40 protein-coding genes (3 of these 40 only partly in view) are annotated in these 57671 nt (G+C 62.9%); 17 read left to right on the forward strand and 23 right to left on the reverse strand.

Translation table 11 applies throughout. The features are described 5' to 3' along the window. The 3 genes from Q0L25_RS12070 to Q0L25_RS12080 all read right to left on the reverse strand — a co-directional run. Nucleotides 1-305, reverse strand: the 5' portion of a protein-coding gene (locus Q0L25_RS12070; protein WP_296614556.1) for a cytochrome C. The gene continues 115 nt to the left of window position 1, outside the view; the window shows 305 of its 420 coding nt (coding positions 1-305); the start codon lies at nt 303-305; the stop codon falls past the left edge of the window. A 7-nt stretch (nt 306-312) separates the two neighbouring features. Then, nucleotides 313-1650, reverse strand: coding sequence for an MFS transporter (locus Q0L25_RS12075; RefSeq protein ID WP_296614558.1), 1338 nt, complete (start codon nt 1648-1650; stop codon nt 313-315). A gap of 215 nt (nt 1651-1865) precedes the next feature. After that, nucleotides 1866-4724 (reverse strand): TonB-dependent receptor, encoded by a 2859-nt coding sequence (locus Q0L25_RS12080; protein WP_296614559.1) that lies wholly within the window; start codon nt 4722-4724, stop codon nt 1866-1868. A 259-nt stretch (nt 4725-4983) separates the two neighbouring features. On the opposite strand from Q0L25_RS12080, the gene Q0L25_RS12085 reads away from it, so the two are divergent. The 3 genes from Q0L25_RS12085 to Q0L25_RS12095 are packed head-to-tail and all read left to right on the forward strand — an operon-like array spanning nt 4984 to nt 8007. Continuing rightward, entirely contained in the window at nt 4984-6345 is a 1362-nt protein-coding gene (locus tag Q0L25_RS12085; protein ID WP_296614561.1) for an MFS transporter, read from the forward strand. Then, nucleotides 6323-7207 carry an amidohydrolase gene (locus Q0L25_RS12090; RefSeq protein WP_296614562.1) on the forward strand — a complete coding sequence of 295 codons (885 nt, stop codon included), beginning with the start codon at nt 6323-6325 and terminating at the stop codon, nt 7205-7207. Before Q0L25_RS12085 ends, Q0L25_RS12090 begins: the two co-directional genes overlap by 23 nt. Next, nucleotides 7204-8007 (forward strand): amidohydrolase, encoded by an 804-nt coding sequence (locus tag Q0L25_RS12095; RefSeq protein ID WP_296614564.1) that lies wholly within the window; start codon nt 7204-7206, stop codon nt 8005-8007. The genes Q0L25_RS12090 and Q0L25_RS12095 overlap by 4 nt, the downstream gene beginning before the upstream one ends. Here the strand turns inward: Q0L25_RS12095 and folD are convergent. The 4 genes from folD to Q0L25_RS12115 are packed head-to-tail and all read right to left on the reverse strand — an operon-like array spanning nt 7995 to nt 12155. Continuing rightward, nucleotides 7995-8852 (reverse strand): bifunctional methylenetetrahydrofolate dehydrogenase/methenyltetrahydrofolate cyclohydrolase FolD, encoded by an 858-nt coding sequence (folD, locus tag Q0L25_RS12100; RefSeq protein ID WP_296614566.1) that lies wholly within the window; start codon nt 8850-8852, stop codon nt 7995-7997. The two genes, Q0L25_RS12095 and folD, sit on opposite strands and share 13 nt — an antisense overlap. Before the next feature lie 23 nt (nt 8853-8875). Continuing rightward, nucleotides 8876-10294, reverse strand: a complete 1419-nt coding sequence (locus Q0L25_RS12105; RefSeq protein ID WP_296614568.1) for an aldehyde dehydrogenase family protein — start codon at nt 10292-10294, stop codon at nt 8876-8878. A 20-nt stretch (nt 10295-10314) separates the two neighbouring features. Next, entirely contained in the window at nt 10315-11241 is a 927-nt protein-coding gene (locus tag Q0L25_RS12110) for a DUF6282 family protein (protein ID WP_296614569.1), read from the reverse strand. After that, on the reverse strand, nt 11238-12155 hold the full coding sequence (locus tag Q0L25_RS12115; protein ID WP_296614571.1) for a hypothetical protein: 918 nt from the start codon (nt 12153-12155) through the stop codon (nt 11238-11240). Before Q0L25_RS12115 ends, Q0L25_RS12110 begins: the two co-directional genes overlap by 4 nt. 241 nt (nt 12156-12396) lie before the next feature. Between Q0L25_RS12115 and Q0L25_RS12120 the strand changes: the two genes are divergently transcribed. From Q0L25_RS12120 to Q0L25_RS12130, 3 genes are read left to right on the forward strand one after another with little or no spacing between them, the layout of a single operon-like run. Continuing rightward, on the forward strand, nt 12397-14535 hold the full coding sequence (locus tag Q0L25_RS12120) for an acetate--CoA ligase family protein (RefSeq protein ID WP_296614572.1): 2139 nt from the start codon (nt 12397-12399) through the stop codon (nt 14533-14535). Nucleotides 14536-14563: 28 nt separating this feature from the next. Further along, a complete protein-coding gene (locus Q0L25_RS12125; RefSeq protein WP_296614574.1) occupies nt 14564-15415 on the forward strand; it encodes a p-hydroxycinnamoyl CoA hydratase/lyase in 852 nt (283 codons plus the stop codon). A gap of 5 nt (nt 15416-15420) precedes the next feature. Continuing rightward, nucleotides 15421-15756, forward strand: coding sequence for a carboxymuconolactone decarboxylase family protein (locus Q0L25_RS12130; RefSeq protein ID WP_296614575.1), 336 nt, complete (start codon nt 15421-15423; stop codon nt 15754-15756). An 8-nt stretch (nt 15757-15764) separates the two neighbouring features. Here Q0L25_RS12130 and Q0L25_RS12135 read toward each other — a convergent pair whose 3' ends face one another. Beyond that, nucleotides 15765-17381 (reverse strand): GMC family oxidoreductase, encoded by a 1617-nt coding sequence (locus Q0L25_RS12135; protein ID WP_296614577.1) that lies wholly within the window; start codon nt 17379-17381, stop codon nt 15765-15767. A gap of 214 nt (nt 17382-17595) precedes the next feature. Between Q0L25_RS12135 and Q0L25_RS12140 the strand changes: the two genes are divergently transcribed. The 5 genes from Q0L25_RS12140 (at nt 17596) to Q0L25_RS12160 (ending at nt 24533) form a co-directional block, all read left to right on the forward strand. Further along, nucleotides 17596-19104: an aldehyde dehydrogenase family protein gene (locus Q0L25_RS12140; RefSeq protein ID WP_296614579.1), complete on the forward strand. Its 1509-nt coding sequence runs from the start codon at nt 17596-17598 to the stop codon at nt 19102-19104. Between the two features lie 69 nt (nt 19105-19173). Further along, nucleotides 19174-20394, forward strand: a complete 1221-nt coding sequence (locus tag Q0L25_RS12145; RefSeq protein ID WP_296614581.1) for an FAD-dependent monooxygenase — start codon at nt 19174-19176, stop codon at nt 20392-20394. Between the two features lies 1 nt (nt 20395). Then, nucleotides 20396-21580: an alpha/beta hydrolase gene (locus Q0L25_RS12150; protein ID WP_296614583.1), complete on the forward strand. Its 1185-nt coding sequence runs from the start codon at nt 20396-20398 to the stop codon at nt 21578-21580. After that, the gene (locus tag Q0L25_RS12155; RefSeq protein ID WP_296614585.1) at nt 21577-22377 is read left to right on the forward strand and encodes a LuxR C-terminal-related transcriptional regulator; all 801 of its coding nucleotides are present in this window, start codon (nt 21577-21579) and stop codon (nt 22375-22377) included. Before Q0L25_RS12150 ends, Q0L25_RS12155 begins: the two co-directional genes overlap by 4 nt. 59 nt (nt 22378-22436) lie before the next feature. After that, nucleotides 22437-24533, forward strand: coding sequence for a PQQ-dependent dehydrogenase, methanol/ethanol family (locus Q0L25_RS12160; RefSeq protein ID WP_296614586.1), 2097 nt, complete (start codon nt 22437-22439; stop codon nt 24531-24533). Nucleotides 24534-24680: 147 nt separating this feature from the next. Here Q0L25_RS12160 and purU read toward each other — a convergent pair whose 3' ends face one another. The 5 genes from purU to Q0L25_RS12185 are packed head-to-tail and all read right to left on the reverse strand — an operon-like array spanning nt 24681 to nt 30376. Continuing rightward, entirely contained in the window at nt 24681-25538 is an 858-nt protein-coding gene (gene purU / locus Q0L25_RS12165; protein ID WP_296615694.1) for a formyltetrahydrofolate deformylase, read from the reverse strand. Nucleotides 25539-25540: 2 nt separating this feature from the next. Then, the gene (locus tag Q0L25_RS12170; protein ID WP_296614588.1) at nt 25541-26479 is read right to left on the reverse strand and encodes a methylenetetrahydrofolate reductase; all 939 of its coding nucleotides are present in this window, start codon (nt 26477-26479) and stop codon (nt 25541-25543) included. Between the two features lie 10 nt (nt 26480-26489). Further along, on the reverse strand, nt 26490-27896 hold the full coding sequence (gene ahcY, locus Q0L25_RS12175; RefSeq protein WP_296614589.1) for an adenosylhomocysteinase: 1407 nt from the start codon (nt 27894-27896) through the stop codon (nt 26490-26492). Between the two features lie 24 nt (nt 27897-27920). Then, nucleotides 27921-29138, reverse strand: a complete 1218-nt coding sequence (metK, locus tag Q0L25_RS12180) for a methionine adenosyltransferase (RefSeq protein ID WP_296614591.1) — start codon at nt 29136-29138, stop codon at nt 27921-27923. 35 nt (nt 29139-29173) lie between these two features. Further along, nucleotides 29174-30376, reverse strand: coding sequence for a hypothetical protein (locus Q0L25_RS12185; RefSeq protein ID WP_296614592.1), 1203 nt, complete (start codon nt 30374-30376; stop codon nt 29174-29176). Between the two features lie 485 nt (nt 30377-30861). Here Q0L25_RS12185 and Q0L25_RS12190 point away from each other — a divergent pair, with 485 nt between their 5' ends. The 4 genes from Q0L25_RS12190 to Q0L25_RS12205 all read left to right on the forward strand — a co-directional run bounded on the left by Q0L25_RS12190 (nt 30862) and on the right by Q0L25_RS12205 (nt 37961). Beyond that, complete coding sequence (locus Q0L25_RS12190; protein WP_296614594.1) at nt 30862-32268, forward strand: 3' terminal RNA ribose 2'-O-methyltransferase Hen1; 1407 nt, start codon at nt 30862-30864, stop codon at nt 32266-32268. Continuing rightward, nucleotides 32265-34805, forward strand: a complete 2541-nt coding sequence (locus Q0L25_RS12195; protein WP_296614596.1) for a polynucleotide kinase-phosphatase — start codon at nt 32265-32267, stop codon at nt 34803-34805. The genes Q0L25_RS12190 and Q0L25_RS12195 overlap by 4 nt, the downstream gene beginning before the upstream one ends. 621 nt (nt 34806-35426) lie before the next feature. Beyond that, nucleotides 35427-36983 (forward strand): Fic family protein, encoded by a 1557-nt coding sequence (locus Q0L25_RS12200; protein ID WP_296614598.1) that lies wholly within the window; start codon nt 35427-35429, stop codon nt 36981-36983. A 339-nt stretch (nt 36984-37322) separates the two neighbouring features. Next, nucleotides 37323-37961 carry a DUF6088 family protein gene (locus Q0L25_RS12205; protein WP_296614600.1) on the forward strand — a complete coding sequence of 213 codons (639 nt, stop codon included), beginning with the start codon at nt 37323-37325 and terminating at the stop codon, nt 37959-37961. A 166-nt stretch (nt 37962-38127) separates the two neighbouring features. Here the strand turns inward: Q0L25_RS12205 and Q0L25_RS12210 are convergent, their stop codons facing one another. Further along, complete coding sequence (locus Q0L25_RS12210) at nt 38128-39171, reverse strand: hypothetical protein (RefSeq protein ID WP_296614601.1); 1044 nt, start codon at nt 39169-39171, stop codon at nt 38128-38130. Nucleotides 39172-39627: 456 nt separating this feature from the next. Between Q0L25_RS12210 and Q0L25_RS12215 the strand changes: the two genes are divergently transcribed. Next, entirely contained in the window at nt 39628-40347 is a 720-nt protein-coding gene (locus Q0L25_RS12215; RefSeq protein ID WP_296614602.1) for a hypothetical protein, read from the forward strand. Beyond that, nucleotides 40347-41981: a hypothetical protein gene (locus tag Q0L25_RS12220; protein WP_296614604.1), complete on the forward strand. Its 1635-nt coding sequence runs from the start codon at nt 40347-40349 to the stop codon at nt 41979-41981. The genes Q0L25_RS12215 and Q0L25_RS12220 overlap by 1 nt, the downstream gene beginning before the upstream one ends. A gap of 111 nt (nt 41982-42092) precedes the next feature. Here Q0L25_RS12220 and Q0L25_RS12225 read toward each other — a convergent pair whose 3' ends face one another. Continuing rightward, a complete protein-coding gene (locus Q0L25_RS12225) occupies nt 42093-42950 on the reverse strand; it encodes a hypothetical protein (RefSeq protein WP_296614606.1) in 858 nt (285 codons plus the stop codon). Next, nucleotides 42951-44363: a DNA phosphorothioation-associated putative methyltransferase gene (locus tag Q0L25_RS12230; RefSeq protein ID WP_296614608.1), complete on the reverse strand. Its 1413-nt coding sequence runs from the start codon at nt 44361-44363 to the stop codon at nt 42951-42953. It lies immediately after the preceding gene. Next, on the reverse strand, nt 44360-44833 hold the full coding sequence (locus tag Q0L25_RS12235; RefSeq protein WP_296614610.1) for a hypothetical protein: 474 nt from the start codon (nt 44831-44833) through the stop codon (nt 44360-44362). The genes Q0L25_RS12230 and Q0L25_RS12235 overlap by 4 nt, the downstream gene beginning before the upstream one ends. Continuing rightward, nucleotides 44830-50235: an FtsK/SpoIIIE domain-containing protein gene (locus tag Q0L25_RS12240; protein ID WP_296614611.1), complete on the reverse strand. Its 5406-nt coding sequence runs from the start codon at nt 50233-50235 to the stop codon at nt 44830-44832. Before Q0L25_RS12240 ends, Q0L25_RS12235 begins: the two co-directional genes overlap by 4 nt. After that, a complete protein-coding gene (locus Q0L25_RS12245) occupies nt 50213-51739 on the reverse strand; it encodes a hypothetical protein (protein WP_296614613.1) in 1527 nt (508 codons plus the stop codon). Before Q0L25_RS12245 ends, Q0L25_RS12240 begins: the two co-directional genes overlap by 23 nt. 113 nt (nt 51740-51852) lie before the next feature. After that, nucleotides 51853-53664: a hypothetical protein gene (locus Q0L25_RS12250; RefSeq protein ID WP_296614615.1), complete on the reverse strand. Its 1812-nt coding sequence runs from the start codon at nt 53662-53664 to the stop codon at nt 51853-51855. After that, nucleotides 53661-54485 carry a phosphoadenosine phosphosulfate reductase family protein gene (locus Q0L25_RS12255; RefSeq protein WP_296614618.1) on the reverse strand — a complete coding sequence of 275 codons (825 nt, stop codon included), beginning with the start codon at nt 54483-54485 and terminating at the stop codon, nt 53661-53663. The genes Q0L25_RS12250 and Q0L25_RS12255 overlap by 4 nt, the downstream gene beginning before the upstream one ends. Continuing rightward, on the reverse strand, nt 54482-57671 hold the 3' portion of the coding sequence (locus tag Q0L25_RS12260; RefSeq protein ID WP_296614620.1) for a hypothetical protein. The gene runs 2 nt beyond the window's last position; the window shows 3190 of its 3192 coding nt (coding positions 3-3192); only part of the start codon is in view: it crosses the right edge, with 1 base visible at nt 57671; the stop codon is at nt 54482-54484. Before Q0L25_RS12260 ends, Q0L25_RS12255 begins: the two co-directional genes overlap by 4 nt. Beyond that, nucleotides 57670-57671: a 2-nt sliver of a DUF4007 family protein gene (locus Q0L25_RS12265; protein ID WP_296614621.1), read on the reverse strand. It continues 886 nt past the right edge of the window; a 2-nt sliver of its 888-nt coding sequence is all that appears in the window; its start codon lies off the right edge, out of view; its stop codon straddles the right edge of the window (only 2 of its three bases are visible, at nt 57670-57671). Before Q0L25_RS12265 ends, Q0L25_RS12260 begins: the two co-directional genes overlap by 4 nt.

Below are 57671 nucleotides of genomic sequence, written 5' to 3' on the forward strand. Positions count from 1 at the left end.
TCGAGCTTGGCGCGCGTCCAGCGGATACTCGATCCCTTCATGGCCGGCGAATAGGAATAGCCCGGCCTCGTGCCCGCCGCTGCGCCGACCACGCCGAACAGATTGGGGCCGACGCCGTTGGGCGCGCCTTTGGCGGTGCTGTGGCAGGCGCTGCACGTCGCGAAGGCCGCGGGCGGGGCAACCGCCGGAGGCAAGGGTGCCGCCGGTGCCGGCGTGCGGCCGGCGCCATGCGCCGACGCGACGATTAACAGCAAGGCCGTGCCGGTCATGGCTGCGGTCAGATACGCGTTCGAGTGGGTCACCATGTTTTCCTCATGCCGGAGTGGGTTCGGGCAGCTGCTGGGCCGCGCGCATGCGCGTCACTATCGCCGCCGCCGCGGGGATGATCATCAGCCCGCCGAACAACAGCATGACCGAGAATCGCCCGACGCCGGCGCCGATCACATAGCCGCCGAGCAGCGGCCCGATGATCCCGCCGATACGCGAGCAGCCGAGCATGATGCCCAGCCCGGCATTGCGCGTGGCTGCGCCGTGATAGTTGAGCGTGACCAGAATGAGTGCCGTATAGGCACCGACGTTGAAAAAGCCGCACAAGGTCGACGCTGCAACCAATGCCCAGTTCGCCCCGTCCGGCACCGCGCCCAGCAAGGTGAACGACGCCGCCATCGCCAGCAGGAAGATCGCCGCGATCCGCACCTCGCCGACGCGGCGCGACAGCGCCCCGACGATTAGTTGCGCGATGATTCCGGCGCCATAGGTGGTCACGCCGGCAATGCCGTTCCACTGCATGTTCATGCCGGCCATCGATAATATCTGTGGGCGCCAGCCCGCCATGAAGCCGCCGCTGACCGTGAACACGAAGCCGGCCAGGCACAGCAATGCCGTGCCGATCCATAGCGAGCGCGGGATGCTCGCCAGGCTTGCCCGCCGCTTGCCGAGGACGACCGGCGCTTCGGGTAGCGCCGCCACCTCCGGCTTGCCCATCCGCCGCATCAGCGCATTGATTCGCGCGAGCGCGTCCGGCGGACGCCGTGCCATCAGGAAGACGGGGGAATCGGCGAGGATGAACAGGCCGAGGAGGAACGCGGTCAGGTTGAGCGCTGCAGCACCAAGGAAGATCGAGCGCCAGCCATAAGGCTCGATCAGCAGTCCCGCCATAGCGCCGCACAGCATACCGCCAAAGGCATAGCCCGAATGCAGGATGCCGATCAGCAGGTTCGAGCGCCTTTCATTGCTGAATTCGGTGACGGTGACGTTCAGGCAAACGACCAGCGCGCCCAGGCAAACACCGGTCAGCAGCCGCAGGATCATCAGCGTGGTGATCGTGCCGTTGGTCGCCGTGATCAGCAGCAATACGACCAGCGAGCCGAGCAGCGTCAGCGTAAGCGCTCGTCGTCCGACCCGGTCGGCCAGCGGCGCGACGAAGATCGATCCGATCGCGACACCGACGGGCGTCGCGCTCGATGCCAGCCCGAACCCCTGGATCGAGAGGTGCAGTTCCTTGATCATCACCGGCGCCGCATAAGACAGCGTGACGACGTCGAGCCCGTCCGCGGCATAGGCCAGCATGCAGATCGCGACGATCGCATATTGGTACCAGCCCATCGGCGATTGCTTGATGATGTCGGTGGGGGTGGCCGGCTGGCTCATGCGGACGGTCTTTCGCCCGAGTGGCGACACGGCGGTCTGGCGATCAGCTGTCTACGCACACGCACCCCTTTTTGATGCCAGGGAAATTCGGCTGTTACAAACGCTATTATGAATGCGCGAATGTCGGCGGACGAGGTCGGTCGTGTTCGGCTGCCACGGAAATCCCGGCGCGTTTGCGGCGCGCCGGGATATTGCGTGTCAGCCGACACGCCGGGTCAAAAGCGGATACGGACGCCACCGACATAGTAACGGCCGATCTTGTCGTACATCTGCGAGTTGGACACGGTCGGCGCTATGATGCTGTTCGGCGCAATCGGTGGATCCTGGTTCAGCAGATTGTCGATCTTGCCATAGAGCTCGATATTCTTGGTGATCTTGTAGGACGCCGACAGATCGACATAGGCGCGCCCCTTGACCCGGTTCTGCGACGCCGGGAGGTCGACATTGTCCACGTAGATCGTCCGGAATTTGCCGCCGCCAATATAGCGGACATAGGCGCCCAGGCGCAGCGGGCCGCCTGAATAGGTCAGATCGAAATTGCCCTTCCAGCGCGGCTGACCGCCCGGATCGGTTGCGATATCGCCGAGCAGGATCGTCGTGACGTTCGATGCGGTCAGTTGCAGCTTGTCGACATAGTTGACGAGCAGGCGGCTGCCGATCGACCCGGTCGTTCCGAACCACGACACCGGGCGGCGGTAGGACAGCTCGAAGTCGATTCCGGCGGCTTCGATGGTCTGGGCGTTGATCAATGTCGCCTGGATCGACGTGATCTGATTGCTCGCATTCTGGGTGATCAGGCTGCAGAACGAGTCGATCTTCAACGTGAAGCAATTGTTGACGATCGTCTGCGGCGCGATCGCCGTGATCGCGCCGTTGATCTTGATCGAGTAATAATCGATCGAAGCGTTCAGGCCGGGAATAAAGCTGGGCTGCAGCACGACGCCGATCGCCTTGGTATCGGCCTTTTCGGGATTGAGATTGCGGTTGCCGCCGGTCAACTGCAGCGTGTTGGCGGTGACGTTGGTGCGCGGATCGGAGATCGAGTTGATCACCTGGTTCTGGCCGGCATAGAGTTCGTTGATATTGGCCGCGCGGATGTCACGCGAAATCGTGCCGCGGAAACGGATGTCGGAAATCGGCGAATAGTTGAAGCCGACCTTCCACGTCGTCACGCCGCCGCTCGAACTGTAATCGGCGTAGCGGATGGCACCGCTGACCTCCAGATTCTTGGCGAAGGGCGTGTCCTGGGCCAGCGGGATCGCGGTCTCGGCATAGACTTCCTTGACCGTGAGCTCGCCGGAGAATGGCTGCTGGTTGATCGAGCGCCATCCCGAGATCACCGAGATCGGGTCGGAGACGCTCTTGATCGTCTCCTTGCGATATTCGGCCCCGACCGCGAGCTTGACGGGACCTGCCCAGGTCTTGAACGGCGAGCCCGACAAGTTGGCGCCGGCAGTGTTCTGGGTCATCCGGGCGTCGTACCACGAGGTGCCCCGATACCAGGCCAGCGCCTGCTGGCTGATCGACCCGGGGCCGAACACGTTGATCGGCACGCACGCCGGGTTGTCGTTGGTGGTGCTGGCATCCGCGTTGATCCGGCATACCGGCTGACCCGTAATCGGGCTGATCACCGAATCCACGCCCTGGAACCAGCGCGACTGAATGCGGTTGTTCACGCTTTCCTGGCGGAAATGGTTGTCCGAACGCTGGACATGGACATCCCACGACCAGTCACCGATCTTGCCCTCGGCGCCCGCGGCATAGCGTAGCGCGCGGGAAACGCTGTTGTTCTGCGAATTGCCGTCTTCGAGGTTCATGCGGCCAAAGGCGAACGATTTGATATTGTTGGCCGCCATCGTCGCGGCGATCGACGCCGGCAGGAAAGCATTGTCGCGCTGAATGGTCAGCGTGCCGTTGTCATAGTTCGGCGCGAGGTCGGACAGTACTTCGACCCGAGACCACAAGCCCTCCGCCCACAGGGAAATCCCGTCGGTGAGGTCATACGTGGCGCGGCCATATCCGGAATAGCGGGTGATATGCGGCAGGATGTTGCCATCGTCCTCGATCGATACGCCGCTGCCGCCCAGCATGAAGGTCGTGTTGACCGGGTTGCCATAGACGAACGGCTGGGGCGTGCCGTTGACGCCGAACTGGATGCCGTAAAGCGGGCTGGTGGACGGCACGACGGTGACGCCGCCGAACGTCATGCGCGAATATAACGCGTCATACGCGATGTAGTTCTTGGTCTGGCCATTGGTGGCTGTGTAATTCGGATTGTTGAACAGCACCGGTCGACCGCGGCCCCAGTCGCGCGTACTGACAGCGGTCTGGCCGGTGTTGCGATAGAAATCGCCCGCCACCGTGATGTTGAGCCGGCCAAAAGTCTTGCCCGCCGCGGCGGAGATCACCGGACGGTTGAAATCGTTATAGTTCGAAATGCCGTAGGAGGCGTCGATCTTGACGCCCTCGACCTTCTTCTGCAGCGAGAAGTTGACGACGCCCGCGACAGCATCCGAACCGTAAGCGGCCGAGGCACCGCCGGTCACGACTTCGACGCCGCTGATCAGCGACAGCGGAAAGATATTGGTGTCGACGCCGCCGAACGGGCTGGTCGCGGCGAGGCGACGGCCGTCGAGCAGCAGCAGCGTGCGCGCGCCGCCCAGCGCGCGAAGATCGGCGACGTTCTGGCCGACCGGCTCGCTCGACTTGCCGATATTCTGATTGATGCGCAGCTGCGGGATATCATAGGCCAGCTCGGCGACGCTGGCGAGCGCGCGGTCCTTGATCTGCTCGGGCGCGATGGCGGTTACCGGAGTTGGCGCGGTGAAGCCCGCGCCAAGGCGCGAACCGGTGACGACGATTTCCTTGTCCCCGGGTGCCTGCCCGGCCTCTTCGGTAACGGGCGGGGGCGTGTCTTGCGGGGCGCTGACGCTGTTGGTGTCGCCGGGCGCGGGTGTGGTCTGGGCGAAGGCGGGCGCGGCGGTCGCCGAAAGCATCAGCGCAATGGCCGCCAGGCTGGGATCCCTGAGTCGCGACGAGAGCGCGCGGCCCGATACTGAAGATGACTTTCGCATTGCTTCCTCCCCAAATCGACGCGGCCTTCGGGCCGTCATCCGGATTTCGCGGCGATGCCGATGCACCGACGTTTCGACGCTCGCGTGTTCGCAGTCGCCTCATCGCCATTCTAAAATGACGAACGCTAGTTGCTTATGACATATATTCGCTAGCCGACAAGCGAAAAATCGGATACTGTCGAACGACATTTGGTATAAACACCACAGAACCACACGGTCGCCCTGGCCGATAGCGGGTCGAAAAACGGGAGAGAGCGGGATGGCAGCAGCCACGGAACCGAGCGGCGCGATGGCTGCGCCTCCCAGCATGACTCGCTATCAGTATCTCGTCGTCGCTCTCTGTTGCGCCGCCAATATTGCCGATGGTTTCGACGTCGTGTCGCTTTCGGTCGCGGCGCCGGTCCTCTCCAAGCAATGGCATATCGATCCGGCTGTGCTCGGCACCTTGTTCAGTGCGGTTGCGGTCGGCCTGGTGATCGGTGCGTTCCTCGTCGCGCCGTTCGCCGACAAGGTCGGACGCCGCCCGGTAATGCTTGGTGCGCTCGGCTCACTCGCGGCATCTCTGCTGCTGACCGGCGCCGCCACCGATATCTGGCATTTGCTGGCATTGCGCTTCGTCACCGGGATCGGTCTGGGGACGCTGGTAGTGTGCCTCAATACGACCGCCGCCCAATATTCGAGCGTCAAGTTCCGCAACATGGCGATGGCCACGGTCCATATCGGCTTCACGCTGGGCATGATGCTCGGCAGCGGCATCGCCGCCGCTGTTCTGGGCACCGGCAACTGGCGCACCATCTTCGTTGCAGCCGGATTGCTCAACGCGGTCACCTTCACGCTGGCGCTGTTCATCCTTGGCGAATCGCGCGACTTCCTGGTGCGGCGCCAAGGCCCCAAGGACCTCGCCGCGCTCAATCGTCTCCACCGCCGAATGAAGCTGCCCGAATTGGCGGCGATGCCGTCGCGGCCGGCTGCCGCCGAAAGCAGCGCAAACGCGATACGCGCCATGCTCGCCGGTTCGATGCGCAGCCCGACGATCCTGATCTGGATCGCCTCGCTCACCTACGCCCTGGTCGGTTATTTCCTGCTCAACTGGAAGCCGACGGTACTCGCCAATGCGGGGCTCAGCCCCAGCCTGGCGGCGGCAAGCGGCATCATCACCGGCGCCTGCGGCGCGGTCGGTCATCTCGCCATGGGCCTGCTCGGCCGGCGCGTGGGGGAGGGGCGACTGACGGCGTTCTTCTTCAGCATGGCGGCGGTCACTTTGATCCTCTTCGGAATCATGCCGGCCGCCCCGATTCCGCTGCTGGCGATGGCCGGGCTGACCACGTTCTTCGTCGTCGGCGCCTATACCGGCCTGTTCCTGGTTACCGCGGTAATGTATCCGACGGCGATCCAGAACACCGCGCTTGGCTTCGTCGTCGGCTTCGGGCGGATCGGCGCGATCATCGGCCCGATGATCGGCGGTTTCCTGTTCAGCGCCGGGCTGACGCGCATGGATACCTATATCGTGTTCTCGATCATCGCGGTGATCCCTGCCGTGACGATGTCCCTCGTCAATCGCCTCGCCGCGCGCGCGGCCAGCAAAGTCGGAGATTTCGGTGCCCAACCAGCGGCTGTTTGACACTCACGCGCATTTCTTCACCGACGATACCAAGCGCTTTCCGATCGACGTAACCGGCGCGCGCGAGGGCGAGGCCGAAGTCCGCGCGCGCATCGCGCGCGATCCGGCGACGGCGGAGCGGCTGCTGGCTCTATGGGATCAATGCGGGGTCACCGGCGGCGCGGCCGTACAATACAATACCATCTACAAGACCGATAACAGCTATACGCTATCGGTCGCCGACGTGAACCACCACCGCGTTTCCGCGGTGCTGATCCTGCGCGCCGATTTCCCGGAGACGCCGGAGCAATTGCGCGCTTTGGCGACCCGGCACAACGTCTGCGGGCTGCGGCTGTTCGGCTATCCCGATGCCGACGGAAACTATCCCTGGCTCGATTCGCCGGCGGCGCTGAAAACGTGGGAAGTCGCCGCGTCGCTGGGGTTGACGATGGTGATCATGTACGCGCCGGGCAAGCCGAGCAGGGCGGCGCTCCACCGGATCATCGCGCTCGCGAAGCGTTTTCCCAAGACGGTAATCGCGCTCGATCATTGCGGCTGGCCCGGGGTCGAAAACGGTGTCGCCGGCACGATCGGGCCCGAGCATCTCGAGCTCGTCAACGTCCCCAACATCGTCTTCAAATTCACCCAGATCAACCTCAACCGCTTCTGCGAAACGGGGATCGACGCAGCGCGGTTCGTCCGGCTGATCGTCGACACCTACGGCGGCGGCCGGGTGATGTGGGGATCGGATTACGGCAACACCAAGGATGCTTATCCCGACATGGTCGCGCAGGCGATCGCCGCGACGAGCCTCCTGAGCGCAGCCGAGCGCGCGCAGGTGCTGCACGACAATGGCGCCAAATTGTTCGCCGATCGCCTGTGAGCGCAGCACCCGAACCGCCCGTCATCGACGCCCATGCGCACATCTTCACCAGGCGCATGCCGTTCACCGACACGGCCTGGACGCGGCCCGATTACGATTATCCGGTCGAGACCTATCTCGCCGAACTCGATGCGCACGGCATCGCCTTCGGCGTGATCACCGCGGCCAGTCTGTTTGGAGACTATAACGACTATTCGCTGGCCGCGCTCGCGCAGCACAAGCGACTGCGCGCGACGGTGATGCTCGATCCCGACACGGCGCGGCGCGAACTCGCCGATCTCAAGGCACAGGGTGTTTGCGGGGTGCGCTTCCAGCTTCCGCTCAAGACCGAACTGCCCGACCTGAGCGGCTATCGCTTCCGCCGTTTCACCACCCGCCTGGCCGATGCCGGCATGCATCTAGAGCTCAATCTCGGCGGCGAACAGCTTGGCAACATGCTGCCCGCGCTGGCCGATCACGGCGTCCAGATCGTGGTCGATCATTTCGGATTGCTGCGCAGTGAGAACGAGATGGAGGGCCCCGGCTTCAAGGCGATGCTCGCAGCGGTCGACCGCGGCCGGACGTTCGTCAAAATCTCCGCCGGCTTTCGCCTGCCGCCCGAGAGCCTCGCCGGTTATGCTGCACGATTGCTGCAGGTCGCCGGACCCGATCGACTCTTCTGGGGTAGCGACGCGCCGTTCGTCGGTGCCGAGGACCGGATGAGCTATGGCGAGGCGCTCGCCACGCTCTACCGCATCGTCCCCGATGCCCGCTACCGCCGCCGCATGTCGGACGCGGCGCTGCGCTTCTATTTCTTCTGATTGGCGGCTTTCACGGTGTTCGCCAGCAAGCACGCGATCGTCATCGGCCCGACCCCGCCCGGGACCGGCGTCACGGCGCGCGCATGCTGGACTTCGTCGAACGCGACGTCGCCGATCAGTCGCGTGCCTCCATCGTCCCGAACCACGCGCGTGATGCCGACGTCGATGATCACGGCGCCTTCCTTGATCCAGAAGCCGCGCACCAATTGCGGCGCCCCAGCGGCGGCCACGACGATGTCTGCCTTTCGGACGATATCGGCGAGGTCGCGCGTCTCGATATGCGTCACGGTCACCGTCGCCTCGCGTTCGAGGAGCAGCATCGCGATCGGCTTGCCGACGATGTTCGACTTGCCGATCACCACCGCGTCGAGCCCTCTCAGATCGGGCAGCACGCTGTCGAGCAGCATCATCACCCCGAGCGGAGTGCACGGCACCAGCCCGCCGGTTCCGGTCGACAGCCGTCCCACATTGACCGGGTGGAAGCCATCGACATCCTTGGCCGGGTCGATCGCGCCGAGCACGATGCCGGCATCGACATGCGCGGGCAGGGGCACCTGGACCAGGATGCCATGGACGCGCGGATCGGCGTTGAGCCGCGCGATCAGCGTCAGCAGCGCGTCCTGCGGCGTATCGGCAGGCAGGCGATGCTCGGACGAGGCAATGCCGACCCGCGCGCACGCCTCGATCTTGCGTTTTACATAGACCTGGCTCGCCGGATCCTCGCCCACCAGCACCACCGCCAGCCCCGGCGCGATCCCGTCGCGTGCGACGATCGCGGCGACTTCGGCGGCAGTCTCGGCATCGAGCCGCGCGGCGATCGCGCGTCCGTCGATCCGCTCGGCCACCCTTGGCCGCAATGCCGCCAGCGTCACGCCGCGTCGAGCGCCACGGCGTTGATCACGTGCGGCTGGGTATATTCCTCCAGCCCCTCGAGGCCCATTTCGGTGCCCATTCCCGATTGCTTGAGTCCGCGGAATGGAATGCGCGGATCGATCGCCATCAGCTGGTTGACCCACACCGTGCCCGACGTCACGCGCGCCGCCACCTGGTTGGCGCGGGTTAGATCCTTGCCCCAGACGGTGCCGCCCAGTCCATAATCGGTGCCGTTGACGCGTTCGATCAGCTCGTCGACGTCGGAATAGCTCATCACCGGCAGCACCGGCCCGAACTGCTCCTCGCGCACCAGCGGCGCTTCGTCGTCGATATCGCGGACGATCGTCGGCGAGATGAAATAGCCTGGCCGGTCGAGCGGCTCCCCGCCGGCGATCACGGTGCCGCGCGCTTTGCTGTCCTCGATCAGTGCCGAGACCTTGTCGAACTGGAGCTTGTTCTGGACCGGTCCGATCTGCGCGCCCTGATTGGCGCCGTCGTCGACGACCATTTCCCTGGCCAGCCGCGCCATCTCGTCGCAAAATTCGTCGTACATCGTGTCGGGTACGTAAGCGCGCTTGACCGCCACGCAAATCTGCCCGGCGTTGCGCATCGCGCCTTCGAAGACCTTGCCCGCCGCATATTTGGCGTCGACATCGTCGAGCACGATCGCAGCGTCGTTGCCACCCAGCTCGAGCGTCACGCGCTTGAGGCTGTCGACGGACGAGGCGAGCACTTTCTTGCCGGTCGCGGTCGACCCGGTGAACGAGATTTTGGCGATGTCGGGATGCGTCGTCAGCGCCGGGCCGAGCTCGTTCTGGTCACACAAAATGTTGACCACGCCGGCGGGCAGGATCGCCTGGCACAGCTCGCCGAACAGCAATGTCGTCAGCGGCGTCGTCGGCGCCGGCTTGCAGACCATCGTGTTGCCCGCCATCAGCGCCGGCCCGACCTTGTTGGCGAGCAGGATCAACGGGTAGTTCCACGGGGTGATCGCCGCGACCACGCCCAGCGGGGTGCGATGCTCGGTGATGCGATTGCCGCCTTCGTCGCGCAGCACTTTGGGCTCGAGCCGCATCGCCGCGAACGCCCGCAAAACGAACACGGAGCCGCGGACTTCCTTGGCCGCCTGGTCGAGCGGCTTCCCCTGCTCCGAGGTCATCAGCGTGGCGAATTCGGACACGCGTGCTTCGAGCGCCGCCGCCAGTGCCTCCACCTTGGCACCGCGCTCGGCCATCGGCGTCGCGGCCCAGGCCGGGAAGGCGCGTTTGGCCGCGGCGATCGCGGTCTCGAGCATCGCCGCATCGGCCTTGGGGCATTGCGCGAACGGCGCGTCGAGCGCCGGGTTGATCACGTCGAAGCTGCTCGCTCCCGCGACCAGGGCACCATCGATGAGCAGGCGAAATTCGTGGTCCATGGATTTTCCTTGTGGGGAGGTCAGGCGGACATCGCCTGCGCCAGCACGCTTTCTGCGGCCGGCTCGGCGTCGTCGAGGCCGACCAGCCGGGCGGGATTGTCGCCGATCATCGCGCGGATCTCGGCATCGGTATAGCCGATGTCGATCAGCATCTGGATGACGTAGCGCAGCCCCTCGACCGGAGAAGGATTGCCGACCTGGCCGAGGTCCGATCCGATGATCGTGTTGGCGACGCCGCCGGCATCGACGCACATCTTGAGGCTGTCATGGCTGTAGCCCTTGCTCTGGACGCCCGCCCACATGCAGCAGCTATGTTCGAGATAGGCGCCCATCTTGGCCAGCTCGGCCATGTCGGCGACGCTGCACCCGATCAGGAAGGTCGGGTGGTTGACCAGTAGGCGGGTGACGCCGCGCTCCTTGGCCTCTGCGAACAGCGGCCAGATCTCGCTGATATGGAGATGCCCGGCCGAGAGCACTGCGTCATAGGCGGCGATCTGGTCGAGGATCTGCTTGACCTCGTCCTTGAGCTTGCCGCGTTCGTCGACCACCGTGAGCATCGTCGGCGCGAGCATCGCGTCCTTGGTCGGCAGGAACTGCCGGCGGTGCGAATGGCGGATATGGTTTGCCGCCGAGAAGGTCGGCATCCACACCAGGCGCGCGCCGAGCTTGAACCCATGCTCGACGGCATAGGGATTGAGCCCGCCCGTGGTGTTGTTGAGCGGCACTCCGGTCAGCAACTTGACCGAGCCGGGCATGATCTCGTCGAGCAATGCAGCGACCGGCGTGACCGAATAATAATGGTCCTTGAACAGGATCGCGCGCAGGCCTGCCGCCTCGCCTTCCTTGATCGCCTCGACATGGTTGAGGCTGCGCGGCATCACCGATGGCCCGCTGTGGCAATGCAGGTCGATCGCCCCTTTGAGGAGGTCGCTGATCCGGTCGCTCACGCCGCGATCTCCTTATCTTCGGGCATCGGATAGTCGGCCGCGTTCAATACCCAGCCGGGCTTGTCGGAAAAGTCGCGGCGAGGCGGGCAGAAGACGTCGAGCAGGCGGTTGAGCCCTTCGCCGATCCCCTGCGACGTGTGCGTTGCCGGCGGCGGGATCACCGCGACCGAGGGTGCTGCGCAGCGTTCGTGGTCATCCTCGATCCACTGCGTCGAATCGCTGATCCACGGCCAGCGCAGATGGTGAATATAGTCGCCGTTGAGTACGACCGAATATTGCTCGAAATCGTCATGATGGTGCGGCGACAGATTGTCCGCGGCGCGCGGGCCGACGCGGCCGTCGCCGAAATTGACCATGATGTTCGAGCCGCGATAGATTCGTCCAAAGCGCCCCTGTTCGGGGGCGACATCGCCCGAATAGACCCGTACCTTGCGTCCGCCGACCGGGTCCGGCCATGCGGCGAACGGCGGCACATTGGGATCCGGCTCGGCATAATCGACGGCGTTCGAGCACAGCGCTGCAAGGTCGTCGGATTTGACGGTGAACAGGCGGAGGATGCGCCCCCCTTTCAGCACGGTGATCGTGCTCGCGCCCGGCGGCACGAAGCTGACCGTCTTGCCGCTGGCGATGGTGCTGCCCTCGGCGATGCTGATCTCGATCTCGACGTCGTCGTCCGGGATCACCACCGCATATTCGTCCGGCTGGTTGCTCCGCTCGAACACCGCGCCCGCTTCGACGTCGCTATAGGCCACGATCATGGTCGCGCCGCGCGCATACCAGCTATTGGCCAGCTCGGTCCGTTGCTGCGGCGGCTGCTCGTAAAAGCGCGCATAGCTGGCATGCCTGAAGCTTTTGGGGGAGGGGGCCTTTTGCGCGGTGGCCAGCGTACTCCGCAAATCGTTCTGCCCGTACATCGGCGCTCCTCATCCAACATTGCTGCTATCGCAGCTTGGCTGTTATATAGCGCCGGATTTGCCGGTTCGTCTAATTCCTAATCGCGGCCGGCCTGATACCCCTTAGGTATCGAAGTGACCGAGTTGAGACCCATAGCGTGATACTATCGTAACGGGCCAAAATTGGCATTGGACCTGCGAAGGGGGCGGGACAACATGCCGCCAAAGCACTGCCCGTGAGGGGCTTGGAGAGGAACTGGACTTGGCGGACTCAGCGCAAGCTCTGTTACGAAGCTTACCGGCAACCGACACGCCGGCATCCTCCCTCGCACGTCTCCTCAAGCCGCGCTCGATCGCGATTGCCGGCGCCTCGCCCGATCCGGCGACGATGGGCGGTGTCGTCCTTGCCAATTGCGAACGCTTCGGCTTCGACGGACCGATCCACCTGATCAGCCCAACCCGCGACGAGATCAACGGTCGCCCCTGCGTGAAGTCGGTCGACGCATTGCCCGAAGGCGTCGATGCCTTGGTGCTCAATGTGCCTCGCGCGGCGATCCTGCCCGCGGTCGAGGCGGCGGCGGCGCGCGGCGTCGGCGGCTTGGTCGTCTTCGCCTCGGGCTTTGCCGAGGGCAGCGATGAGGGCCGCCGCGAGCAGGAAGAGATCGCTGCGGTTTGCAACCAGGCCGGCATGGCGCTGCTCGGTCCCAATTGCATGGGCTATGTCAATTATGCCGGCGGCGCGGCGCTGACTTTCGAACCCGCGCATCCCCAGCCGCTCGGCGATCGCCGCAACGTCGCAGTGGTCGCACAAAGCGGCGCGACCGCTTCGGGCATCCGCGCCGGCATGCTCGGTCGCGGCATCGCGGTATCGCTGTCGGTCGCCACGGGGAACGAAGCCGTGGTACATGCCAGCGATCTGATCGAGCTGATTGTTGCCGAGGGCACCGCCAATGCGATCGCGCTCTATGTCGAGCAGATCCGGAACCCGCAGGCATTCCTGCGCGCGGTCCGCAAGGCGCGCGCCGCCGGCGTGCCGGTGATCATGATGCACCCCGGCCGCAGCAAGCGCGGCCAGGAAGCGGCGCAATCGCACACCGGCTCGATGGTCGGGGATTACGCGCTGATGCGTACTTCGGTCGAGAACGAGGCGGTCGTCGTCGTAGATACGATGGACGAGTTGTTCGACACCGTCGCGATCCTCCACCGCTTCCCGACGCCCGGCACCGGCGCGCTGGGCGTCGTGACCAACTCCGGCGCGATCCGCGGCATGGCGTTCGACTTCGCCGAGGATATCGCGCTCCCGATCGCGGACCTGTCGGCCGAGACGCTGGAGCGAATTTCCACGCTGCTTCCCGCCGGCATGGAGATCGACAATCCGCTCGACGTCGGCACCACCGGCTTCACCAATGGCGGCATCTTCGGCCAGGCGACCGAGGCCATGCTCGCCGATCCCGCAGTCGGCGCGGTCCTCCTGCCGATGGCTGGCGGCGGCCCGTCGCAGCAGCGCTCGAAGGGCGACTCCATAATCCCGGTGGCGCTGACCGCTACCAAGCCCGTTGCGGTCGTCATCACCGGCGACGAATCGGCGCTCGATGCCGATTTCGTGGCGGCGATGCGCGCGAGCGAAACCCCGCTGTTCCGCTCGCCCGAGCGCGCGATGCGCGCCTTTGCCGCGGTCGCCCACTACGCGGCCGCGCTGGACAGCGTCAACGATCGCACTCCGGCCGCGACCGGCCTGACCGGCCTGGGCGCGCCCGGCGTGAAACCCGAATATGTCGGCAAGGATTTTCTGCGCCGCATCGGTGTCCAGGTCCCCGCCGGTGGCCTGGCCGCCACGGTCGATGACGCGCTCGCCATCGCCACCCGCATCGGCTTTCCGGTCGTGCTGAAGGCGCAGGCCGTGGCGCTGTCGCACAAGAGCGACGCCGGCGGCGTGATACTCAACCTGCGCGACGAAGCTGCGCTACGCGAGGGCTGGGCGACACTGATGGCCAATGTCGGCGCGGTGACGCTCGACGGCGTCCTGGTAGAACAGATGTCCGCACCCGGGCTCGAACTCGTCGTCGGCGCGCGGAATCATCCCGAATGGGGGCCGTCGGTGCTCGTCGGCCTGGGCGGCGTGCTGATCGAGGCGCTCGACGCCGCGGAGCTGCTCCCCGCCGACATCTCGCATGCTCGCGCGGTCGAGCGCATCCTCGGGCTGCGCGGTGCCAAGATGCTTGGCGAATTCCGCGGCAAGCCGGCGCGCGACGTCGACGCCGTCGCCGATGTGGTGGTCAAGGTCGGTGCTGCGATGCGCGCCGGGCTCGCCATCGAAGAGATCGATATCAACCCGCTGATGGTGCTGGCCCAGGGCGAGGGCGCCGTCGCGCTCGACGCGTTGATCGTCACCGGCGCATAATTACAGGATCAGACAGATGGAAACGACCATGGCAACCACCGAAGAAAAGCCCGTCCCCGGCGGTAACACCGTCCTCGTCCAGTTCGAGGACGGCATCGCCTGGGTCCATCTCAACCGCCCCGAAAAGCGCAACGCGATGAGCATGGAACTCGCGCGCGAGATGAACCAGGTGCTCGACGCGCTCGAGATCGACGACCGCTGCTCGGTCATCGTCCTCACCGGCAGCGGCGAAGCCTTTTCGGCGGGTATGGATCTTCAGGGATTCTTCCGCGCTTCTGACGCGGTCAGTGATATCGAGCGCCATCGCGCCTATCGCGAGACCCGCGCCTGGCAGTGGCGCACCTTGATGTACTTCGCCAAGCCGACCATCGCGATGGTCAATGGCTGGTGCTTCGGCGGCGCCTTCACCCCGCTGATCTGCTGCGACCTGGCGATCGCCGATGAGAAAGCGGTGTTCGGCCTTTCCGAAATCAACTGGGGCATCATCCCGGGCGGCGTGGTCTCCAAGGCGATCTCGACGCTGATGGGCGATCGCGAGGCGCTCTATTATGTCATGACCGGCGAGAATTTCGACGGCAAGCGCGCCAAGGAACTCGGCCTCGTCAACGAAGCGGTGCCCGCCGACAAGCTCAAGGAGCGCACTCGCGAGCTCGCCAAGGTCCTTATCGACAAGAACCCGACGACGCTCCGCCAGGCGCGCATGGCCTATAAATATGCCCGCGAAATGAACTGGGAGCTGGCGGCCGAATATCTGACCGCCAAGGTCGATCAGACCACGTTCGTCGATCGCGAAAAGGGCCGCGAAAAGGGCATGGTCCAGTTCCTCGACGAGAAGACCTACAAGCCCGGTCTCGGCAACTACAACCGCGAAGGGAAGTAAGCGCGATGCGCCGACCCAGCGCCAAGAAGGGCGACGAACTGGGGGCAGTCGCCCCCGGCCTCGTCGAGATGACCGACCGGATTCTCTACAACGAGGTATGGGAGCGCAAGGAGCTGTCCAAGCGCGACCGCTCGCTGCTGACCGTCGCCGCGCTGATGACCGCCAACCGCCACCAGCAGCTCGAGGCGCATCTCGGCTTGGCGCTCGATAACGGCGTTACCCAGGAGGAATTGGGCGAAGCGATGCTGCATCTCGCCTTCTACGCCTCCTGGCCCGCATCGATCACCGCCTCGCGGCTGCTGCTGAACGTCATCCAGAAGCGTGAGGGCCAAGGCGACTAAATTACAGGTCAGGTTTCCGGCGCGAGCGGTGGCAGGCCGCGAATCAAGTCCGAGGCGCGCTCGGCGACCATGATCACCGCGGCGTTGATGTTGGCGCCCGGCACCGCCGGCATCACCGATGCGTCGACGACCCGCAGCCCGGATACGCCTTTCACCCGCAATTCGCTGTCCACGACCGCGCCGGGATCTTCCCCCATGCGGCAGGTGCCGCTCGGGTGCTGAGTGATCTTGAGGTTGTTACGGATAAAATCGTCGAGATCGGCGCCGCTGCCCGGCGCGATCTCTCTCTCGACCATTTCGCGCAGCGGCGATGCCGCGAAGATCTTGCGCACCGCTGCGATGCCCTCGCGGATATCGGCAAAGTCGGTGGGGGTGGAGAGCAGGTCGAGATCGATGCGCGGCTTGGCGAGCGGATCGGGCGAACGCAATTCGACCGTGCCGCGGCTCTCGGGATGCAATTGCATCACCATGACCGACAGGACGTGGCTTTGCCGCTTGCCGAACGGATACCACAGCTTGGCATCGAGCCGCACCGGAAGGAACACCAATTGGATGTTGGGACGCTCGAGCTCGGGCCGCGTCCGCAGCATCTGCACGCCGCTGGTGATCTGGCTGGCGAAGGGGCCTTTCCCGGTCGCGATCCAGCGCAGTACCGACCATGCCGCACGATCGAAGCGGAGCGCGCTGAGAAAGCTGGTCTCGCGGGCCGCGAAGGTCATGTAGACCAAGGGATGCTCGGACAGGTCGCGGCCGACCGCCGGCGCATCGACCTCCACCGGAATGCCCAGCGCGTCGAGTTGCGCTGCCGGTCCGATTCCCGACAGCATCAGCAATTGCGGCGAATTATAGGACCCGCCGCTCAGCACCACTTCCTTGCGCGCCCGTACCTGCGAGAGCCGGCCGTCCTGGCTGACTTCGACGCCGACGGCGCGCTTGCCCTCGATCCGCACCCGGGTCGCCTGCGCGCCCGACAGCACGGTTAGATTGGGCCGTTTCAGTGCTGGCTTGAGATAGGCGCGGGCCGTGCTGGCGCGCCGGCCCTTGCGGTCGACCGTCACCTCGCACCCCGAAAAGCCTTCCTGCTGGTCCCCGCTCAGGTCGTCGCTTTCGGCATAGCCCGCGGCGACCACCGATTGCCGGATCGGCGCCTGCAACAAGCGGCGGCCATCGACCGGCGTAACGCTGAGCGGTCCGCTGTCGCCATGATATTTACCGGCGCCGCGCCAGCTGGTCTCCATCTTGCGGAAATAGGGCAGGACGTCGGCATAGCTCCAGCCGCGAGCCCCCATCTGGGCCCAGCCGTCATAGTCGCCCGAATGGCCGCGCATGTAGATCATGCCATTCACCGAGGAGGAGCCGCCATGGACGCGCCCGCGCGGCAGCGGCATCGATCGTCCCGCCACTTTGGCGTCCGGCTCGCTGGAATAGCCCCAGTCATAGACCGGATTGGCGGCGGTCATCATGAAGCCCAGGGGCATCCTGAACAGCCAATTGTCGTCCTTGCCGCCGGCTTCGATCAGCAGCACCGATTCCGTGCCGCTTTCGCTCAGCCGATTGGCGAGCACGCAGCCGGCCGATCCGGCGCCGACGACGATGTAATCAAATTCGCGCTCTCTCTCAGGCATGCCGTCTTTCCGTCTTTCGGAAGCGCAAACGCCCCTGACGCATGGTGATTTTGGGGCGCGAAAGCCCGTCGCGGCCCGGTCGATTGCGTTGTGACATGGCAAATAGCATTCGACAAGATATAATGTCGTTGGTTATGATGCATCCTACAGGCGGAGCTTGGCGGACAAATGTCGACCGTCTTCCGAGCGTGAATTGGCAGAGAGGGGCCTTGAAATGACGAGCGCGGCGACGCTGGAAAAACCGCAAGTGCCCTCGCTGGACAAAGCGCAGGCCTTTGCCGCCAAGAAGCACAGATTGTTCATAGGCGGCCAGTGGGTCGATCCGCTCGAAGGCAAAAGCTTCGCCAGCCACAATCCGGCGACCGGCGCCAAACATGCCGATATCGCCGAAGCGAGCGCAGCGGATGTCGACCGCGCGGTGGCCGCCGCACGGGCAGCGATGGACAATCCCGAATGGAGCGAGATGAAGCCGTCGCGCCGCGCGCGCCTCATCAATCTCCTCGCCGATGCGCTCGAAGCCAATATCGACGAATTCGCCGCATTGGAGACGCTCGACAACGGCATGCCGGTGCGCGACGCCAAATTCTTCCACATTCCCCATGCGATCGAATCGCTGCGCTACAATGCCGGCTGGGCGACCAAGCTCAACGGCGAGACCATTGCCTTGTCCGGCATGGGTACCTGGCACGCGTATACGCTGCGCGAACCGGTTGGCGTCGTCGCCCAGATCGTCCCGTGGAACGCGCCGCTCGCAATGGCCTGCGCCAAGATCGGGCCGGCGCTGGCCGCCGGTTGCGCCGTGATCCTCAAGCCCGCCGAGGAAACCTCGCTGACCGCGTTGCGCCTTGCGCATCTGATCGAGGAAATCGGCTTCCCTGCCGGGGTGTTCAATCTGTTGACCGGGTTCGGCGAGCCGGCGGGCGAGGCGCTGACCGCGCATCCCGGCGTCGACAAGGTCACCTTTACCGGCTCGACCGAGGTCGGCCGGCTGATCCTTCGCGCCGCCGCCGGCAACTTCAAGCGCGTCACGCTCGAGCTTGGCGGCAAGACCCCGGTCATCGTTCTGCCCGATGCCGATCCGCTCAAGGCGATCGAAGGCGCAGCGCGCGCGATCTTCACCAATGCCGGCCAGGTCTGCAACGCCGGCTCGCGGCTGTTCGTCCATGAGCGTCATTTCGACCAGGTCGTCGAGGGCGTCGGCAAGATCGCCGAAGCGATGAAGCTCGGTTCGGGGTTCGACGCCGATACGGCCATGGGCCCGGTGATCTCGCAGACCCAGCGCGACCGCGTTCGCGGCTATGTCGAGAGCGGCGTATCGCAAGGTGCCACTCTGCATGCCGGTGGCCGCGAGATCGACGGCGAAGGATTCTTCGTCGCGCCGGCGGTCCTCACCGGCACCAGCGCCGATATGGCGGTGCGCCGGGAGGAGATTTTCGGCCCGGTATTGTGCGCGATGTCGTTCGCCGACCAGGATCTCGATCGCATCGCCGCCGATGCCAATACCAGTGACTATGGCTTGGGCGCGGTGGTGTGGACCAATGATCTGTCCGCCGCGCACAAATTGGCGCGCAAGCTCAAGGCCGGCACCGTCCGGGTCAATGGCGGTGGACTCGACCCCGCATTGCCGTTCGGCGGCTTCAAGCAATCGGGCTGGGGCCGCGAGAACGGCCGCGAGGGCATCGACGCCTATACGGAGGTCAAGTCGGTGGCGATGGCGCTCTGAACATTTGCCCAATGCGTTCGTGACGAATGCCGTTCGTTATAATTAAGCCACCGAGGTGGAGGGGTAATTTTGAAGAATAATCCGGGAATCGGAATCATCGGCGGTGGTATTGGCGGGCTGACCGCCGCGCTGGCGCTGCTGCGCAAGGGGTTCGACGTTACCGTGTTCGAACAGGCCAGCGTGCTGGCTGAAGTCGGGGCGGGGCTGCAGATCAGTCCCAATGGCGTTCGCGTGCTGTGCTCGATCGGGCTCGAGAAGGAGCTGCTCGCAATCTGCTTCGAGCCCGAGGGAAAGGAAATCCGCCTGTGGAATACCGGCGATACCTGGAAGCTGTTCGACCTCGGCGTTGAATCTTCGGTGCGCTACGGCTTTCCTTACGTCACCGTCCACCGCAACGATCTCCACCAAATTCTCGTCAAGGCTTTCGAAAAGGCATCGCCGGGCTCGATCCGCCTCGATCATCGCTGCTGCGATGTCGAGCAGAGCGCCAACGGAGTGACGCTGTCGTTCGATAACAAGCCGTCGGCGACGTTCGACGTCGTCATCGGTGCGGACGGCGTCCATTCGAAGACTCGCGAATTGCTGTTCGGCGCGGGCCCGGCGGAGTTTACCGGCATCGTCGCCTGGCGCGGCGTGATCCCCGTCGAATTGCTGCCCGAGCGGCTGACCCGCCCGGTCGGTACCAACTGGGTCGGGCCGGGTGGACACGTCATCCATTATCCAATCCGCCGCGGCGAATTGATGAACTTCACGAGCGTCATCGAGCGCCGGGATTGGACCACCGAAAGCTGGTCGAGTGCCGGCACCAACCAGGAATATCACGACGATTATCCCGGCTGGCACGCCGATGTGCACGCTTATATCTCAGCGATTCCGCAGCCGTTCAAATGGGCGTTGATCGCGCGTCCGCCGATGAAGGAGTGGGTCAATGGCCGCGTCGCTCTGCTCGGCGACGCTTGCCACCCGTCGCTGCCGTTCCTGGCGCAAGGCGCGGTGATGGCGCTCGAGGACGCGTGCATCCTCGCTCGCGCCTTCGAGGAATTCGACACTATCGACGAAGCGCTCGACCGTTACCAACAGGCCCGCATTCCGCGCACCACGCGCGCGGTGATGGGCGCCTATGCAAATACCGAGCGCTTCCACAATCCGGCGCTTGCCGATCCGCGCAACGGCCAAGCCTATATCGACGAGCAATGGGCACCCGATAAGGTCGTCGAGCGCTACGAGTGGCTGTTCCGCTACGATGCCACCAAAGTGTCGCTGACCGACCCCGAAGCGGCGGGCGCCTGACATGACGAGCGCAAAGACCCAATGGACGCGCCAGCCGCTGATCCTGTCCTTTCCGGACAATCCCAAGTTCAACGAGACCTACGGCTTTGCCGGCAATTCGGGCCATGTGAACCTCGAAGGCCAGTTGATGCGCAGCCCGACCTCGACGGCGCGCACCGTCTATATCTTCATGCACCCGACCTCCGTGCTGCATCTGTTGCCGATGCCGATATCGCTCGCCGATGCCGGCCTCGACGTGCTGTGTGCCGCCAGCCGCTATCCGCGCAACGACGCGGCGCTGATCCAGGAAAAGGTCGCCATCGATCTCGGCAAGTGGATCGCCTATGCCCGCGAGGAGCTCGGCTATGAGAAGGTGGTCCTGCTCGGCTGGTCCGGCGGCGGTTCGCTGTCGCTCTTCTATCAGGCGCAGGCCGAGACGCCGACAATCACCCACACCCCGGCCGGCGACCCGGTCGATCTGGTCAATGCGGGGCTGCAACCCGCTGACGGTGTCGTCTTCATCGCCGCCCATCTCTCGCGCGCCGAGACGCTGACCGAATGGCTTGATCCCTCGGTGATCGACGAACTCGATCCCGACAAGCGCGATCCCGAGCTGGATATCTATTCGCCGGATTGTCCCAACCAGCCGCCCTATAGCGCCGAGTTCGTCGCGCGCTTCCGCGAGGCGCAACGCGCGCGCAACCGCAAGATCACTGCATGGGCGAAGGACATGCTCCAGACGCTCAAGGCGAAGGGGACCGCCGAGCAGGAACGCGCCTTCGTCGTTCACCGCACGATGTGCGACGTCCGCTGGTTCGATCCGACGGTCGATCCCTCCGATCGACGTGTCGGCTGGAGCTATATGGGCGATCCGATCGCGGTGAATGTCGGGCCGGTCGGCCTGGCGCGCTACACCACGCTGCGCTCATGGCTCAGCCAATGGAGCTATGACGAATCCAACGCCAAGGGTCCGCTCAACGCCGCCAAGATCCACAATTCGCCGGTGCTCTTGATCGAGAATACCGCCGACGAAGCCGTGCCCGCGACGCATAATCCGGCGATCTTCGCGGCGCTGGCCACGCCCGACAAGGAATATCTCCAGCTCAAGGGAGCAACGCATTATTATCTCGGCCAGCCCGAATTGCTCGCCCAGTGCATTCATGCGGTAATGGATTGGAGCCGGCGCAAGGGCCTGCTCGCGCAATGACCGCGACGCCGGCCAGCGAGCAGGCGATTGCCGGCGCGCTGGCCGAGCTGGTCGGCGCGATCGGCGGCACCGCTTTTCCCGGCAGGTTCTTGAGTGCCATGCGCGCGCTCGCGGGCGTGGAGCTGTGCTCGGCCTTCCGCTGCGATCGCGGTCAGCCCATCGAATTGCTGTTCGCCGAGGGCACACCGCCCACGCCCGATTTCCCGATGCGCGCCTCGCTCGATTATGCCCGCAACTACTGGCGTTCGGACCACGAGATCAGCCGGCTTGCCCGCTCGGCGCGGGCCCGTCCGGTGGTCGTACGCAAGCGCGCCAGCGACATCGCCGATCCTGCCTGGCGCGCAGCCTGCTACGATCGGGCCGGGGTCGCCGAGCGGCTGTCGATCGTCGGGTCCGGTACGTCGACCCTCATCGCCAACGGCTATCGCACTGCCGCCCACGCGCCCTTCGCGACCGACGACATTGTCCGGCTCGAAACCTATGCCGCTCTGCTGATGGCCGCGGTCGAGCGCCACCAGCGCGTCGCCACCTCGATGTTCGACGAGACGGCCTTGGTCCAGTCGTTGATGGGATTGGACTTCGGCCTCAGCATTCGCGAGGCCGAGATTTCGGCCGCGATGATTCTCGGCGAAACCCAGGACGAGATCGCCGCGCGCACCCGCCTTTCGCATGGCAGCGTCGTTACCTATCGCCGCCGCGCCTATGGCAAACTGGGGGTCGCCAACCGGCGCGACTTGCTGCGCCTGCATCGCCGCCTGGTCGGCGGCGAAATCCCTTCCTCCCTCGCTGCGACTTAGATATCATACAGGCTTATAAACAGGATCGCGCCGAGCGGCCGAATAATCGGGAGTAGGGGATGGCGAGTAAATGGTTGCGGATCGCGCTTATGGCCGGCCTAGCGCTTGGCGCAGCGCAGATCGGCCAGGCCCAGAATGCCGCCAATGTCGATCACAAGCGCATGGTCGACGCCGATCGGACGCCCGGCGAATGGATGGGCCCCGGCCGCACCTATGACGAGCAGCGCTTCAGCCCGCTCAAGCAGATCACTGACGCCAATGTCGGCACGCTCGGGCTCGCTTGGTATGCTGACCTCGCGGTCGATCGTGGGGTCGAGGCATCGCCGCTGATGATCGGTGGAGTGCTTTACAATATCGAGCCCTGGAACGTGACCGTCGCTTACGACGCGGCCACCGGAAAGGAATTGTGGCGCTATGATCCCAAGGTCGATCGCGACAAGGGCCGGCTAGCCTGCTGCGACATCGTGTCTCGCGGTCTCGCCGCCTGGCAAGGCAAGATCCTCATCGCCACGCTCGACGGCCGTCTGATCGCGCTGGATTCGAAAACCGGCAAGCCCAAGTGGAGCGTCAATACCTTCGACAAGGTGTGGCCCTACACGATCACCGGGGCGCCGCGCGTGTTCAACGGCAAGGTGCTGATCGGCAATGCCGGCGCGGAGGGCGCCGCGCGCGGTTATGTCACCGCCTATGACGTCAATAGCGGCAAACTGCTCTGGCGCTTCTACACCGTCCCTGGCGATCCTTCGAAGCCGCAGGCGAACGCGGCGCTGGAGATGGCGGTCAAGACCTGGAAGGGCGAATGGTGGACACGCGGCGGCGGCGGCACCGTCTGGGATTCGATCGTCTACGATCCCGATCTGGACCTGATCTATATCGGTGTCGGCAATGGCGGTCCCTGGGCGCAGGCCTATCGCAGCCCCGGCGGCGGCGATAATCTGTTTCTGTCATCGATCGTCGCGCTCAATGCCAAGACCGGCGAGTATGTCTGGCATTACCAGACCACGCCGGGCGACGAATGGGACTTCACCGCCACCCAATCGATGATCCTCGCCGACCTCACGATCGACGGCAAGCGCCGCAAGGTGCTGATGCAGGCGCCGAAGAACGGCTTTTTCTACGTGCTCGATCGCACCAACGGCAAGCTGATCTCCGGCCAGCCCTATGTCGCGATGAGCTGGGCCAACGGTATCGACATGGCGACCGGCCGCCCCAACGTGAATCCCGAAGCACATTACGGCGTGACGCCGGTCATGATCACCCCCGGTGCGGGCGGCGGGCATAACTGGAATCCGATGGCCTATAGCCCGGTCACCGGGCTGGCCTATTTTCCGGTTACCGAGATGTACATGGCGTATGCGCTCAACCCGAATTTCAAGCAGACGCCGGGCAATATGAGCCAGCTCGGCATCGCCACCACGGGCTATGAGCTGAACCGCAAGGCGATCAACGACTATGCCGCCGCCAACAACAAGACGTGGCTGACCGCCTGGGATCCGGTCGCGCAGAAAGAGCGCTGGCGCGTACCCTATCCGGTGCGCGGTAGCGGCGGGTTGCTCGCCACCGCCGGCAACCTCGTGTTCCAGGGCACGGTCGGCGGCACGTTCGCGGCCTATCGCGCCGATACCGGCGCGAAGGTCTGGGAAATGCCGGTTCAGCAGGTGCCGATCGCGGCACCGATCAGCTATATGGTGGGCGGCGTCCAATATATCGCGGTCAATGCCGGCTGGGGCGGGGGGCTCGCCCATTCGACCAGCGCCAAATCGCTCGGCTTCCCGTTGTCGCCCTCGCCGCGGCTGTTGGTGTTCAAGCTTGGCGGCGCCGCGCAATTGCCGGCGATCAAGGGCAGCGGCCCCGAGCTCGTGCGGCCCGCCGAGACCAATGCCAGTCCCGAGACGATCGCCCGCGGCGAGTTGGTCTATGCCCAGCAGTGCTCAGCTTGCCACGGCGAGCAGGGGCGAGGCGGGGTCAAGGACCTGCGCCGGATGAGCCCGACGACGCATGACGAATTCCTCGACATCGTGCTTGGCGGCAAGCGCCGGGAAAAGGGAATGGCGAGCTTCGCCGACCTGGTTTCCAAGGCCGACGCCGAAGCGATCCACGCCTATCTGATTCACCGCGCCAATGAGGATTGGGCCAGGATTCAGGCCGGGGAATAGGCGCCCGCGGGCTAGAGTTTGTTTCAGCGGAGCTGAAACGATTGCGGTACCAGCCCGCTCCCTCACCCGACCTCCCATAGCATATCCTGATTGGGAGGCCGGGTGGGGGAGCGGGCCGGCGCTGACTCAGCCAAGCTGAAAACAACTCTAATTCCGGAACACCACCGTCTTGGCACCATTGAGCAGCACGCGGTCTTCCAGGTGGAGCTTGACCGCCTGCGCCAGCACGCGTCGCTCGATGTCGCGGCCCTTTGCCACCAGCGCGTCCGGGCGGTCGGCATGGGTGATGGGCTCGACATCCTGCGCGATGATCGGGCCTTCGTCGAGGTCCGAGGTGACGTAGTGCGCCGTCGCGCCGATCATCTTGACGCCGCGGGCATAGGCCTGGTGATAGGGCTTGGCGCCCTTGAAACCGGGCAGGAAGCTGTGATGGATGTTGATACAGCGGCCTGACAGATAGGCGGCCATGTCGTTCGACAATATCTGCATGTAGCGGGCGAGCACGACCAATTCGGCACCGGTCTCCTCGATCAGCGCCTTGATCCGCGCTTCCTGCGCTGCCTTGGTGGCGGCGTCGACCGGCAGGTGATGGAACGGTAAATCCTCGATCAATGGCGTCGCCAATGCCTCGCAGGGATGGTTCGAGACGATGCCGACAATATCCATCTCGAGATCGCCCGTGCGTCGGCGATAGAGCAGGTCGACCAGGCAGTGATCGAATTTCGAGACCAGGATCAGCGTCCGGCGGCGTTCGGCCCGAAGCCGCATTTGCCACTCTATTTCGAACCTGTGCGCGAGCGGCGCGAACTCGCGCTGGACCTGTTCGTAGCGGATCGCACCGCTCAGCGCGAATTCGACCCGCATGAAAAAGCGTCCGGTTTCGGCATCGTCGAACTGCTGCGCCTCGAGGATATTCCCGCCCCTTTCGGCAAGGAAGTTCGAGATCGCGGCGACGATGCCGGGGCGGTCGAGGCACGAGAGGGTGAGAAGGTAGGAATCGTTGATGGTCATTCGGTCACCTGGAAACCAGAAGCTGAGCCACGCAGATGGAATGCGCCGGAGGCAACCGATCCCATCCACTGCGCGGTCCGGTCGAGGCCGCCGAAGGGAAACAGATGGAAGCCCATCGGCTGAAGCTCGCGATAGGCCGATGTTTCGGCGAGATCGCGGATGATCGGATCGGGCGCGGTTTCGCTGAGCAGTCTCGCGATCGACGATCCGCGCGTGATCAGCGCCTTGGCCGACGTCCCCACGCCACAGATCGCGGCAAAGCGCAGCAGCGTGCGGATGCCGGCGGGGCCGGCAAGGCCGATGCGCACCGGCACGTCGGCATTGCGCCGGCGGAAAGCGATCATCCAGCGCAGGATCGGGTCCGCGTCGAAACAGAATTGGGTAATTACGCCCGGCGTCATCCCAAGGCTACGAATGGTTTCGATCTTGGCATCGAGGGTCGCGTCGAGCGTCGTCTGGTCGACCTTGGGATGCCCCTCGGGATAACCGCCGAGCCAGATATGCCGCAGCGCCGCTTGCCTGAACGCAGGGCTGGCGATCAGCGCGGCGCTGTCGTCGAACGGGCCGCTCGCCTGATTCACATCGCCACTGATCACCAGCAATTGCGTGACCCCGGCGCCGTCGCACAGCCGGCCGAGCAAATGCTGGAGATGGTCGTGGCTGGTCACCATCCGCGCGGCGATGTGCGGCACCGGTTCGAACCCGGCGTCGCGCAACTTGCGCGAAGCAATGACGCGATTGTCATCATCGTCGGCGGGCAGCCAGGTCACCGATACGCGCGTGCCGGGCGCCAGCCGGGCGATCGCCGCGTCGATCCCCTTGTCGTCGCGCGCGGAGACTTCGTACGAAGCCTCGCGCGCGAGATCGACGATGCGCTCGCGCACGGTGTCGGCCGGATCGGCGGCGCTGGACGGCGCCGTGAGCGAGCTTTGCATCGACGCAGCCTCAATACCGATAATGATCGGGCTTGAACGGTCCTTCGACCGGCACGCCGATATAGTCGGCCTGCTTCTGGGAGAGCTTGGTCAGCTTCACGCCGAGTTTCTCGAGGTGGAGTTCGGCGACCTTCTCGTCGAGGTGCTTGGGGAGCACGTAGACGTCGTTCTTGTACTGGTCGGCCTTGGTGAACAGCTCGATCTGCGCCAGCGTCTGGTTGGTGAACGACGAGGACATCACGAACGACGGGTGGCCGGTCGCGTTGCCCAGGTTCACCAGCCGGCCCTTGGACAGGATGATGATCTGCTTGCCGTCAGGGAACTCGACCAGGTCGACCTGCGGCTTCACTTCGGTCCACTTGTAGTTCGACAAAGCCGCGATCTGGATCTCGCTGTCGAAGTGACCGATGTTGCAGACGATCGCCATGTTCTTCATGGCGCGCATGTGATCGGCGGTGATCACATCGGCATTGCCGGTCGCGGTGCAGAAGATGTCGGCGCGGGTCACCGCTTCCTCCATCGTCACCACCTCATAGCCTTCCATCGCCGCCTGCAGCGCGCAGATCGGGTCGATCTCGGTTACCAGCACGCGGGCGCCGCCATTGCGCAGCGAGGCGGCCGAGCCCTTGCCGACGTCACCGAAGCCGGCAACGCAGGCAACCTTGCCGGCGAGCATCACGTCGGTGCCGCGACGGATCGCGTCGACGAGCGATTCCTTGCAGCCATAGAGATTGTCGAACTTCGACTTGGTCACGCTGTCGTTGACGTTGATCGCCGGGAACGGCAGCTCGCCCTTCTTGGCGATCGCATAGAGGCGATGGACACCGGTCGTGGTCTCTTCCGACACGCCCTTGATGTTCTTGACCGTCTCGGTGAGGTAGCCGGGCTTGCGCTTGATGAATTCCTTCACCGCGCGCTGCATCTCGATCTCTTCCTCATTCTCGGGCTCGGCGAACGACTGGCCGGCCTCGAGCTTGGCGCCCCACAGAGCGAACATCGTCGCGTCGCCGCCATCGTCGAGGATCATGTTGCAGGTCTCGTCCCCCCAATCGAAGATCGAGCCGACATAGTCCCAATATTCGGCCAGGCTCTCGCCCTTGACCGCGAACACCGGAACGCCCGACGCGGCGATCGCGGCAGCGGCATGGTCCTGGGTCGAGAAGATGTTGCAGGTCGCCCAGCGCACCTTGGCGCCCAAAGCGGTCAGCGTCTCGATCAACACCGCGGTCTGGATCGTCATGTGCAGCGAACCCGTGATCCGCGCGCCCTTCAACGGCTGCGACGCCCCGAACTCCTGGCGCAGCGCCATCAGCCCCGGCATCTCGGTCTCGGCAATGTTGATCTCCGCTCGCCCGAAATCGGCAAGCGATAGGTCCTTCACGACATAATCGGTCGTACGGTCGAGCACGGTGGCCATAAATCTATCCTCGAAAATTGGGGTTCAGGCGGCCAATGCGGCCTTGAGGTCGTCGACCAGGTCGGTGCGCTCCCACGGGAAGAAGTCGCCCTCCGGGTCACGTCCGAAATGGCCGTACGCCGCGGTGCGCGCATAGATCGGCTTGTTGAGGCCGAGATGCGTACGGATGGCGCGCGGGGTCATGCCGCCGAGCTTCTTGATGCCCTGGATAGCCGCCTCGATCTTGTCGTCGCCGACCAAACCGGTGCCGTGCGTGTCGACATAGAGCGACAGCGGTTCGGAGACGCCGATCGCGTACGCCAGCTGGATCGTGCAGCGCCTGGCGAGGCCGGCCGCGACGATGTTCTTGGCGAGGTAGCGCGTGATATAAGCGGCAGAACGGTCGACCTTGGTCGGATCCTTGCCCGAGAAGGCGCCGCCGCCGTGGGGCGCTGCGCCACCATAGGTATCGACGATGATCTTGCGGCCGGTCAGTCCGGCATCGCCATCGGGCCCGCCGATCTCGAAGCTGCCGGTCGGATTGATGTGATAGGCCGTTTCGTCGCTGAGCAGTTCCGCCGGCAGCAGGTCGGCGACGACCTTCTTCACATAGGCATGCAGTTCGTCCTGCTTGTCGCCTTGGTCATAGCCTTTGGCATGCTGGGTCGAGACGACGATCGCGGTCGCCGCGACCGGCTTGCCGTTCTCGAAGCGCAGCGTGACCTGGCTCTTGGCATCGGGCTCGAGGAACGGGGCCTTGCCCGAATGGCGGTCGGCGGCCATCCGCTCAAGGATCTTGTGGCTGTAGTCGAGCGTCGCCGGCATCAGATCGGGCGTTTCGTCGCAGGCGAAGCCGAACATCATCCCCTGGTCGCCGGCGCCCTCATCCTTGTTTCCGCTCGCATCGACGCCTTGGGCGATATGCGCCGATTGCGGGTGGAGGTTGTTCTCGAAGCGCAAGGTCTTCCAGTGGAAGCCGTCCTGCTCATAGCCAATCTTGCGGACGGTATTGCGGACGGTTTGCTCGACCTCTTCCTCGACGCCGGGCGCCCAATTGCCATCGGTGTCCATGATCCCCTTGCCGCGGATTTCGCCGGCCAGGACGACCAATTGCGTCGTGGTCAGCGCCTCGCACCCGATCCGCGCCTCGGGGTCCTTGGCGAGAAACAGATCGACGATCGCATCGGAAATCTGGTCGGAAACCTTGTCGGGATGGCCTTCGGAGACCGATTCGGACGTAAACAGATAGGTATCGCGGGCCATCAGGCTCCCCCTTTTTGTGGACGTTTTCGGACGGTTCAGGCCGCGGTCGGATTGCGGCTGATCACGTAGCTCTCGTCGTTGAACCAGAGCTCGCCGTTCTTGCGCAGGACCTTGCGCGTGGCTTCGAGATAGAGGGGCTTGCTCATCGCCTCGCCGAGGCGTTCGTCGTCGATCTGCGCGACATAGGTCGCGGCGTTCCAGGCGGCGAGCAACGTCGAGGTGCCGATCGAGGCGCTCTCGCTGTCGATCTCGTCGGGCAGCGTGTGCATCTCGTAACGGAACAGAGCCTCCGAACTGGGCAGCGGATCGAAGCGGAAATTGACGGCGTCCGGGCCCATTGCTTGTCTGGTCGCCTCCAGCAGCGCGTGGCGCGAGGTGGTGAACGGATCCTCGCCCGGCCAGACGGTCTGGACGATCTCGAGACCCGGATCGTTGCCGGCAGAGTGGATGCCGAGCAGGCGGCCATTGGGACGCAGCGCGCGGGCGAGCGGGGCGAGCACGCGCTTGGCCTTGAAGTCGGTCGCGGCGCTCAGGCGGAACGGTTGGCTGGCAATGACCAGGTCGTAATCAGCAACCGGCTCATCCTTCTGCGGGATCACGTCGGCGAGCATGAACGCGCAATCCTCGCGGTACAGGATCAAAGTCGTCGGCGTCTCGGGGATCAGGCTGCCGGTTTTCTCGGAGACCCTGGTCTTCCAGTTCCGCGCCAGGAACGGCTGCAGCTCGAGGATCTGGCGCTCGAACTCGGCAGTGGTGTTGCCCTTGAGCGCGACAGCCTTCCACGTCATCGCGGCGCGCGCCTCGGGCTTGGTCGGCATCAGGTTTGGCGCTTCGGCGTAGGAAATGTTGGTCAGCGCGAGCACCGTCTCCGGATGTTCGAAGAAGCGATCAGGCATCTTGTCGAGCGTCAGGCGAACGTCCTCGAGGCTGATCTCCTTGCCGGCGATGAGGAAGGGAAAGCGCGGATAGGCTTCGTGCATCGAGCGCATCACCCGCGCCAGGACCGTGCCGTCGCCCATGCCGGCGTCGAAGAAGCGGACCGCGGGCGGCGCCGGCTTTAGCTTCTTGAGTTCGCGCGCGACGCGCTCGGCGACGACCCATTTCTCGGAGCAGGTATTGACGAACATCAGATATTTCTGGCGGTTGTCGTAGAACCTGAAATTCTGTTCGGACGACTGTGCCTCGGGTTCGGGCGCCACGATGGCAACCGCATTACGTTCCGCACTGATCGCCGCCATCAAGGGCTCCTCTTCCATTTCCGCTGGCGTCCCCCGACGATCTGTCGGGCGCTGTTGGAGAGGGTGATGTCGGCGGCGGCCGCGCGGATAAACCACAATCGGTCCCACGGCTTGGCATGGGCAGCTTCCCACTTTTGTGAGAGCAGGCAGGCGACCCGGTTGCGGGCACTTCACTCAAATCGGCCGCCATCGACCGGCGGCGCAGCGGCAGCGGGGGCGTCGGCGCCTTCGGCAAGGGCACCCCAATCGACAGTTGACGACGAGGCCAGTCCACTAGATGCTTGGCAACATGACCGAGCGCTCGACCGGAACGGCTTCCTCGCATTGCTTCGCCGAAGCAGGGATGTTGCGCGTCTCGTATCCGGGCATCGTCGCCAATCACCCTCGCGCCTGCGCTGCGCCATAGTCGGACCTTAGTTCCACCCGACCATGACCCGCAGCCCCGTCGAGCCCTCGATGGGGCTTTTTCATTTCCGGATCTCAAGATGCTCCTGACCATCACGACCACGCATCAGCCCGCGACCGATCTCGGCTTCTTGCTGATGAAGCACCCTGACAATGTGCATTCGGTCGAGCTCAGTTTCGGCAAGGCGACGCTCTTCTATCCGGAGGCGAGCGAGGAGCAGTGCACGGCCGCGATCACGCTCGAAGTCGATCCTGTCGAGCTGGTGCGCGGCAAGGGCAGCACCGAGGAGCAATATGTCAACGATCGACCCTATGCGGCGTCGTCGCTGCTGTCCGTCGCCTTGGGGCGCTTGCTCAACACCGCGATGGGCGGGCGTTCGAAGCTTCGACAGGAATTGGCCGATCAACCGATCCCGCTGGAGGCGACGATCACACCGCTGCCCGCCCGCGGCGCGGCCGATCTGTTGTCCAAGCTTTTCGAGCCCCTCGGCTATGCCGTCGACGCGACGCCGATCCCGCTCGACCCCGCGCACCCTGATTGGGGCGACAGCCCCTATGTGTCGCTCAAGCTGACGGGCCAGGTGCGGCTCGCTGCGCTGCTTACCCACCTGTTCGTGCTGATCCCGGTACTCGACAACAACAAGCACTATTATGTCGGCGAGGCCGAGGTGGAGAAGCTGCTGCGCAAGGGCGAGGGGTGGCTGGAGGCGCACCCCGCTCGCGAGTTGATCGTGCGGCGCTATCTGCGTGGCTTCGGTGGTCTGATGCGTCAGGCTCGGAAGCTGCTCGACGAGCGGGTCGAGGCTGACGAACCCGAGGAGCATGCCGCCCGCGATGCCGCCGAGGAAGCGATCGAAAAGCCGATCCGCCTGAACGACCAGCGGATGGAACGAGTGGTTGCGCTGATACGCGAATTGGGGGCGCAGAGCCTGCTCGACCTTGGCTGTGGCGAGGGCCGGCTTTTGCGCGAGCTTCTCAAAGTGCCAGGGCTCAGCAAGATCACTGGTGTCGAGGTCGCGCCGCGCGTGCTGGCGGGAGCCGCCGACCGCCTCAGGCTCGACTATATGCCGGACATGAAGCGCCAGCGGATCGAGCTACTCCAGGGCTCGCTGGTCTATCGCGATGATCGTCTGAAGGGGTTCGATGCGGCCGCAGTGATCGAGGTGATCGAGCACATGGAAGCTGAACGACTGCCGGCGTTTGAAGCAGCGGTGTTCGGCCATGCGCGGCCGGGCGCGGTGATCGTGACCACGCCGAACCGCGAATACAATACGCTATTCGAGAGCATGAAGCCGGATGCGATGCGCCATCCCGACCATCGCTTCGAATGGACCCGCGATGAGTTCCGTCACTGGGCCGAAAGCGTCGGGCTCGCCTATGGCTACGCGGTGCGCTTCGACGGCATCGGCAGCGAGGATGCGACCCATGGCCATCCCACGCAGGTGGCGGTGTTCACGCGCACCGACGAAGCGAGGGTCGCGGCATGAAGATCGAGATCCCCGAATTCGCGCTCGTGCTTCTCGTCGGTGCCTCGGGCAGCGGCAAGTCGAGTTTTGCCGCCAAGCACTTCCTGCCGACCGAGGTGATCTCATCGGACCGGATGCGCGGCTGGGTGGCTGACGACGAGAACGACCAGGCGGCGACTGGCGATGCCTTCGACGTGCTCCATTACCTGATGGAGAAGCGGCTGAAGGCGCGTCGCTTCACCGTGATCGATGCGACCAACGTCCAGCCGGAATCGCGCAAGCCGCTGATCGCGCTCGCACGCAAGTGGCACGCACTCGCCGTCGCGATCGTGTTCGATGTGCCCGAGGACATCGCGGTCGCGCGCAATGCCGCGCGCCCCGACCGTCAGTTCGGCCCCGGTCCGGTTCGGCGCCATATCCAGAGCCTCAAGCGGTCGTTCGGCGGTTTGAACCGCGAGGGGCTGCGCTACGTCCATCGCCTGCGCTCGGTCGAGGAAATCGACGCGGTCGAGATCGTCCGAACCAAGCTGTGGACCGACCGCCGCGACGAGCTGGGGCCGTTCGACATCATTGGCGACGTTCACGGCTGCGCCGATGAACTCGAAACGCTGTTGCGCGACCTTGGCTATGCGGTCGCGTGGGACGGTAAGCGGGTCACCGTCACCCCGCCCGAGGGCCGCCGTGCGATATTTGTCGGCGACCTGGTCGACCGCGGCCCGCGTTCGCCCGATGTGCTCAGGATCGCCAAGCACATGCTCGATGCGGGCACCGCCCTGGCCGTGGTCGGAAACCATGACGACAAGCTCAAGCGCCATCTCGACGGTCGTAACGTCAAGCTGAGTCATGGTCTGGCCGAGACCGTCGAACAGTTGGCGCAGGAGCCGCCCGAGTTCGCCGCCGAGATGCGCAAGTGGCTCGACGGCCTGATCAGCCATTATGTGCTCGACGGCGGCAAGCTGGTCGTCGCCCATGCCGGCGTGAAGGAGGAGATGCAGGGCCGCGCATCGGGCGCGGTGCGCAGCTTCTGCATGTATGGCGAGACGACCGGCGAGATCGACGAGTTCGGCTTGCCGGTGCGCTGGGACTGGGCCGCCGACTATAAGGGCAAGGCGAAGGTGGTATACGGCCACACGCCGGCGCTCGAGGCGAATTGGGTGAACGGTACGATCTGTATCGACACGGGATGCGTGTTCGGTGGCAAACTGACCGCGCTACGCTACCCCGAGCTCGATCTGGTCTCGGTGCCGGCGGCACGCGCCTATTACGAGCCGATCCGCCCTTTGGAGGCGCCGGCGGCCGACACCGGCCTTGGCCAGCATCAGCTCAATCTTGCCGACGTGCTAGGCAAGCAGGCGATCGAAACGCGCCTCTATGGCTTCGTTACCGTCCGCGAGGACAATGCCGCTGCGGCGCTCGAGGTCATGAGCCGATATGCCGTCGATCCCCGCTGGCTGATCCATCTGCCGCCGACCATGTCGCCCGCCGAAACCACCGCCATGGACGGCTGGCTCGAGCGACCCGAGGAAGCCTTCGCCTATTACGGCGGCAAGGGTGTTAAGGCGCTCGTCGCCGAGGAAAAGCATATGGGATCGCGTGCGCTGGTCGTGCTCGCGCGCAACCAGAGCGTGGCCGAGAAACGCTTCGGCGTGCATGACGGCGCGCGCGGTGTGATCGTGACACGCACTGGGCGCAGGTTCTTCAACGACGCAGCGCTCGAAGCTGCTGCGTTGCACCGCGTCGACGCCGCCATGGAGGCGTCTGGCCTGTGGCACGAACTTGGCACCGACTGGGTGCTGTGGGACAGCGAAATCCTGCCGTGGAGCATGAAGGCCGGTTCGCTGGTCCGCGGGCAATATGCGGCCGTCGGAGCAGCCGCGATCTCCGGACTGGATGCGGTATCGCAAGCACTTGCCGCTGCTTGGGCAAGGGGTGTGGCTGTCGGCGAGCTTGCCGATATGACAGCCGCGCGGCTCAACGACGCGCTACGCTACCGCGCGGCCTACAACCGCTACGTTGCGCCGTTCGCCGGCATTGATGATCTGCGCATCGCTCCTTTCCATCTTCTCGCCAGCGAAGGCGCGGTGCACAGCGACAAGGACCACCTCTGGCACATGGCGGCAGCGCATAAGCTCGCTGCGGCGGACCCCGCGCTGCTTCTTGCGACCGCCTTTCGACGGATCGATCTGGATGATCCAATGCAGGTGGCCGATGCCGTTGCCTGGTGGGAAGCAATGACGGAGGCCGGCGGCGAGGGTATGGTGGTGAAACCGCTCGACTTCGTCGCGCGCGGCCAGAAGGGGATTCTCCAGCCCGCCATCAAATGCCGTGGCCGCGAGTATCTGAGAATCATCTACGGCCCGGACTACGATCGACCGGAGAGCCTGGATCGCCTGAAGAAACGTGGGCTCGGTCACAAGCGTTCCATGGCAATGCGTGAGTTCGCGCTGGGGATGGAGGCGCTCCATCGCTTCGTCGAACACGCGCCGCTGACGCGCGTGCACCAATGTGTGTTCGGTGTCTTGGCGATGGAGAGCGAGCCGGTCGACCCCCGGCTTTGAACGTTGTCAAAAACGCCGGAATCAGCTGCTGTGAACAGAAATACGACGGCAGCCTCGTGCGACGGCAGGATCAAGCCGCGGCGGCTTCCGGTCAGCGATGTTGAGGTCGCTGGTCGGGCCAAAACCGTGGCTCAAAAATGGCTCCTCATTTCCGGCGAGCGGGCGCGACTGCTGGAAGGAAGCCGATAAAAGTCCACGTTTCCGGTGCTTATCCCATTCGCGAAGACCTCAGCGAACAGGAAATGGTGCCCAGAAGAGCTTGATCGCTGGGCAGCTAAGCGGTTGATTTCGCAGTCAAATCATAGACTTGCGAAGTCGCCACGGGCATCAATAGCACGATCTGGATTCGTGGAAAAGGCTGGACGTGAATGGATGGGGCGGTTCGAGTCCTCTGGGGCAGTGGGCTGGTTGGAGCTTTGTCCGAAATACGTCTACGAATTTCGGACGGTTGAGCGCGTATCTGGTCGCTTCGGCAGATGTCTCGGATAGCAGGGTTCCGACCGTCCAACACAAAAACCTAATTTTCGCTCGACATAATAACCTAAAAGTGGCACAGCGCAAAAACCTAATAATCGCGCGACACGAAAACCTAATGGTTGCGCACCATCGAGGGTGAATGCGGTGGCCACTCCCCAGCAAAAGCTCGCGGACGCGCTCGATACGCTCCGCACGCTTCAGGACCGCAACCTCGTCGCCATCCGCAGCGACGATCTTAGTCGGCCCCAGCGCGAGCTGCTCATGAAGCAGGGCTTCCTGCAGGAAGTCATGAAGGGCTGGTATATCCCCGCACGGCCCGATGCGGGTGCTGGCGAAAGCACGGCCTGGTATACCTCCTATTGGGGCTTCTGCAGCGCCTATCTGAACGAACGCTTCGGTGAAGACTGGTCCCTCTCCCCCGAGCTTTCGATTGCCCTGCAAACGGGGAATCGTACAGTTCCAAAGCAGCTCCTCGTGCGCACGCCGAGAGGCGGCAACAAGCCGACGGCACTGCCCTTGGGCACTTCTTTGTTCGACGTTCGCGCGGCAATTCCGGCGCCTGAAGATGTCGCGGTGCAGGACGGGTTGCGCCTCTTCTCGATTCCCGCTGCCCTCATAGCGAGTGCCCCCGGTCTCTATGAAAACAATGCGATCGACGCCCGAGCAGCCCTGGCGACCGTGCGGGACGCGTCCGAATTGCTGGGACGATTGCTCCAAGGAGGCCACAGCGCGATCGCCGGCCGTCTGGCTGGCGCCTTCCGCAATATCGGACGCGAACGCATTGCCGACGACATTTTGAAGGCGATGCGATCGGCAGGCTATACCGTGCGCGAGCAGGATCCGTTTGCGACAAAGCTAGAGACTCTCCTCCCGGCGCGCGAACGCTCTCCCTACGCAGGCCGCATCCGCCTGATGTGGCAGGAGATGCGCGGAGCAGTCCTTGAGCGATTCCCACCGCCGCCGGGCCGCCCCGCCGATATCGGCGCCTATCTCAAGCGCGTGCAGGACAGCTACGTCACCGACGCCTATCACTCGCTATCGATCGAGGGCTATCGCGTCAGTCCGGAACTGATCGAGCGCGTTCGCAGCGGCACGTGGAATCCGGAAGCCGACGAGCAGGATCGCGAATATAAAGATGGACTGGCCGCACGCGGCTACTGGCTCGCCTATCAAGCTGTTCTCAAAAGCCTGAATCGCGTGCTGGCCGGCGAGAACCCCGGTCTCGTCGCCGACGACGAGCACGGCGACTGGTATCGCGAGATGTTCGCGCCGAGTGTTACCGCAGGATTGATCGGCGCGAGCGATCTCGCCGGATACCGCAACGGTCAGGTCTATCTGCGCGGCTCGATGCATGTACCGCTCAACTGCGATGCTGTCCGCGATGCGATGCCGGTGTTCTTCGAATTGCTGAGCAATGAAACCGAGCCTGCGGTCCGCGTCGTCCTCGGCCACTTCATCTTCGTCTACATCCATCCCTATATGGACGGGAATGGAAGAACCGGCCGCTTCCTGATGAATGTCATGCTCGCGGCTGGCGGCTATCCGTGGACGGTTGTGCCCGTCGAGCAGCGCGCCGATTATATGGCTGCGCTTGAGGAGGCCAGCGGCCGGCAGGACATTCGCCCCTTCACGGAGTTCCTGGCGCAATTGCTGGACCGCGAACTGAAGGGGGAAACGGTCGCCCTGCTTCCGAAAGCGTGACTGCCCGAGGCCGGTCATAGCACTTCGAAATATGCGCTCGGAATATACCGCCGGTATATTCCGAGCATGAATTTCAATGCTTCGAGGCAGACGGTCCGCACCGAGCCGGCCCCTTCTCGCATTGGTGTAGATCAGGCGTGATGGGGAATTATCGATCTCATCAGACGCCGGCCTGGGCTCACTGGCCCCCGTCGATTTTCGTGTCGTCGCAGCAAATTTTCTCGCATCTCAGATGCGCGAAAATCTCAAAGCCCCTTTGCACGAAAAACTGAGCCCTCAGCCGAAACGCTCCTATTTTTGTCAGAAACACGTATACATATTTCTGACAAGGAGACGCTGATGCGTGGGACCGGTCTGAATCTGAAAGGGCAAATACTTGATCGGATGGAACAAGCCGCGCCGTTCGGCGCGTGGACGCCGGTCGATTTTCTCGATCTCGGGACACGTGATACCGTCGACCAGGCACTCCATCGACTGACGCGGGCAAAACAGATCCGTCGCTTCGCGCGCGGCCTCTACGACAAGCCCAAAACCAACAGCCTAACCGGCAAGCTCACAAATCCCGATTCTCGCGCCGTCATCGACGCTTTGTCGCGACGCGATCAAACCCGCATGCTCATCGACGGCCTCACCGCAGCCAATGACCTGGGCCTTACGAACGCGGTGCCAGCGAAAATCGTCATTCATACTGACGCGCGCCTCAAATCATTAAAGCTGGGCAATCTCGTCATCGTGTTCAGGAAAACTGCTCCCAGCAAGCTTTATTGGGTTGGACGACCGGCAATGCGCGTGGTGCAAGCGCTGCACTGGCTGCAGGACGTCCTGCCGCAAGATAGCGAACGCATCCGCGCACAGCTGCGCATCGTCTTCGGCCATCCCGATCATGGCGCCGCCATGGTTGAGGATCTGCACCGCGGCATGCACACTCTCCCGGCATGGATGCATGACTTTCTGCGCGATATATTGGGGCGCCCGTAAACGAGATCGACAATGTCGTGCGCCAGAAGGCGGCATTTGGTGCTCAGGGGTCATCGTTGGACCAGGCCAAGCCCGTCGAATCACTTGATCTCTGGGCACTGCGACCGGTGCGGGGGGCAAATCGTCATGGCGGGCTAGCGGCGCGCCTCCAGCAGGCCGAATGAGATCAGCCGTCAACCTCATACATGTACGCCATCGGGTGTTTGCGCAGTATCTCGCGGCGCTTCGCCGCATATTTGTTCGACGTGCTCAACATTCCACCGATCGTGGCCGGGGCGCCCGTCAGCGTGAGCGCCGCAGGGATGACGATTGGGGCCGCGGCCGCCGCGGCTACCACGCCTGCCGCCAGAAGCGCTCCGCCCGCCAGCGCGAAAGTCAGCGTGTCTTTGGAGAGCAGTGCGTCGCGACGCGCCACACCAAGTTCGTCCTTTAGGTCGCGAAGGTCGTCCTCCATCTCCTCCTCGAACACGCGGTCGAGCTCTTCGCGATCATCAGAGCCCGGAACAAACTTGGCCGCCTCGGCAAGATGCTCCTCCAGCCGGTCGAGATAGAGGTGCCGCAGCGCGCGATAATGATGTCCCGACGCCTTGGCCTCGCGTTTACGGAAGGCGACAAGCTTGCCGAGATCGATCTGATCGAGCGAAATGCTCTTGAAGGTGAGGGGGACAACCCGGTCGAGGCCGTCGGCAGCGGCGGCCGGTTTCCTCGTGACGCCGGGTAGGTTCGCGATCGTCGCATAGGCGATGCCGCGATCGGTGATCCGCGCCCGCGTTTCACCCGCCATCACATCCGCCAACATCGACATGATGGTCAGCCCAGCGGTCTGGCTCGCCGGATAGTCGGCATCGTCTAACAACTCGCCGATTAGGTCATTGTCTCTGAGCATCTGCCAGGTCTCGTGCATCAGCTTCTGGGGCCACATCTCATAATCTTCGTGATGGCGCATCGCCGTCCGGTAAAGAAAGGTCTCGGGCACGCCAGTTGTGAGGAGGTCCTCCAGCAGTGCGTGCACCTGCCGCTTGTGGTCGTCCGACGGTGACCGCGCGTCGCCGAGAAGCTCCATCGCCTCGGCCATGGCGCGGTCCTCATAATGGCCGCGATACCCTCTCCATGGCACGATCGTTTCTACGCGATCCCAAGTCAGCAGGGCGCTTCGGACGAGCCGTTCCGACTGAATTTCAGTGTGCGGGTAATAGAGCGCGGTCCGCATTATCGCTTCCCCCTTCGTCGCGGCGCGATCGCCGCCCGGCGCTTCACCCCGACTTGATCAGTGTTGCACGGATAGCTTAGTCCCGGAAGCAAGTACTGTCGCGGGCGGATCAACTGCGTTCAGCGCCGATGGGCGTATTCGATAGACCTGCAGCTTCGGCATGCCCCGACCGCGACACAGGCGTTTGCTGAGGCGCATGCACGCCGGCTCGGAGCTCGCCCGTGCCGATCCCCGACCTGGCTGGATTGCGAACTGGTATCGCTCCCTCGGTTCGCGACGTGATGTCGGAAAAGCGTTGGCGCAGCAGGCGCAATGGCTGATCGACGCAGGGTTGGCCGCGCGCGGCGGGGCGCGTATGGCTGACCACGGAGCGGTGGGTTGCCCCCGAAATCATTGCGGCTATCTAGCATTAGGCCCCGTGATCGTGTGGCGGGGGTGACAATAGCCGGGGGCAAGATGGCAGCGAAGGCGCCGCGAGAGATCATTGAGGGGCTGCACGCGCAGTGCGCCGGAGTTGTTAGCCAAACATACGCAGATGGCCGCGAGGCGCTTCTAGCCCAGCGGTACGACTTCCTGGCAGACCTCGAAACCTGGTCCAGTGTGCTTCTGGATCGGCCAGAAAACGCATTGTTCGAGGTGGCGCAGCGGGAATACATCGTCTCGATGCTCAGCCTGGCGCAAGGCTTATATCGGAATGCCTTTAAGGGATTGCGGCTGGTCCTCGAGCTCTATCTCCAGGGTGTTCTACTCTCGTCAGATCCGATCGGGCGCGCTGAGTGGCTACGTAACGCCAAGGACACCTATTGGAGCAGCATAGTGGATGAGGAGAATGGGGTTTTCACTGTCCGCTTCGCACGGGCCTTCTTTCCTCAGATCGAAGAGCGAGTCGGAGCATTTCGCGGAGTGGCCAAGGGGTTATACCGTGAGCTGTCGGAGTGCACGCATGGCAACGTACCCAGCGCGATCCAGCTTCCGGAGAACATTCGCTTCGATGTCGATGTCTTCAACACTTGGTGTGAGAAGGCGGACACGCTCCGCCCAGTCGTGCATTTTGCTCTAGCGATGAGATATTTGAACGAGCTATCCGCTGGTCAATTCTCGGCGGTCGAGACGCTGCTGCTTGACCGCCTAGGAGACATCAACGTGATACGGGAGCGACTTGGGGGACCAATCTGATGGCTGCTATCGGCGCCGAGGACTTCATCATTCGGACCGAGGATATCCTCGCAAGTGAGACACTTAAGCTGTTTGTGCCGACGGCACGCGACGAACAGCTCGTCGTGCTCCTCAAGGGGCAAACCCCAGTAATCATCGAGGGCAGTCGCGGGACCGGCAAATCGATGCTGTTGCGCGTTTGCGAGCAGCAGCAACTCGCCTCGTATGAAAAGGACCGTGTTCTTCCGGTCTACGTGAGCTTCAACAAGAGTTCCCTGCTGAATTCGCCTAGCCCTAGGCAATTCGTGCATTGGATGTTGAGCCGCGTTTCCGCGGCGATATTCCGCGCGGTGCAGAAGCAAGGCCTCGTCGCGGGATCCTCGCGGGCGCTTCGTGTCCTCACAGGCGGCACCGATGAAAAGGCGGCGGCGACGGGCGAGACGAGGCTAGAAGAGATCGCCGAGGCCTTCGAAAAGTCCTACCTCACACCAGACTTGGAAATCGACGATGCTGGCGTTCCCACCGTCGAAAAGTTCCGCAACGCGATCGAGGACGTCTGCGAGGACTACGGCATTCGGCGCTTCAATCTACTTTTCGACGAGGCCGCCCACATCTTCAGACCCGAGCAGCAGCGCCAGTTTTTTACGCTCTTCAGGGATCTACGCTCGCCTCGGATGACCTGCAATGCTGCCGTTTATCCCGGGGTTACGGCGTACGGGGGAGTGTTCGAGGGAACGCACGACGCTCAGATCGAGCAACTGACGCGCGATGTCATGGACCCCGACTACGCCAAGCAGATGCGTGAGATCGTGCTACGGCAGGCGAACTCGGCGCTGGCGGCCACTATCCAGAGTCGTGGCGAAAACTTCGACGCGCTGGCTTACGCAGTCAGCGGAAATCCGCGCCTGCTTCTCAAGATCGTCGCGCTTGCCGGTAAGCTTGCCACCGGTGAGGTCCAGAGCGTCATCAAGGAATTCTTTCGCGTCCAGATATGGGCCGAGCATAGCGGACTTGCCGAGCGCTACCCTGGCCACAAGGCTCTGATCGATTTCGGCCGCACGTTCATGGAAAACAACGCTATTCCAGAGGCGAAGAAAAAGAACGACGGATGGAGAGAGAATGAACGGGATATCCGGAGCAATGTCATCTGGATCTCCAAGGACGCCCCCGCCGCCGCCAAGGAGGCAATGCGGCTGCTTATGTACACTGGCGTGCTGTCTAGGATAGATGAGGGCTACAAGGGTAGCGGCAGCCAGATCGGCTCGCGCTATGCCATCAATATCGGCTGTCTCGTCGCTGGCGAGGTGTCGCCGATCCCCGTTATTGGTGAACTCCGGCGTTACAACACTCCTAAGCGCTTCACTGAGTTCGGCGGAAGCAATCCCCAATTCGCTGAGATTGACCGGCAGGTTGGGACGTCGATCGAGGCCGACCTGTCGGTCAATCTGACCGCTCTGCTGGCGAAATCCGTGACCAAGCTCGACTTGACTGATCACCAGAAGAGGGCGCTGCAATCAGTTGAGCTCGACACCATTGGCAAGGCATTCGAGGCTTCGGAGGAGAAATATCAGGAGGCCAAGTACATCGGTCCGGTTAGATCACGGAGGATGAGGAATGTCGTGATGACCGCAGCGTTAGAATTCCTCTCCGGCTAAGCGACCGAACATGATCCTCTTTCGATGGGGATGTCGCGGCTTGGCGGAGATGGGGACGTGTGGGATCTGATCGGGCGCTCGCAAATCCGCTTCCCCTAGATGCGATCAGGATTATTTCAGAAAGTTGGGAAGCTGTGCAATTACTGCTTGCTCGTCAGCATAGCGGTGCTGAACGGCGTCGTGGATGCCCATTATCAGCGCCTTCATCGTTGCTAGCGATGATCCAAAATAGCTTTTGTCTATGGTAATCGGCTCACCTGTCTTAGCCCTCGCTCGGTTCGTTGCCTTTTCGAGATAGCGCTGATCAACGATTCCTTGCGAGTGTACTAGTACATCTCGCGTGGCTTTTGCTTCGACGAATGCAAACATCACACTTTGATCGATTTCGATCTCGAGCACGTGCTTGGTATATCGTAAATAAGCGGACGGAGATGCGTAAATCGCGCTTAAGATCCGCGATCTGACCCAGTCCTCGAGGATTTCTTCCTTCGATTTTCGAAGCAGCTCGCCAAGATGTATTTCGGCATCAGAAGGGCCATTCTTTAGGCCGCGCTCCAGTCGTTCTGGATACGCGCGCAACATAAGTTTAAGTATATTAGCGAGATAATCTTCCGTGATCGAAACCGCTAACATTAGAGATTTGCCGTATTCCTCTTGGCCGGCCATCCGCGAAAGTAAACTGGCCATTTGCTTTTTGTCGCGTCTGATCCGGGCCTCAGGACGGCTTCCGCCAGAGGGCACGACGAAATGATGGTATGAGTTCTGATCATTCTTCCGCTCCAGCTGTTCTTGCCGCGCTATTAGAGCCGTCACTGTGATCTGCGTGCCGACATGCAAATCGTTCAAGCGCTTGATATAGCGATCTTTATAGCTTTTGAGACTTTTGGGCTCATTGGCAATGTGTTTTCTGGTCTTGGGCGCGCGCAGCTTGACTTGCCGCTTCGGTTGTCGAGTTCGTTCCTTGGCCATCTAATCGACCCGAATCATCAGCACGGTGTCAGCCAGTACGCGCTCCTTTCGAACTTTGGTCTCGGCTTCGCGCTGCGCGCGAGTGCGCGCTTTAAGTACCACGCTTTTGGCGATGAGCATGCGTCGAACTAGGTGTGTTCGCATCGTTTGGCGTTTGAGATCGACTGAAGTTGCAGAATTTGCGATGGGAAAGCGCACTTTGCGATCCTCCAGCGGGAGATACGTGACGTTGCGCTGAGCACTATCAATCCGAACCAAGCTATCCGAGTCTGGCTCGCCAGCGAGATAGGCGGCACATCCCAGGTATAATCGGAGCACTCCTGGAAGCTCGTCGCTTCGCCGTACATCGAGCAATAGACGCCCTTTTTGGTCAAGCCTGCCCATATCCTGCTCGGCGGCTTGCGCCATCGCCGCACTAACTCGGTTCTCGTCGCCCAGCGCCAGGAGATAGTCCATCGCGGCTGCCATGACCTCGCGCTGACTGCCAAAGTGCACTCGAATGTCGCGCACCATCGCTGAGCTCGGCCGTTCCGCCGTGGTCGAGCGGTTGAGCCGGGCAAGCGCATAGTGAACGAGCAGATCTTCGCGCATCGCCGCGGCAGCTGTGTCGAGCTGTTCCGGGCTCAACTGCTCCTGCAACATCAAGTCTAGTGCGCGCTGCAGCGACACACGTTCGCGTGCCAGCTGTTCAAGCACTGCAGATGGCACCTCTTCAGCTGCCGGAAGCCGACCACGCAGCAAGGTGAGTTCGGCGAGCGCCTCAAGCGCCTCTATGATCCGTTCGCTGGCAGCGGGTTGAAGCGACCGCCCGCGCCGCTCGCGTTGGTTGCGGTACTCCAGCGTACTGGCACGGCGACCGATCCGCCGACGCAACAAAAATTCCTCTTCGTCTTCGCTCTCGCGAAAAACGAAGAAGATTCCCGGCGCTGCCGACACTGGCGCCTTACCCACCGTGCTGCTGATCAGCTCGCGCAACTCGGGTTGTGAAAAGTACTTCTGAAACGTATCGCGGCTCGTCAGGTAGCCGTCCCGATAGAGTCTGAGGCCGTCGGTTGGAACCTGGCCGACAATCATTGTCGAGACAGCGAGGACCCTGCCAGTCAGGACCCAGGCTGCTTCCAATGCGTGGCGTCGCTCGCCAACGTCTTCGATGACATTGAGGACGAAGCCGAGATTGACAACGTCAGCCGATCTGCGCGGATTGTCGGCGCAAAAATGGGGATCCCACCCCGCTGCCACGATCCCTGCGGCGGCGAGAGCTCTCAGGTCGTCGCCTTGACCGCAGCCATAGTCGAATACCGTGACGCCCGCCTGAATCACGCCGTGCTGGACCATAAGCGACATGGGCTGCGATAGCGTATGGCGCACCATCGCGGTGCGGTGGCGCTGAACCTGTTCGGCTTGGATCGTCAAAAGGGTTGCCCCTGCGGATCGCGGCGTGCGCTGGCGAGCATTGCAAGCCATGCGTTGCGCCGCCCAATGCGGTTGTGATCGCGAAACAGCCCAAGCCTTTCAAGGTCCGCCGTCAGTTCGGCCCAGCGCTCACGTCCGGGATAGCTGTCAGCGACAAGTAGTTCCTTGCGATGAAGGATGAGCGGATTGAGCGACCTTTGATAGTCGGTATAGCGCACGCTGCGCGCGCCGATATCGATCAGGGCCGCTCGCGCGAGGGCGGGGAATGCCTCGGTATCGAACAGGGGATAGTCGAGTAGTCCGACAATATCGCCAGATTCAATTCGTGCCACGCTCCACTCGAATTCCTCTGCGAGCCGGCTTGCACGTTCGACCAGCACCTTTTCTGAGGGTGGCAGGCGTCCAAGTGCGCTGACATGAACATAAAGCGCGCCGCGCACCCGTTTTCCGACTGCACTATCGCCGTTCATTGTTCGGTGGTGGTGCCGCGCTCCCACGTCGCGACGATTGCATCGACCAGCTCCTCGACATCATCTTCCCCGATGAAGGGGACCTGCGCATATATCTTCTCGTCACTATCGAGCTTGGCGATCAAATGGCCCTTGCCGAGCAGCCTGTCCGCGCCCTTTTCGCCAAGCGCGATTTTCGAGCTGCCTTCATCGGGCAAACGAAGGATCAAGCGGTTGCCGAGGTTGGTGCGCAGCTGCATCGTCATGACTTGCACATCGGCGCGTTGGTAGATCATCACCAAGTGCAAGCCAGCGGCCCGCGCCTTGGTCGCGATCTTGTTGAGTAGCGCTTCGACCTCCTTCTTGAAGTCGTCGTCTTGCATCCAATTGGCGACCTCGTCGAAGAAGACGACCACGCGCGGCAAGCGTTCGCTGCGCGATACGCGCTTGTTGAACTGATCGATGTTGCGGAAGCCGCGCTCCGAAATTTGCTCGTGTCGCTCTTCCATCTCGATGACGAGCTTCTGGAACAACGCCACCGTCTCGGCCTGGTCGGATACAATGCCGCCGCGCAGATGCGGTAGCCGTCGTGCCCAGTTATAGTCTAGGCCACGCTTGGGGTCGATCAGATAAAGCTCGATCTCGTCGGGCGCGTTGCGCGCGCACAGGTCGAGCATGAGGTTGGTGACCAATATTCCCTTGCCGCTGCCTGTGCTCCCGGACACCAGGGTGTGCGGTGCCGCTCGCTCCTGACCGCCAAAATCGCCAGCCAGCGGCAGGTAGAGCAATTTGCCGTCGTCTTCCTTCTCGCCGATGACCGGCGCAAACCGTTCCACAGGGCCAGCATCCACGCTCGGCACTTGGCGCAGCCATGCATCGGCAAGGTGGAGGATCGCGCGCTCGGGTCGTCGTACCGCGATCGCGATGCTGCCGGGCTGCGGGCTGATCCGCAAAATGTCGATCCGGTGTCTCGTGAGCAGATCGGTCTGCCTTCGCTCGAGCCAACTCACGGTCAGTGTCCGCGCGCCGACGTAGATCAGGCCGCTGTTCGGTGTCAGCCGCGAGTCCAGGATCGGAGCATCCATCCCCTCCGACTGCAGCGCATTTTGCAGGTCCTGCACGATCTGCCGGAGCCAAGCTTCGCCCTGTGCTTGATCTTCGACGCGGCTCATGCGGGCAAGCGTGCCCGCAATCGCTGGTGGCCAGCCTGACGCTCCCTCGGTATCGCCGGCCGCGATTTGAATCGCCGACTGCGCTGCGGGTCCCACGGCCGGATCGTCCGCAGAGCTTTCCGCTACGGCCTTGCCTGGTGTCTCGCTTTGGGCGGATTGTGAGGCGGTTACCGAGGCGACAGCGGATGATGCAGCCCCAGTACGCGGTGCCGAAGCGTTGTGCATTGCAGCCGAGTTCGCGCCGCTTGGAGATGGCGTCGGCACTGGTGGCGGTGACGGCGGTCCGTCTTCGCTGGCTACTGGCGGCTTCCCTCCATCGCCGCTTCCGCCGATGGGCCAATCCCCAGGAAGCGGCAATGGTGGAGCTGGCTTGTCCTCACCGAGCGCTGTCAGCAGTTCCACCACCTCGGCCTGACCATGCACCCATTGTGCAACCGGCCGGCGCTCCTCGGCCGGCATATCACGATCTGGCATGACCGCTGTGCTGGGTGGGCTCGCCAGGTCGTAGCTGAACACCATGGAATGACCGCTGACCTCGATCCGCACGCTCTGCTGACGTAGCGCTTCGATCCACTCCAGCTGCGACATGCCAGCGACAGTATCGAATGGATCCATTTGCTCGAGCAGCATGTCCGCGATGCGGTTGCGCCAGATTGACGGGTCGAGACTCGTCTCGGGAAGCAGGAGCCGACGATGCATCTCCGTGAAGGTCGCTTCAAGCTGCCGCAGCGACGTCGTCCGCATCTTGTTGAGCGAGGAGGCCGTTCCGTACTTGGCCTCCGCGATGACGATCTTGATTACAGGCTCGCCAGCGACACTCGTGAAAGCGACCGACAGGATATCCGCCATTTCACCGCGTAGGTCGAGCCAGTGCCGATTGTCGTCGAGGAAGAACCACGCGGCCGCATAGTCTTCACTCTCGGCAAACCAGCCTTCGAGGCGCCGCTCGGCAAGCACGAGCCCGATCAGCTCCTGAGCGAAATTCCACCACTGCGCGGCCTTCATCACCACGGCGCCCGATAGTCGCGCGGCAATTGCATGCAGGCGCTTTAGAACGGCGTTGCGCAGTTCGAGCGATGCGTTGGGTAGCAACTTCGCCAGATCGTTATTCAACCGGTCACCGAGGTCCGTGCTGCTGACCTCGGCCGAGACGATCACGTTGTGGGCCGAATTGGGCGTCGAGAAGTAGCGGATGATCCGCCGGTCATCCTGCACGATCAGGCGGCGATCGGCGATGCGGTCGAACGTTACCACCCAGTTGGCAAGTGCGTGCGCGCGCTTGAGCACGTCCGCCACGCCAGTATCGACAAATTCAACCCAGCGAAGCGGCAACCACGGGGCAGTCCGAGCGGTATTCTGGCGAACGAGCACATCGTGAAGCGCGTTGGTCCAGGCGACCACAGCCGACGGTTGCACGGTGGCGGTCAAATATAAACCGGATTCGACGCTACGCTTCTTGAATGGCAGTCGCTTCGATCGCGCAGTGGGGATATGCGTGCCGAACGCAACTTCTTCAGTGATTGGGTCCCCTTCAACCCAGCGCACCAAGGCCGAGCGTGCAATCACATCCTGGAGAAGCACCAGATCGCTGCCTTTGCTCGTTTCCGACGAGGTTAGCCGGTCCGGGCCCACCAGACTGATGCGCAACCGTGACATGAAGGAGCGGCTGGGATCGCCGGCCGTGGCATTGTCGAAGTCCGATGCCATGCGCCGATTTTGGCTCTCATAGAGTTCACGCAACCGCGCCGGATCATCGTGGGTCACAACCAGGTCGCAACGGACATCCGAATTTTCATCTACCAGCCGCGTCAGGCTCTTGGCCAGCAGCACCGGAATGTCGTCAGACTCCGCACCAAGCAGCACGATCGAGAAATTGGCGCGCTCGTGCGGGCGCAGATCAAGATATTCTGAACTCACACGGTGCAGCGAATCCACCGCTTCCTGTGCCCCGTCCTCCCCGATATTGCGCACGCCGTCGCCTTCGGCTTCTTCAAGCATGCTGCAATCGAGCACGCGCTGAGTCTCCGCCAACAGGGTCGAGCGCGGGCCTAAGCCGCGACCGATATCCGCATAATAGGTGGCCGATAACGTTCGCACGCGGCTTTCGAGGAAATCGCTTGCACCAGTGCGTTGCTGCGCGTTCGACGCCAAAATCGCTTTGGCCGCCTCAGCAGACTGCAGCGCCTTGGCCCGGATCTCAGCCAGACGGAACGGGTGCCAGGTGGCGACGATTGCCGCTGGACGCTTGCCTTCGATTTGAATGCAGCCAATCTCGAGCAATGGCGCGACTAGCTCACGCAAACCCGCTTCCGATGCTGCATTTCCCTGCAGCGTGATGAGCAGGTCGCCATAGCGTTCGGCCTGATCGATCAACGCGCTTGCGGCGAGGCCTTCGCCATCGATTAGCGCTGCGATAGCCGCGGTATAATTTGCGCGAAACGCCTCGAAGCTTGCGGCGATCGCATCCGCGGCGATATCGCTGATTACGGCATCGGCGCGCAGCTCGTCGAGTGCCTTCGCAAACCGGGCGCATACCCGATTATGCTCGGCCTCCGAATTGGCGAGCATGCCGCTCTGCATGCCGAAGGTGTCAATCAACGAGCTAGCGTCTTCCAGATCGATGCCGCTAGCGCCGCGGCGTGCACGCTTGTTCTCCGAAGCAGTGCCGGTGAGCAGAAATGCCGAAGCCGCACCGGTGGGCTTGAGGAACCGCAAATCCGAGGGCAGTGAATAGCCGACGGCGCTTGGCTTGGGGCGCCAGCTCATCTGAGCGCGGGAGATCGCGGTTTTAGCTTTGCCGGATTTGATCTCGGTGACCTCGGCCGCATCAACCAGAAAGGCCTCGAACTCGATCGTAGTCGAGCCCGACGCTCCATCGACTGGCTGCTTCTCCCAATCGGTCGTCCAGCAGCGTCCGAAATCGAGCACAATCTCCGGGGTAAGCAACTGATCGAGTCCGCGATAGCGATCGCGCAGATAGAGCAGCTGCGCTTTCAGCTTCTCGTTCGCCCAAAAGCTTGCCTGATCCGAACCCCGCAGCCAGACATAAATAGCCCGGCCGCTGCTTTCTTCTTCGGAACATACCCCGTCGACGAGGCGCAGTAAGCCCTCGATTAGGTCATCAACCTCGATCGGGCGTTTGAAGATCAGCTTCTCCCAGCGCCGGTAGAGTTGGGGGCTCTTTTTCAAACGCTCACGGTGCGCCTCGAAAAAGGCGTCGATCTTAGTGCCTGGCTTTGCCACATCGCTTTGCAAGCCGTCGAGGAAACTGATTTCCTCTGCCGTCAGCGTACCGCGAAACTCTTGATCGAACAGGCGCCGAGTCTCTTGGCCGAAGGACGGTTTCTCGGTCTTCTTGGTCTGTACGAAGATCGCAGTTAGATCGTCCCAGGCGATCTCAGCAGCATCGGCTTGGGCCTTGCTCCATTGCCCGTCGCGCACGTTGCGATCGTCACACAACGCCGCGACGCGTGCGGCATTTTCGGCGCTGATCGATTGCACATCAGCCAGTTCAGAGAGCTTGCGACGCAATTCGCCTGAAGCGAGCGTCTCGCCGTCCTTAGCACGGCGATAGAGAAAGGGCTGCGCGTCGCTTCGTAGGCGCTGGAAGAAATCGCGCGCCGCAGGGACCGTGGCCGAGATGCTCGACTTGGCGTCGCCAGCGTTGCGCGGCAGCCGGAGCGCGGGCAGGCTTTCTCGCACCGCATTCTCGAGCATAGAGCCCGCTTTCATTGTCGCTGCCACTCGGGCGCAGAAATTCGCAAGCAGGATCGGAGTGACGACTAGGTCGCTACTGATCAGACCCTCAAGGACGGTAGCGAACTGGCTTTGGGTTTCGGGCACGCTGTGGGCGAGCGCCACTTCGGCCCAGAGCTGCGGCCGCTCCAGCAACCAGCTCTCATCAATGCGCGTAACATGGCCCAAACTCTGCTCGACCGCGCGGATTTGCGCCGCAGGAACGGAGAAGATCGTCGCTCGAACGCCGTCGGTTGGATGATTGCGGTGCCATGTCGCGGTCTTCGTCGATTCCTGTGCCGCGCCGATGTCGCCATCTTTAAGCGATTTATGGACAAACACCTCGATTGGGCCGACGCTTGGAATCGCCGCGACGGCGCGTGCGATCGCCGTGGTGACATCGGGTTTAAGCCCCATGATGCCAAAAAGGGCGCGGGTGCCAGGTCTGGCAAGCAAGTCGGCTAGGCGCGTCGCCGTGACCTGGCCGACGATATCAAGCGGCGTCATCAAGGTCATCGTCAGTCAGCATCGCACTATCGGGGTGGAACGGGTTGAACACGAATGCGCAATCGTCCGACTTGCGCTCCAGGAAGCCGAGCATTCTGAGCCGGTCCTCGAAACTCCGCTCATTCTCACGGAAGCTGGCATCAACCTCGGGCAGCTCTCCGTTGAACGCTAGCATCGCTTCCTGCGCCCCGATCACAATGCGGTATCGTTTGAACAGGGTGTGTAGAAACGAGTCGAGTTCTACCGGACCAGTCACGTTGGCGAGTACCAGAGCCTCGATCAGCTCGTCGTTCGGAGCGTACCAGGTGCCAACACCAGCACGCGCGGTGATCGCGCCAATCTGTCGGCTATGCGCGACATACATCGCGCTTACCGAGTGCGAGCGGGGCTTCTGAACTTCATTCAGCAGCACCTCGATCTGCTCGCTTGCACTGGGCATGTTGTAGGGATCGGAACCGATGTCGCGTTTCCACAAGAACCGTTGCTCGAGCGTGTTGCGCGCCGTCATGCTGGCTTGTTCGCTCACCTCGATCGCTTCCCACTCCTCGCTGTCGCGATACACTTCGACGAACGTCCGCATCGCCTCCGGCAGCAGACGGCGATGGCGTTGATACATCCCCTCCGAGAGCTTGCGCAGACCATTTCCGGAAGTGCTGCCCACCATGTCGAGCACATAGGGCGGTACGTGGCCATCGGCGCCTTCGACCACCTCGACCGCGCGTTCCACGATGTAGAGAAGCAAGTTGAAGCCACTAAGACGCGCTAGCGATGCCAACGATGTCGCCACCGGCATTTTCTTGAGTGAGAGAATTGCGCGCCAATCTTCTGCCAGCCGCTCATAGGCTTCATGATAGGGGAGCGGCAGAAAACCGGTGTTGAGTGAACGCGGCACATCCTCATATGCCTCGCCGCCCATCAGCTTGCGCGCCAAGCGGTTCCAGGGGCTGTTGGCGCCGATCAGTTCATTTTGGACGAGCGTCGCTATTTCGATGCGCAGCTTCGAACGGTTGATCATTAAGTACATTAACTCGCCCGTCCGTCGCATGAAGCGACGGTCGGACGTGTGCGCGACTTCCTTGACGTCGGCAAAAAGCATCGAGCTGCCGAGGGGCAATAGGTGTCGAGAGGTTGGCCGGCGGCTGCTATTGCCATCCACCTGCCCGCTCCGGAGCAATGCAACCGCGTTCGCGAGATCCTGGAATTGCGGGAAGGTTTTGCGCAAATGCGGCACATCCACCGGCGGCTTTGCACCTAGTTCTTCGATCCAGTTCGACCACATCGCCGAATTCTCGACGCCCGACGTTGCGATCTCGTCGATGTGTTGGTCGTTGAACAATAAATGCCGCAATCCCAGTGCCAGCGGAGCGTCGTAATTCACCCACTCATGCTCGCCTTGGCCGTTGGCATCCACGCCTGGTCCGGGAAAGATCGGTCTTTGGTGACGCGCCCGCGAAAAGCAGATGTGCAGCGTCTCAAGCACGGCCAGCCACGGCGATTGATCATCATACAGCAACAGGCCCCAGATCGGGACCTCGCACCACAAAGTCATTTGTGTCAGCTGGAGTTGCCGGGGCAGTTCGAGACTTCCCGGGACCAGCAAGGGCGTGCGTGTGGGTTCCGGCATTGTCAGACCTCGAGCGTCTTGGCGTCGACGTTGCCCGACGAGCCCAGCGACAACACGAACACGTTGCTCAAATCGCCCTCGTCGCCCTCATCGCCAAATGCCGCGCTGGTGATCAGCGCGAATTGGCGAACTTCCTGCTGACATTGACGCGAAAAGCTGGAGGGCAAGCTACCTTCCTCCACCCGCAACAGATATTCGAACAGCAAAGGCCGGATTTCCAGCGGATCGATGGTGCCCTCGACCGACCTGCTGCGGATACGCAGCATCGGCCGCCGCCCGGCGGGATCCATCTCGAGTTTGATGTTCTGCGCCCTAGCTCCGCGCTGGATCGCATCAATTGTTGCGATCCGGCCCACAGTATCGTCCGTCCGCCCTATCGTGCCCGCGAGCCATAACTTCTCGCTCTCCTCGGTCATCATGCCGAGGTAAGCGCGATTGAGCCCCTTGATGAGACGCCGCGCAATTTGGTCGAGATAGGTCTTGTTGGCCTCGGTGTCCTCAAGGGCTGAGATCACTTCCAAATAAGTGCCCGCGTGATGAAGCACGGTGAATCGCCATGGCGACGACATACCGAGCCGGTCTGCCGACAAACGGAAGAAGGCGCGACGGCGCTGCGTCGCGATGCTGCTGCGAAAATCGTCGGCCTTGCTGCGGTCGGCGGTCACATAATAAGCGTGGTGCGCCGGGGCGAACAGCTTCTCGCCGTAGATGAGCTCGCTGCCGAAGATCTCACTGGCAACGTCTTTCGGCTCTCCTTTTGTAAGTGCTTCGTCGAGCAAATTGTTGGTCTCGTCGCCAAGGCCAAGCGTCGCCATCTGGCTGAACACCACGTTCGCGTCCCGCTGTCGCTTAGGCATATTGAGACCGAGCGCATTTTCATACGGGTTGCAAAGCCCGTAATTGCCCTTGGCGGCACGCTGCTTCGCACGGTCGCAATCAAGCAGCGGATCATCGGGGACGCGTTTATCGCCCAGGATGATGTTGACCGCCAGCATGATCAGGTAGCGGATCGGAATATGACTGTCGTTCGCAGCGCCAATACGAAGCGCATCCTTGATCCGCGTCCTGAATGTCAGTCCGGAGCCACTATCCCCACGCAAGATCCCTTGGTTAAGACGGATCGGGCATGGATTGATCGCATCCACTCCTGGACATCCGCTACACGATGTGTCCCAATCGGGATGATTGACCACGGCGTCGAAAATGTCGTCCACTGTCTTGCCGCTCCAGCTGCGGCTGAGATTGAGCAGGATGAGGTCGAGCGCGCCTTCCTTTCGCTCGAACCGTAGCATGCGCGCCAATTCGGCATGGACGTGGGCAGCTCCGAGCGTAGTGCTGTCGCGAAAATAGCGAAGCAACTGCCCATCGTTCGCGGCAATGAGATAGCGGACATCGGTCAGCTCACCGTGCAGACATGCGATAATCGCTGCAAGCTCGGCGTCCTTCTCGTCATCTTCAAGTTCGCTGAGATCACGAATGACGCGCAATCGAATGCCGTTGGGCAAGGTCGTTTCGAGGACCGCAGCCTCGCCAGGCCACAGCTCGGGCGCCATCTTCAGCTCCTCGAGCAGCAATTGGCGAATATGATAGGTTTTGCCGTCGCCCGCAGTGCCAGTCAGAATGACATTGTGCGGCGTTTCTCCGCATAACGCTGCCTTCAGCGCCTCGATTTGCGGGGCCGGAATGTCCATCGGTGCGACATTGAACTTGGCGAGTGCCGAGCGGACGTTCTCGTCGCTCAGTACATCGCCTTCAGGCGAAGGCCCATAGGTCCGCAGGAACGATACCAGGGGGCTCGACTGGCAGTCGCTCACAGATGACACACCGCACAGCCGTCATCGGCCTTCGCCTTGATTGCGCGCCGTGGCATTCGCTCGACATCGTCCAGCGAACGGCCATCGACCCAAGTGTATTTGCGCCCCCCTTTCATCGTCTCGTACGCCTTAGCTCGATCGTAGAGGGCAGGATGACGTTCCTTCAGTCCCTGCCACTCGCCGATCTGCTGATAGAAGCAGAAATAACAGCCCGAGCGGCTCCGCCATTCATAGTAATCGGGAAGGCCGAGCCCGGCGCTGTCCAGAATGCGGCCGACCTCGGCGACATCGATACAATCGTCGCGGTAAGGATAGACAGGTGTGATATTGGGTTGCTCAGAGATAACTACCGGCTTGGCGCCTGCGGTGCCCGTGCCAAGATAGCCCGAGCGGTTCTCGTCTGCCCTGATTCCAATGTAGGAATAGGCGCGGTCCGTGCCGACAAAGCGCTCGAAAGGCGCGATTTTCATGATGCGCGTACACCACCGCGCCCTAGGGCTAGGTAGAAAACCGGCGAAATGCTCGTAAAGCGCGACGTCAAAAGCCGTACGCCCGGGCTTTTCCGCAACGTCGAACATCTCCATCGCTGACACGCGATGGATTTCGATACCTAACACGTTCTCCAGTCGATCGAGGAAATCGTAGGTTTCCGGTAGCTCCACGCCGGTGTCGGAGAATACATATTCAAATTTCACATCAGGATTGCGCTGGCGCAGATAGACAGCGAGCGCCGACGAATCCTTGCCCCCTGAAATTGGAACAATATGGCGTGCCGAAGCATCGAGCACGGCATCGTCGACACTTACGCTGACTACGCTCACCGTGCCCCTCCCACAATCTTCATATCCTCATCCGCCGCAATGTCTTCGCCGCCGTCGATCTTGGCAAGCATCTGACGCAAGTCAGCAACTTTCGCTTCGATAATGGGGCGAAGCGCAGCCCGCGGCGTATCGGTATCCAGCGATGCCGCCTCGACGCGTTCGCGCGCTTCGCGCAGGGCAGTGCGGAATTGCGGCGCAGTGCGGTCATCCCACTTGTCGAGGCTTCGCTGGAGGAGAATCGAGCTTAAGGCATTCGCCAGCGACTTTTCCGAGAAGCGGCCATTAGCCGTCTCCAGAGCTTTGCGAACCACCGAGCGATCGACGATCCGCAATGCCGATGCTCGATCGAGATCCTCCATGTCGAAGCAGCCGGCCCAACCCTTGATTGCATCCACGGCCACCGCGCTATCGGGCGCGTATCGTTCAAAGCTGCTCCGGATCACCTCGACCGCCTCGTCAGCATAATCATCTCTCAGCCGGTCTATTTGGTGACGCGCTTGCTCGACACGTTCAACCAGCCTGACCGTCGGTCCGGACATACCGAAAGCGCCGGGGATGTCGTGAATCAATAGCTCGATGGGGTCGTTCGCATTGCCGACGGCGCGCAGCAACGCCTTAGCATGCTGACCAAGGCGGTTGGATCGACGTGCCCCATCAGTCACCGTCAACAGCCAGCCTTGTGCTGCGTCATAGGCTGCGCGCACCAGCTCATCGCCCGCTGCTGGCCGCTCATGCCTGAAGGCGTAGCAGATCTCGGACAGATACTCGGTGAGTTCCGTCGTGATCTTCAACACTCGCACGCAATAGGCGTCAGATGCCGACACCATCGTGTCGAATGGGAAGCCCATGATATCGGGCACGTAGACGCCGTCACGGTAGAGGGCGATCGCGCGTGCGAAGTGCTTGTAACCGGCCGCAATCAGCACGGGCATCACTGCCCGAGGTAGCCCAATCGGCGGCGCAGCGAGCTTATTCGTCAGATCGGCCAGGGACCTGTATCGCGAGGTGCGACCCTGCGTCGGCTGCCGGAAGAACGCGGCAATTTCGGTCCATACTTCCCTCAGACCGGGATCGGCGATCTGGTCAGGATCGGCGAATCGCTCCTCTTCGGCGCGTCGCAGCCCAGTGCGCTCGACGACCGTGCGGTAGATGGATGCCTCGGCACTGCCGTCGCCTTCCTCGTAGCCGAGGCTAGCGCGATCGCTGCGCTCGAGAATCGCACTCACCACCCGCACGCGCGCTGTCTGCATCGTCCGCGATGCCGCCGTACGCATCAGCTGTTCATTGGCGATGCGCGGGGTGTCCCGATACCAGCTGCTGAGCAGCCGAGACGCGGCCACCGAAGCGGGGCGCTCCGCTGTCACGTTCAATTGCTCACCAGCGCTATACCACCGCGCATGAGTGCCGCTCGGATCGAGAAGGACACGCATCAAACGCGCTAGCTGTTCGAATGCGACTGAGTGCAACTCGTCCACCTCAGTCGGAATCATCGGGTCAGATGCGAGGAAATCGGCATCGGCACGGAGCGCCTCGATCGCGACAAGCTCGAGTGCGGCGCCAGTGATATCCAAAGGACGGTCGGGAATAACCAGCACCCAGCGCTCCGCATCCCAAGCCGCGATCAACTTGCGCGCCCGCTCGATATCGGCGCGGTCCTCGGCGAGGAGATACCCGACCATTCCGCTGGACCCAGCATCTACGGCGACTGGCGATGCAAGTTCGCGCGGCAACAAATAGCGCCCTTCGAGATAACGATTGACGCCGAAGTCCGCGTTGTGTCCCGGCGCGCGCACGTGCGGCGCAGGAAAACGCTCATCAAGGAAGGTTCTTAGATCAAATTCGCCCGAGCGTCGGTCACGCTCTTCGCGCACCCGCAGTGCGACATCGATGTCCGCACCATGCCAAACCGCGACATCGTCATTGTGCTGGCGCCACAACAGCAAGCGTGACGAGACCAGCTCATCGAAGGAGCGCGCGATCGTCTGAGCGGTATTGATATCGCTTGCTACGGCCAGTTCCACCACCGCCCGTGGAACGCGTCTGCGTTCGCCACTGCCACCAAGCTGTAGCAGGCACGCTGCTGCCAAGAGTTCGCGTTTGAGCGGACTGTTGGCGCGGGAGCGCGCGCTTTCCGTCTCGACCCAGCGGCGATACGTACCTCCGATCCCGACGTCGGTACGCATCGCATCGGCGAATGCGACATAAACCTCTTCAATTCCGACCGGAAATCCCAAATCCTGTTCACGCAGGAACGAGAACAGGCTGCGCTCGTTTTGCCCGACCCGTGCCACCAATGTCGGAAGCACCTGCAGCGCGCCGGGTGACAACGGCGCCGCCCCCTTGAGCAACGCCGACACCCGTTGTTCTTCGGACATGCCGTCGAACCAACCAGCAGCAATCGCGGCCTTCACAAGTGCGGTGGGTGGCGAGGCGGGATACCCGCTGGTCTCGCGAAGGCTCGTAACCACCTCAGCGACGAGTTCGAAGAATTCCTGACTGTCCTCGATCAGGCGAAGCGCCGCAAAGCGACCTTCGATCTTCCGCCACTCGTTACGCGACGTCTCGTTAAGACGCGTCGCATAGGCGAGCAGATTCTGATGCAGAAGTAGAGTCAGGCTGAGACTAGGTTCGTCCGCGCGCGCGACGCGCTCTGCAAGCCGCTGGATGATATCCAGCTCGCTCGAACGACCATCGGCGATAAGGCCTTCCAAGTGGCGACCGAACTCGTCCCAGATGATCGCGACATGGTCCCAGCCGGCCTCTCGCATTGCCTTGCCAAAACCCTCAACGGACTTCGGGGCGTGTTTCATGCCGATCGCTTCGGAAATGGCGGCAAGCGGATCGCCAACTAGGCCCGACAGCACCACGACTTTGCCACGCACCGGCGCGGTCAATCGTCCGTTCAGCGCCTGCGCAAGACCGGCGTCGACGCGGGCGATGCGAGCGCTCAGATGCGCCAAATCAGCTTGAGTTTCGGTGGCGTTTTCGACGAACAGCGCTCCAACCCCAGCAGCGAGGCTCTTTCCGCTGCCATAAGGGGCGATGACCATTGTCGCGGCGCCCGCGCGCAACACCTGGGCCACGATCGGCAAGGCGCGCCCAGTCGGATGATAATGAAGAAATCGGTCGGGATGGGGCAGGTCCTCGGCCAGGCTCATTGATCGGAAGAAAGCGGTCTGCGCGGTC

It is taken from the genome of Sphingomonas sp. (assembly GCF_024508665.1).
Classification (GTDB): Bacteria; Pseudomonadota; Alphaproteobacteria; order Sphingomonadales; family Sphingomonadaceae; genus Sphingomonas.

What these genes read in the sequence shown, in the direction of transcription:
- Q0L25_RS12130 (WP_296614575.1), top strand. Translation starts at nt 15,421, where the DNA reads ATGCGCCGACCCAGCGCCAAGAAGGGCGACGAACTGGGGGCAGTCGCC.
- Q0L25_RS12075 (WP_296614558.1), bottom strand. Translation starts at nt 1,650, where the DNA reads ATGAGCCAGCCGGCCACCCCCACCGACATCATCAAGCAATCGCCGATG.
- metK (WP_296614591.1), bottom strand. Translation starts at nt 29,138, where the DNA reads ATGGCCCGCGATACCTATCTGTTTACGTCCGAATCGGTCTCCGAAGGC.
- Q0L25_RS12155 (WP_296614585.1), top strand. Translation starts at nt 21,577, where the DNA reads ATGACCGCGACGCCGGCCAGCGAGCAGGCGATTGCCGGCGCGCTGGCC.
- Q0L25_RS12235 (WP_296614610.1), bottom strand. Translation starts at nt 44,833, where the DNA reads ATGAACGGCGATAGTGCAGTCGGAAAACGGGTGCGCGGCGCGCTTTAT.
- Q0L25_RS12215 (WP_296614602.1), top strand. Translation starts at nt 39,628, where the DNA reads ATGGCAGCGAAGGCGCCGCGAGAGATCATTGAGGGGCTGCACGCGCAG.
- Q0L25_RS12150 (WP_296614583.1), top strand. Translation starts at nt 20,396, where the DNA reads ATGACGAGCGCAAAGACCCAATGGACGCGCCAGCCGCTGATCCTGTCC.
- Q0L25_RS12240 (WP_296614611.1), bottom strand. Translation starts at nt 50,235, where the DNA reads ATGACCTTGATGACGCCGCTTGATATCGTCGGCCAGGTCACGGCGACG.
- Q0L25_RS12160 (WP_296614586.1), top strand. Translation starts at nt 22,437, where the DNA reads ATGGCGAGTAAATGGTTGCGGATCGCGCTTATGGCCGGCCTAGCGCTT.
- Q0L25_RS12225 (WP_296614606.1), bottom strand. Translation starts at nt 42,950, where the DNA reads ATGGCCAAGGAACGAACTCGACAACCGAAGCGGCAAGTCAAGCTGCGC.
- Q0L25_RS12220 (WP_296614604.1), top strand. Translation starts at nt 40,347, where the DNA reads ATGGCTGCTATCGGCGCCGAGGACTTCATCATTCGGACCGAGGATATC.
- Q0L25_RS12125 (WP_296614574.1), top strand. Translation starts at nt 14,564, where the DNA reads ATGGCAACCACCGAAGAAAAGCCCGTCCCCGGCGGTAACACCGTCCTC.
- ahcY (WP_296614589.1), bottom strand. Translation starts at nt 27,896, where the DNA reads ATGGCCACCGTGCTCGACCGTACGACCGATTATGTCGTGAAGGACCTA.
- Q0L25_RS12080 (WP_296614559.1), bottom strand. Translation starts at nt 4,724, where the DNA reads ATGCGAAAGTCATCTTCAGTATCGGGCCGCGCGCTCTCGTCGCGACTC.
- Q0L25_RS12140 (WP_296614579.1), top strand. Translation starts at nt 17,596, where the DNA reads ATGACGAGCGCGGCGACGCTGGAAAAACCGCAAGTGCCCTCGCTGGAC.
- Q0L25_RS12190 (WP_296614594.1), top strand. Translation starts at nt 30,862, where the DNA reads ATGCTCCTGACCATCACGACCACGCATCAGCCCGCGACCGATCTCGGC.
- Q0L25_RS12195 (WP_296614596.1), top strand. Translation starts at nt 32,265, where the DNA reads ATGAAGATCGAGATCCCCGAATTCGCGCTCGTGCTTCTCGTCGGTGCC.
- Q0L25_RS12105 (WP_296614568.1), bottom strand. Translation starts at nt 10,294, where the DNA reads ATGGACCACGAATTTCGCCTGCTCATCGATGGTGCCCTGGTCGCGGGA.
- Q0L25_RS12135 (WP_296614577.1), bottom strand. Translation starts at nt 17,381, where the DNA reads ATGCCTGAGAGAGAGCGCGAATTTGATTACATCGTCGTCGGCGCCGGA.
- Q0L25_RS12170 (WP_296614588.1), bottom strand. Translation starts at nt 26,479, where the DNA reads ATGCAAAGCTCGCTCACGGCGCCGTCCAGCGCCGCCGATCCGGCCGAC.
- Q0L25_RS12085 (WP_296614561.1), top strand. Translation starts at nt 4,984, where the DNA reads ATGGCAGCAGCCACGGAACCGAGCGGCGCGATGGCTGCGCCTCCCAGC.
- Q0L25_RS12185 (WP_296614592.1), bottom strand. Translation starts at nt 30,376, where the DNA reads ATGGCGGCGATCAGTGCGGAACGTAATGCGGTTGCCATCGTGGCGCCC.
- Q0L25_RS12115 (WP_296614571.1), bottom strand. Translation starts at nt 12,155, where the DNA reads ATGTACGGGCAGAACGATTTGCGGAGTACGCTGGCCACCGCGCAAAAG.
- Q0L25_RS12205 (WP_296614600.1), top strand. Translation starts at nt 37,323, where the DNA reads ATGCGTGGGACCGGTCTGAATCTGAAAGGGCAAATACTTGATCGGATG.
- Q0L25_RS12210 (WP_296614601.1), bottom strand. Translation starts at nt 39,171, where the DNA reads ATGCGGACCGCGCTCTATTACCCGCACACTGAAATTCAGTCGGAACGG.